Raw genomic sequence first — 41,936 nt, forward strand, 5'->3', positions numbered from 1 at the left:
GAGAAAAGACGGAAACCAAACCGATCAGCAGGAGCAAAGAGTAGCTTAGGAAGTGTCGGAAACTGTCCAAAGATTGGGGAGTAGCTCAGAGATCGACGAGCGGCTGTTCTGGGACATCGCCAGGGAACAGTAACGGGCAGCGCGTGGGCACGATGTCGGCACGCAGGCGGGGGCCCATCCCATCTTGGCGAGTGGGCCACCCCGTTGCTATTGCCGCGACGAGTTCCGATTTCAGGTCCATCTGACCGAACGAGACCGGCGTCGAAGTGCAATTTCGACACAAGGAAAACCCTTTAATGGTCAACGCATTACAGGCGCTGCACCAAAACGGCGCAGTCATCAGGTCCAGAGAATATCGGCCCCGAGAAAATGCTTCCAGGCCACCCGTCACCGAGGCCGGTGCTCAGCCCTTCCGGCATAACCCTTGAATATAACGGAAAAATCCGGCCGCAGCCGGATCGGGAGAACACTTCTCAAGGGCAAGTGGCGGAGGAGGTGGGATTCGAACCCACGGTACGCTTTCACGCACGCCGGTTTTCAAGACCGGTGCATTCGACCACTCTGCCACTCCTCCGGCGCGGGTCTGGGGCGCTACCTTCCTCACCTTGTGGAAAAAGGCAACACCCTCCATGCGTAAATTTACGCATCCATTCGCGAGAGGCTTCCCAAGACTCCACGCTCTGTGTAAGGTGACGCAGAGCAGATCAGCCGGGCAAACCGGCGAGGAACAAGCGCGACCGAGGCAAAAAGCCCGGCGAAAGCGTACAAAGGGGCGAAGCATGGGCAAGGGCAAACTCCTTCACATGGGTATTCTGTCGGCAACGGTTCTGGCCGTGGCCGGATGTGAAGACGGGACTGGATTTAACGTCGGGCGCGGAGCCGAGGGGCCAGCCACGGCGGCTGCCGGCCGTCCGGCGCAGGCCAAGCTGGTTGAGCGCGATGTTGAAGCGCCCGATGTATTTTCCGCCAAGGAAGCCGGCCTGTGGGATGGTCGCCCCTCGCTGGGCGGCGTCTGGGTGGCGCATCCCAGCGTGAAAGACCCCGAGCGGGTGCTTGTTCGCAACCCCGAGAACGGCAAATCGGTGATCGGCGCCCTCTTCAAGCGCGAACGCGACAATCCTGGCCCCAAACTTCAGGTCAGCTCGGATGCGGCCAATGCGCTGGGGCTTTTGCCCGGCGCGCCCACCAATCTTTCGGTTGTGGCGCTGGTCCGTGAAGAAGTTCCGCAAGCCGCGCCCGCCGCAGCCGTCATGGCCGAAACGATTGAAGCACCTGAAACAATTGAGCAAAAATCGCTCGACGCACCGCTAACCGCCGCTGCGGCTGCCATCGACGCGGCAGAAACCGGCACCGAGGGCGCGGTGAAAATCGGTGAGGCCACAACGATTGCCGCCGCCGATGGCGCTGCCAAAACCAACACAAAGGCCAAGAAGGGCTTCTGGAACCGCTTGAAAAGCAAGCCATCGCGCCGCCAGGAGGCCGATGAGGTGATCGCCGCCGCCGGACCGGCCAACGCTCCCGCGCCGCTGTCGGCCATGGCCACACCCGAAATCGCGCCTGCCGCCAGCTCCATGCCGGTGGTCAAGGCCGCCGCCCCTGCGCCGGCCACAACACCCAAAGCCCAAAAGCCCTCTGGCAAGAACTACATCCAGATCGGTATCTTCTCAGTTGAGGAAAATGCCAGCCGCACAGCGTCCAACATGCGCAAGGCCGGGATCGTTCCGACGGTCTATGCCCAGGAGAGCCGTGGCAAGAAATTCTGGCGCGTGGTCATCGGCCCTGCGCAGTCCTCCGCCGATCGCCAGGTGCTTCTCAAGAAAGTGAAGGCAATGGGCTTCCAGGACGCTTACTTTGTGACGAACTAAGCCGGGCGCATTTCAGCCGCTCGCCTGTTTCATCACATCCCCGGCCCTGGGCAAGGGCCTGAAAAACACAAAGGACCGGCCCCCTTCATGTTTCGCCCGATCACACGTTTTCTGCGCGCACCGCTTGGCCTTGCGCTCGCGGCGCTCATCTCCACCACCGCCGCTCACGCCTTTGAAACCCGCGCCAGCGCCGCTTGGGTGATGGACGAAACCACCAACACCCTCCTACTGTCAAAAAACGCCGCCACCCCCCTGCCCCCGGCCTCCATGTCAAAGCTGATGACGCTGAACATGCTGTTTGAGGCGCTGCGCGACGGGCGGGTGACGATGGAAACCACCTTCACGGTTTCCGAGCGTGCCAAGGCGATGCAGGGCAGTTCGATGTTCCTCAACACAACCGACCGGCCCACCGTGGAAGAGTTGATCCAGGGCATCGTCGTGCAATCGGGCAACGATGCCTGCGTTGTGGTGGCCGAAGGGCTGGCAGGCACCGAAGAAGGCTTTGCGCGGCTGATGAACGAGCGCGCAAAGGATTTGGGGATGGAAAACTCCACCTTTGCCAATTCCAGCGGCTGGCCCAATCCAAATCAGCGCATGTCGATGCACGATCTGGGCATTCTGGCGATGCGCTTCATCCGCGAATTCCCCGAGTATTATGGCTATTTCGGGATGAAAACGTTTGAGTTCGATGGCCGCGTGCCGACCAATCACAACAACCGTAACCCCTTGTTGGGGCTGGGTATTGGCGCTGACGGGCTAAAAACCGGCCACACCTCTGAGGCGGGGTATGGGCTTGTTGGCTCAGCCAAGCAGGGCAATCGGCGGATCATCTTTGTGATCACCGGGTTGCAATCCGAGGCGGCGCGCAAGCAAGAGGCGATCAACATCACCAACTGGGCGTTCCGCCAGTTTGTGCAAAAGACCGTCGCCGAGGAAGGCAAGCGGCTGGCCGACGCGCCGGTCTGGATGGGCACCGAGGATCGGGTAGGCCTTGTGCTGGCCAAGGATCTCAGCGTGTTGCTGCCCGCGCTGGCGCAAAACAACGTGAAGGCCGAGGTCACCTATCAAGGCCCCCTGCGCGCACCGCTTGAGGCCGGGCAAGAGGTGGCGACCCTCACCCTCACCCTGCCCGAGATGGCCCCGATCACAGTGCCGCTGGTGGCCGAACGCGCCGTGCCCAAGGGCGGCTTCCTGCCGCGCCTGCGCACCGCCGCCCGGGTGTTGATGGAGCAATTCTCCGCGCAGTCTTCTCCCCTTTAAGGGGCCTGATCCGCGCGCCCCTAATCTTGAGTGCGGGGCGTGCCACGGCGCTTGGTCCGGGGTGGTTGACCGGCAGGCGCGCGACAATCCGGCCCTGAGCACCACCGCCGCTGTGCCCTTCACCGTTCAGCACCGTCTTTTGAACAACCTCGCAGGGTGGCGAAATTTAGCCTGATCCTTGCATCGCAAAACGGCGTGCGGCGGCCCCCGCCCCGCTCCACGCCTCCTCAACCTCATGCGATCAAAAGATTGGCGGTTTCGTCGTTTGCGCCCCCCGTTCGAGCGGGATACTGTCACCCCATGAACGGGTTCTTCATCACACTCGAAGGCATTGACGGCGCCGGGAAATCCACCCAGGCGCGGGCTTTGGCCACCTGGTTTGAGGGCGAGGGCCGCGAGGTGGTGCTCACACGCGAGCCGGGTGGCTCTGCGGGAGCCGAGGAAATCCGGCGCTTGCTGGTAGAAGGCGCGCCCGATCGCTGGTCTGGCGAAACCGAAACGCTGCTCTTCACCGCCGCGCGGCGTGACCATCTGGAGCGGGTCATCACCCCTGCCCTTGCGGCGGGCAAGGTCGTCATCTCAGACCGGTTTGCCGATAGCACGCGGGTTTATCAAGGCGCCGCGCGCGGTGAGTTGCGCGCCTTGGTCGATACGCTGCACAAGCTGGCAATCCAGCGCGAGCCGGATCTGACCCTGATCCTTGATATGGACCCGGATGTCGCCCTGTCTCGCGGCTTGGCGCGCGCTTCTGGCGAAGACCGGTTTGAGGAAGAAGGCGCGGCCTTCCAGCACCGCCTGCGCGCCGGGTTCAAGGCGCTGGCCGCAGAATACCCCTCCCGCTGCCGGCTGGTTGATGCCTCCCGCCCCCCGGCCGAAATCACCCCCGATCTGATCGCCGCCACGCAGGAGCGGCTGGCATGAGCGCCGCCGCCCTTGGCGTGGCCGAAGAGCTGCCTGAGGCAGACCGCCTTGGCAGCTACCCGCACCCGCGCCGCACCGAAAACCTCTATGGCCAGGACGCCGCCGAAGCGCGGTTTCTGGACAGCTTCAATTCCGGCCGGATGCCCCATGCCTGGCTGATCACCGGGCCGCGCGGGATTGGCAAGGCAACGCTGGCATGGCGTCTGGCGCGGTTTCTCATTGCCCAGCCGCTTGGCGAGGATGACGGGCTGTTCGGCGCCCCCGAACGCCCCGACACCCTTGCAACCTCGCCCGAGCACCCCGTCGCGCGGCGCATCGCGGCAGGCTCTGAAGGCAACCTCTTCCTGCTGCGCCGCCCGTGGGACCACAAGGCCAAGCGGCTCAAAACCGTGATCGACGTTGAAAGCGCCCGCGATCTGAAGAGGTTCTTCGCCCATTCCGCCGCAGAACAGGCCCGCCGGGTGGTGATTGTGGACAGCGCCGACGAGATGAACGCCTCCGCCGCCAACGCAGTGCTCAAAGTGCTGGAGGAGCCGCCTGCCAACACGGTGCTGCTGCTGATTTCCCACGCCCCTGCCGCCCTGCTCCCAACCATCCGCTCGCGCTGCCAGGTGCTGAAATGCGCCACCCTTTCGGAACCCTCGCTCATTGCCGCGCTGCGCGAAGCCGGGGCCGAGCCCCCCGAAGACCCGGCCGCCCGCGCCGCCCTCTCGGCCCTTGCCGAAGGCTCGGTCGCCACCGCCCTGCAACTGATCGACGATGAGGGGCTGGCGCTTTATGCGGCCCTCGTCGCGCTGTTGCGCGATTTGCCAAAGCTGTCGCGCCCCGAAGTGCTCACCATGGCGTCCAAGGCCAGCGGGCGCGATGCCGCAGACCGCTTTCGCCTGACCGTGCGCCTGATCGACACTTTCCTCGCCCGCGCCGCCCGCACCGGCGTGGCCGGCCCCCCTGCCCCCGAGGCCGCGCCCGGCGAGGCCGCCCTGCTCACCCGCCTTGCCCCCGATACCCGCCGCGCCCGCGCCTGGGCCGAACTGGCCGCAACCCTCGGTGCCCGCGCCCGCGCCGGGCAGGCGGTGAACCTTGACGCGGGCGCGCTCATCACCGATATCTGCCTCAAGATCTCCGAGGCCGCCCACGAAATGCACCTCTGAGACAACGGAGCTTCAATGCCTGCCGAGATTACCGACAGCCACTGCCATCTGGATTTCCCCGACTTCGAGGGGGAGCTGCCCGATGTGATCGCCCGCGCCGCCGAAGCGGGCGTCACCCGGATGGTGACCATCTGCACAAGGCTGCGCAACGCGCCGCAGGTGCAGGCCATCGCCGAGGCCCATGCGCCGGTGTTCTTCGCCGCAGGCACCCACCCGATGAGCGTCGCCGAAGAGCCCATGGCCAGTGTTGACGAACTGGTGGCACTGGCCGAACACCCCAAATTCGTTGGCATCGGCGAAACCGGGCTGGATTACCACTACACCGCCGAAAGCGCCGAGGCGCAGCAACAGTCCCTGCGCATCCATATTGATGCCGCGCGTGAAACCGGCCTGCCGCTCATCATCCATGCCCGCGCGGCAGATGATGATATGGCGGCGATCCTGCGCGAAGGCTATGAGGCTGGCCCCTATAGCTGCGTCATGCATTGCTTCAGCTCCTCAGCCGCACTGGGCCGCGCCGCGCTGGACCTTGGGTTTTACCTCTCAATGTCAGGCATCGCCGCCTTCCCCAAAAGCCAGGAGCTGCGCGATATCTTCGCCAGCGCCCCGCTTGAGCGCATTCTGGTGGAAACCGACAGCCCCTACCTTGCCCCGCCGCCCCATCGCGGCAAACGCAACGAGCCGGGCTATTCGGCCCACACCGCCCGCGTCGGGGCCGAGGTATTTGGCCTGCCGTATGAGGATTTCGCCGCCGCGACACAGGCCAATTTTGACCGCCTGTTCGCCAAGGCCGCCGGGTGGCAGCCATGAATGACTATCGCTTCACCATCCTCGGCTGCGGCTCCTCCGGCGGCGTGCCCCGCCTGCCCGACAACTGGGGCGAGTGTGACCCGGCAAACCCCAAAAACGCCCGCCGCCGCTGCTCAATGCTGGTCGAGCGTGTCGGCACTGGCGGCACCACGCGGGTGCTGATCGACACCTCGCCAGACCTGCGCTCGCAATTGCTTGATGCGCATGTCGGCGCACTTGACGGGGTTGCCTACACCCACGCCCACGCCGACCATACCCACGGCCTCGATGATCTGCGAATGGTCGTTTACAACATGAGATCGCGGGTAAAGGTCTGGGCCGATGGCGATACCACCAATGACCTGCTGTCGCGCTTTGGCTATGCCTTCGTGCAGCCCCCCGGCTCTGATTACCCGCCAATCCTGGACCTGCGCGCCATTGATGGCGCCTTCACGGTCGAGGGCGCGGGCGGGCCGATCACGCTGACCCCGTTCGAGGTGGAGCACGGGCGCATTGATGCGCTTGGCTTCCGCGTTGGCGGGCTGGCTTACCTTCCCGATGTGTCCGACATCCCCGAAGCCGTTTGGCCAGTGCTGGATGGCCTTGATATCTGGGTGCTGGATGCGCTGCGCCGCACTCCGCACCCCTCGCACGCGCATCTGGCAAAATCGCTGGAGTGGATCGCCCGCGCCGCCCCCACCCGCGCCGTGCTGACCAACATGCATATCGACTTGGATTATGCCACGGTCGAGGCCGAAACCCCGGCCCATATCACCCCCGCCTATGACGGAATGGTTCTAACCCTCCCAGCCGATACGCCGCAAACCACATGAGCGCCCTCACTTTCGTGATCCTGCCGGTTTTTCTGGTGATCGGGCTAGGTTACCTCGCTGTGTGGAAACTGCGCTTCCCCGCCGAGGGCGCGGATATGCTGATGAGCTTTGCCCAAAGCTACGCGATCCCCGTGCTGCTGTTCATGGCGATGACCCGGCTGGATCTCGCACTTGGCTTTCAACTGGCGCTTCTGGTGCCATTTTACGCAGGCGCCTTCACCGGCTTCCTGGCCGGGGTATTTGGCGCACGGTTTCTCTTTCGCCGCGATTGGGAAGATGCCGTGGTGATCGGGTTTTGTGCGGCCTTTTCCAACTCTCTGCTGCTCGGCCTGCCAATCACCGAGCGCGCCTATGGAGCCGATGCGCTCACCGGCAACTACGCGATCATCGCGCTGCACGCGCCCTCGCTGCTGACGATCGGCATCGTGGTGATGGAACTGGTCCGCGCGCGCGGCGCGCCGCTGGCGGCGTTGCCAAAGCGGGTGGCAAAGGGCGTGTTTTCCAACGGGCTGATCATTGGCATTCTCTCCGGGCTGGTGGTCAACATTACCGGCCTGTCGCTGCCCCAGGTGCTGATCGACGGGGCCGATCTTGTGGCGCGTGCGGGCCTGCCCGCAGCGCTCTTTGCCCTTGGCGGTGTGTTGGTGCGCTACAAACCCGAGGGGGATTTGCGCATCGCCCTGTTCATCTGTGCGCTCTCGCTCGGGCTGCATCCGCTCATCACCTTCACCCTCGGCAATGCCTTTGGCCTCGGTCAGGACGGGCTGCGCTCTGCCACCATAACCGCCGCCATGGCCCCCGGCATCAACACCTATATCTTTGCGCATATGTATAGCCGCGCCAAGCGGGTCGCGGCCTCTGCGGTGCTGCTTGCAACCGGGTTGACGATGCTCACAGCCCTCGGCTGGCTCACCCTGCTCCCGTGATCCCCTGGCGCGGCCCGCCGCCCAAGGCTTGCCTCACCCCGGAGACATCCCCCGCAGCCGCTCCGACCGGCGGCGCAGCAACTCAAGGGTCGTCAGCAGCGCGATGGAGAGCGCCACAAGGATCGTCGCCACCGCAAGGATCGTAGGGGAAATCTGCTCGCGCAGGCCGATGAACATTTGCCACGGCAAGGTTTTCTGGCCCGCCGAACCAACAAAGAGCACCACCACCACTTCGTCAAACGAGGTGATGAACGCAAACAGCGCCCCCGAGATCACACCGGGCAGAATGAGCGGCATCTGCACCTTGAAAAAGGTGCGCACCGGATCTGCGCCCATGTTCGCGGCGGCGCGGGTGAGTGAGCGGTCAAACCCCACCAAGGTGGCCGTCACCGTGATGATCACGAAGGGAATGCCAAGCGCGGCATGGGCCAGCACCACCCCGAAATAGGTGCCTTGCAGCCCGATCCGGCTGTAAAAAAAGTACATCCCCGCCGCCGAAATGATCAGCGGCACGATCATCGGAGAGATCAGCACCGCCATCATCGCCCGGCGAAACGGCACATGCTCCGAGCTCAGGCCAATCGCCGCCAAAGTGCCAAAGGTGACCGAAAGCAGCGTTGCCAGCGGCGCGATCTTGACCGAGTTCATCAAGGCCTGCTGCCAGTCACTGTTGGTGAAAAAGTCCCGGTAGTGCTTCAGCGAATACCCCGCCGGATCAAGCGCCAGCATCTCCGGCGTGAAGGTAAAAAAGTCTTCCGCGTTGAACGAAAGCGGCATCACCACCACGATCGGCGCGACCAGGAAGAAGAAGATACAGCCGCAAAGCACCCGAAACCCATAATGCCAAAACACCTGCGCCGGGGTGAGATAGGGTACCAGCTTGGCGCGGTAACGGCCCCAGCCGATCCAGTAGATGAACCAGCCAAAGAACGCGCCAAAAGCCGCCCCGATGATCAGCCCCGGAATCCCGCCAAGCAAATAGCCCAGCACCACCGCCGCCGCCGCAATGGCAAGCCGCAGCGGCAATTCCAGCTTGCGCCCCAGAAGCACGGCAACGGCGGCGATCACCGCCATCGCAACGGCCCCAATGAGCAGGCCCGCCAGCCCGTTGCCATTGGCCGCCCCCACAAAGAGGCCCGCGAAAGCCCCGGCAAGGCCAACCACACCGGCGGCAAACCAGATGGGCTTTTGCCCCGGATGGGTGAGGGTTACGTCATTCATGGCAGTCTCCCCTACCCCAGCTTCACGTTGTCGATGCCGACAATCTTGTCATAGGCCCAATAAAGCAGCAGCACCGCCGCCAGCAGGATCGCCCCCAAAGCCGCGGCCAGCCCCCAGTTCAACGAGCTGGAGATGTGATAGGCGATCCGGTTGGAAATAAACGTGCCGGTGGTGCCGCCCACCAGTTCGGGCGTGATGTAATAGCCAATGGCAAGGATAAACACGAGGATCGACCCCGCTCCGATCCCCGGCACCGATTGCGGAAAATAAACGCGCCAGAAGGCTGTCCAGTTGGTGGCGCCAAGCGACTTGGCGGCGCGCATATAGGTTGGCGGGATGGTCTGCATCACCGAGTACATCGGCAGGATCATGAAGGGCAGCAGGATATGGGTCATCGCCACGATGGTGCCGAACTGGTTGTTGATCATCGTCAACCGGCCTTCGTTTGAGGCGAAATCAACCAGCATCGCCGGATCAATAAAGCCAACCGTGGTGCCAAACCAATTCCATGCGTTTTCCACCCAAACCATGAACTTGCCCAGCCCCAGCCAGACGATGATATCGTTGATCACCCCTTGCTGCTGCAACAGCACTTTCCACGCCGAGGTGCGCACCAAAAGCGATGTCCAGAACGGCAAAAGCACCAATATCATCAAAAGGTTGGCGGTGCGCATGGGCAGGTTTGCAAGGATCCACGCCACCGGGTAGGCGAGCAGAATGCAGGAGATGGTGATCGCAAGGCTCATGAACAGCGTGCGCTTGAACAACAGCCCGTAAATGCGCTGCCCCTCGTCCTGGCGCTCAATCCCCTCGGGGGTAAGCTGCATGTCCACCGCGTTGAGGAAATACCCCGGCGTGTAGCGCGGGCTATAGGCCTTGATCGTGCCCCAAATCTCAACGCTCTCCCAGCCGTCATCAACCTCGATGAAGGCCTCCTTGAAGGAAAGCGGCTCAAAGCCGGGCACGGCGGCAACGGCGGCGCGCACCAGCGCGGCCTCGGGGCCTTCATAGGGCGCGCCCTGCCCAGCGGTGAGGTCCGCATAAAGCTCGGCGTAGATCAGCTCCCACGGCTTTTCTTCAGCCGCAACATCGCCCTCACTTTCGGTGAAGGCGGCGAATTTTGCGTAAGCGGCGCTTGCCCGCGGCAGCATCGCGGCAACGCCATCGCGCGGGCGGTAGCGCTCGGCTGTTGGATCAGCGGCAAAGATCGCGGCAATGGTTTCGGGGTTTTTCCAAGCGTCATCAAGGCCTTCGAGCTGGTCCTGAAAGTGCTCGCCAATGTCATCCACACGGCGGCCCGTCTTGCGAAACAAGGAGGAGGTGCCCGTTGTCTCGTAATTCAGGCGCGAGCCGAGCCGAGTGTGCTCTTTCTTTTCCACCGCAACGGCGAGATCGGCGTAAAGCGCCGCAAAAACCGGCTCATCGGGGATTTCGCCGCCGTCATACCGCCAGTCTTTCAGGGCAACCACGGTTCGCGGCAGCGTATCGGCAACAATGTCATTCTCGACAGAGCGAAACAGCATATCCGCGATCGGCGCGATGAAGGTCACAAGAACAAAAAGCAGCAGCGGCGCAACCAGTCCAAGTGCGCGCAGCTTCTGGCGGCGCAAGGCCCGCGCGAGCGAGCGTTTTAGAGGCGTGCCATCAGCGGCAAGAACCGGGCCAGACGTGTCGGTCGCCTCACTCATCATGGCCCTCAACGAGGATGAGCGTACTTTCGGCGGTGGCTTTGCGGATCAGGGAAATCTCTTGGTAATCAGCGTCGTAGTAGGCTTTCTTCGCCTGCTCGTAGCTGTCAAACTCAATCACCACATGGCGCTGCCCATCCGGCACGTCACCTTCGGGATGCTCACTTTGCCCCCCGCGCACAATGAAACGCCCGCCAAGCGCATGGAGGATCGGTGTGTCGCCGGTGATATAGGCCTTGTAGCCCTCCGGATCGTTCACCTTGATATGTCCGATGATGTAGCCCTTGGGCATGGGTCGCGTCCCCCGAATGTTCCTGGTGGGGAGCGGCCCATGCGAGGGGCCGCTCCATTTTCAAAGTGGGGAAATCCCCACTGGCCTATCGGCTTATTGTGCGAGCCACGCCTGGAACTTGCCGTCCAGATCGTCACGGTAATCAGCCCACCACTCGTAGTTGTAGAGGAAGGTGTGCTTGGCGTTGGCCGGATCGGTCGGCATGTGCGGCGCCATGTCGATGCCCAGTTCAGCGTGCTGGCCAACCAGCGGAGCCGACGATTTGCGCGCAGGACCGTAGGAGATGTATTTGGCCTGATCGGCAAGGCGTTGGGTGTCGGTGGCGAACTTCACAAAGTCAATCACCCGCGCCAGACGATCCTCGGGCAGACCGGCAGGAATGATCCAGCCGTCAAGGTCAAAGACCTGCGCATCCCAAAGCATCGCAACCGGCTGGTCCTGCTCCTCGATCAGCGAGAACAGACGGCCGTTGTAGGTTGAGCCCATCACCACTTCGCCATCGGCGAGCAGTTGCGGCGTGTCAGCCCCGGCAGACCACCAGATGACATCGTCCTTGATGGTGTCGAGCTTGGCGAAGGCGCGTGCCTGGCCTTCTTCGGTTTCCAGCACGTCGTAAACGTCTTCGTCGGCCACGCCGTCACAGATCAGCGCCCACTCCATGTTGTTGATCGGGCGCTTTTCGAGCGACCGTTTGCCCGGATAGGTTTCGGTGTCGAACACGTCACACACGGTGGTCGGCGGGGTGTCACCAACCATGTCGGTGCGGTAGCCGAAGGTGGTCGAGTAAACGATCTGCGGGATGTAGCAATCAGAGACGATGAGATCGCCAAAGTCTTCAGAGGCCTTGGTGCCATCGGGGGCATCAAGGAGCAGCTCGTCGGGGTCATACTCCATGGCGAGGCCTTCGTCGCACAGGCGAATGGCGTCAGAGGCCACAACGTCAACCAGATCCCAGGTCACATTGCCGGCTTCGTTCATGGCGCGCAGCTTGGCCACGGCTTCGTTGGAGCTTTCGTCCCAGGTGGCCGTCACGCCTTCATTGGCCGCCAGATAGGGCTCAACATAGGCCTTTTGCTGGCTGGTCTGATAGGCACCGCCCCAGGAAACGAGAACCATGCTGTCGGCCATGTTGCCATGGCTTTCGGCGAAGGCTGCACCGCTGACCACGAGGGTCAGAGCGGTGGAGGCCGCGATTGCAGATTTAAGTTTCATTACAGATACTCTCCTTGTTTTATCGTGCCCGTTTTTGTGTACCGCGATCCGCGCCTCGGGCAGGCAACGTGCGGGCGGGCGCGCTCAAGCGTCGAGCGCGCGGCAATCCTCTGTGAGCCAGCCGATCCTGATCGTCTCGCCCTTTTTCAGGCGCACCGTATCGGGGGCATTGCGGGTTTTGACGATGAAGTCATCATTGCCCGCCACACGCAACCGGGTGCGAAAGATGTCACCCATATAGATAAATTCGAGCACTTCGGCGTTCAGGGTATGGGCTTCATCCTGTAGCCGCTCCGGGTCGGTCTCGACCCGCTCGGGGCGGATCGACACGCGGGTGCGCTCGCCAACCTGCGAAACATTCACCGCCTTGGCCTCAACCACATGGTTGGTGCCATCAAGGTGAACCATCGCCACATCGCCTTCAAGCGATTTAACAACGCCCTCCAGTGTGTTGTTTTCGCCAATGAATTGCGCCACGAAGCTGTTTTGCGGCGCTTCATAAAGCTCGTCCGGCGGGGCAAGCTGCTGGATGCGCCCATCGTCAAACACCGCCACCCTGTCTGACATTGTCAGCGCTTCGGTCTGGTCGTGGGTCACGTAAACGGTGGTGATCCCAAGCTCATGCGCAAGCCGAGTGATCTCAAACTGCATGTGCTCGCGCAACTGCTTGTCAAGCGCGCCCAGCGGCTCATCCATCAGCACCAGCTCCGGCTCAAACACCAGCGCCCGCGCCAGAGCAACCCGCTGCTGCTGCCCGCCCGAAAGCTGCGCCGGGCGGCGGCCGCCGAAATCCCCCATCTGCACCATATCGAGCGCGCGCTTCACCTTGGCTTCGCGGTCCGATTTGCTGAGGCCACGCACCTCCAGCGGGAAAGAAAGGTTCTCCGCAACCGTCATATGCGGGAACAGCGCATAGTTCTGAAACACCATCCCGATGCCGCGCTTGTGCGGCGGGATATTGTTGATCGGCCTGCCATCAAGGCGGATATCGCCGTGGGTCGCCGTCTCGAACCCGGCCAGCATCATCAGGCAAGTGGTTTTGCCAGAGCCCGAGGGGCCGAGCATCGTCAGAAACTCGCCCTTTGGCATCGAGAGGTTGAGGTCTTTCACGACAAGCGTTTCGCCGTCGTAGCTTTTCTGGACGCGTTCGAACTCCACGAAGGCGTCTTTGGTGGGCTGGTCCTGCAAGGCCGCTCCTGTGTTTTGGTCAGTTGTGGCCACTTCCCCCAGCGGCCTCTCCCTGTGATCAGGACTAAACCAAGCACGCGATTGCATTACAATGGGCAAACGCGGGTTTTTTGGGCGTTTTCGCTGGAAACTGGCCAGGAATGCCTTGGCGCTTACCTGCAAAGCAGCCCGGTGGCCACTTGCACTTTTCTTGCGCGTCACACAAACCGCCCCACGAAACGGCCACCCTCAACGGGCAATAAACTCGCCCGGCACAACCGCCCTTTGGGCCAATCAGCCCTTGCCCGTCATCCGCAAGAGGCGCTGCACCGCAAGCTCATAGCCCTGCACCCCGCACCCCACGATGATCCCGTCGGCACGGGCCGAGATATAGGAGTGATGGCGAAAGCTTTCGCGCTGGTGAACATTGGAAATATGCACCTCCATCACCGGCCCCTCAAAGGCGTTGAGCGCATCAAGGATCGCCACCGAGGTATGGGTATAGGCCCCGGCGTTGATCACAATCCCCAGCCCGTCTTCGCGCGCCGCATGGATCAGCTCAACCATCCCGCCCTCGTGGTTTGACTGCGCCGCAAAAAGCTCAACCCCGGCCCGCTCACACAGCGTCCGGCACGCGGCCTCTACGTCCTCCAGAGTGTCATGCCCATAAATCTCCGGCTGCCGTTTGCCCAGCAGGTTCAGGTTTGGCCCGTTCAAAACGTAAACACGCGCGCTCATGGTCATTCTCCCAAAGTTCCGCTCGGTTGTGATCTGGCGAGCCTTGAAAAGCAAGAGTGCGGCAAAACGATGAACATCGGCCAAACCGCCCCAGTTTGGCGTGCAACCCAAGGCCACGGCCCCCGGCCCGCCACGCCCTCCACCGCCAAGCGGCGCATAATTTGCAGGAAATCCGGCACCCCGACTCAGCGTTCCAGCGTGCGCGAAAGGCCCTCTTTCACACGCCGCAGCGGGATCGAACTTTCAATGGAGGCAACGCCGGGAACCTTGGTGAAGGTGCTGGTCAGAAACCGCTCAAAGTCCGATGGCCCTCGGGTGGCAATCCGCAGCAAATAGTCCCGGTTGCCCGTCATCAGCCAGCAATCCACCACTTCGGGGAAACTGCACACGGCCGCTTCAAAACTGGCCAGTGCATCATCCACCTGGCGCTCCAGCTTGACCGAAATGAAGACCGAAAACTCATACCCCAAAGCCGCTTCGTCAATCAGCGCAGCATAGCCGGTGATCACCCCGGCCTTCTCCAGAATACGCAGCCTGCGCGCCACCGGAGACGGGCTGAGGCCAACCACGTCGGCCAGCTCATTGATCGTGGCGCGCCCGTTGCGCTGAAGGGCCCGCAGGATGCCCGCATCATAGGAATCAAGATTGGCGATAGTCATCACGTTTATCCATTATCGTAGTGTTTGTCACTCTATACCCTCTCAAACCGTCGCCTAAAAAGCAAAATTCAGTGGCTATAGTGGTGGTAGCATCGCGCCAAAGCAAGCTATCGGCGCAAGGACCAATAATGATTTCTGATACAGCCCATCTCAACGCCATTCAGAACCGCCTGTTGTGGCTGTCGCATTGGATGATCCACCACGCCAATCACATTCGCCCCAAGGTAGATGGGATCAAGGTCGGCGGTCATCAGGCCAGCTCGGCGTCGATGGTCTCCATCATGACGGCGCTCTACTTTTCCGCGCTGCGGCCCGAAGATCGCGTGGCGGTCAAGCCCCATGCCTCGCCGATCTTCCACGCCATGCAATACCTGATGGGCAATCAGACGCTGGACAAGATGAAAGCCTTCCGCGGGTTCGAAGGCGTCCAAAGCTATCCCAGCCGTACCAAGGATGTGGACGATGTGGATTATTCCACCGGGTCCGTGGGTCTCGGCGTGGCAATCACCGCCTTCGGGTCAATCGTGCAGGATTACCTGATGGCCAAGGACTGGGGCGGTGATCTGTCGCCGGGCCGTCATGTGGCGCTGGTGGGCGATGCCGAGCTGGACGAGGGCAATATCTACGAAGCCCTGCAAGAAGGCTGGAAGAACGACCTGCGCAATTGCTGGTGGATCATTGATTACAACCGCCAGTCACTTGATGGTGTGGTGCGCGAAGGGTTGTTCGAGCGGGTCGAAAAGATATTTGATGCCTTCGGCTGGAATGTCATCCGCGTGAAATACGGAGCCTTGCAGCGCGCCGCTTTTGAGGAGGAAGGAGGCAGCGCCCTGCGTGACTGGATCGACGCCTGCCCAAACCAGCAATATTCCGCGCTGACCTATCAGGGCGGCGCCGTTTGGCGCAAACGGCTGATGGAGGATCTGGGCGATCAAGGCCCGGTCACGGCGCTGATCGAAAGGCGCTCGGATGATGAGCTTGCCGCGCTGATGGAAAACCTCGGTGGCAACTGTGTGGCAACCATGGCCGAGGTGTTTGCCAGCGTCACCGATGACCGCCCCACCTGTTTTCTGGCCTATACCATCAAGGGCTGGGGCACCCCCATCGCCGGCCACAAGGACAACCACGGCGGCTTGATGACCAAAAACCAGATGGCCGACTGGCAACAGCATATGGCCGTGCCCGAAGGGCAGGAGTGGGATAAATTCGCCGCCGTTCCAGACCCCGCCGCGCTGCAAGACTTCCTTGAGACGGTGCCGTTTTTCAAAAAGGGCCGCCGCCGCTTCACCGATGCGATCCTGCCCGTCCCCGAAATCACGCTGCCCTCCGGCCGCGAGATTTCAACCCAGATGGCCTTTGGCAAAGTCCTCGATGATCTCTCCAAGGGTGACAGTGATCTGGCCGAACGCATCGTCACAATGTCGCCCGACGTGACCGGCACCACCAACCTTGGCCCGTGGGTCAACCGCCGCAAGCTGTTTGCCCGCGCCGAACAGGCCGATGCCTTCATCGAACACCGCATTCCCTCAACCGCGAAATGGGAATTTACCCCAAAGGGCCAGCATATCGAACTGGGCATCGCGGAGATGAACCTGTTCCTGCTGCTGGGGGCGGCGGGGCTGTCGCATTCGCTGTTTGGCAAGCGGCTGATCCCGATTGGCACGCTTTACGATCCCTTCATCTCGCGCGGGCTCGATGCGTTGAATTACGCCTGCTATCAGGATGCCCGGTTCATGGTGGTCGGCACGCCCTCGGGCGTCACGCTGGCGCCGGAAGGCGGCGCGCATCAATCCATCGGCACCCCCCTGATCGGGATGAGCCAGGACGGGCTGGCGGCGTTTGAACCTGCCTTTGCCGATGAATTGGCAGCAATCATGCAGTGGTCGTTTGATTATCTCCAGCGCGATGGCACCGGCAACCCGGACGAACGCACATGGCTGCGCGACGAAACCGGCGGATCGGTCTATCTGCGCCTGTCGACAAACCCAATCGAACAGCCCGGCAAACGCCCCGATCCCGATTGGCAACAAGGCGCCATCGACGGGGCCTATTGGCTGCGCCGTCCGGGGCCCAATTGCGAGGTGGTGATTGCCTATCAAGGGGTGGTAGCCCCCGAGGCGATCCGCGCGGCAGGCGCCATGGCCGAACACCGCCGTGACGTTGGTGTCTTGGCGGTAACCTCCGCAGATCGGTTGAACGCCGGTTGGACAGCCGCGCAAAGGACCCGCGCGCGCGGCCAGCACGATGCCACCAGCCATGTCGAACGTTTGCTGCAAGACCTGCCCCCCCATTGCCGCCTTATCACGGTGATCGACGGCCACCCCGCAACGCTCTCCTGGCTCGGGGCGGTGCAAGGCCATCAAACGATTCCCCTCGGGGTCGAGCACTTTGGCCAGACCGGCACCATCGGCGACATGTATCGCGCCCACGGCATCAATGCCCAAAGCATCATCAACAAGATCAACGGCTTGACCAACGGCGCCAAAATCACCGCACTCTAGAGCGTGTCGCGTTCATTCGAATTCACGCGACACGCTCTAACTTATTGATTTCGCATGTTCGAGAAGCTCAAAACCGGTTCCCACTTTTGAGCAACATGCTCTAAAGCCGCCCCAAACCCACATGGCTTGAAGCTGCAAACCCTTTGCCTCGTGCCTTTGGCCCCGGCGAGCAGCGCCGCCACCATCACAAAAACAACCTGCGGGCGCATGCAATCGCGCGCCCGCAGACCGCTGAATCCACGTCAAATCTTTCGGATATACCTCAGGTTCATCCGGTAAGCCCTCCACCTCGCAACCTTGATGACACCCGCTGTCACCACCGGCCCACATGGCCCCTCGATTTGCCCGATCCCGCAGGCTAGGCTACCCGCATGACCAGCCCCGTCTCCTCGATCCGCAATCTCGGCCCCGCGATGGAAAGCGCCTGCGCGCGCGCCGGTATCCACTCTGCCGAAGAGCTCGCCGCCCTTGGCACCGATGAAACCTACCGGCGTCTCCTGTCCACCGGCACCCGCCCCCATTTCATCAGCTATTACGTCATCGAAATGGGCCTTCAGGGCCGCCCGTGGAATGATTGCCGCGGCAGCGAAAAAACCCGCCTGCGCTCCCGGTTCGATGCCTTGGTTGCCGAGGCGCATGACCCCGCCAGATCAGAGCTGGAGCGCATACTCAACCGCATCGGCGTTGTCCCCCTCCCGGCAAAATAATGTAAAAATCCTACACATTGGTGCGGCTGATCCCATATATACCCCATGGACACTGAAACGCCCCTTCACGGCCCGGCGATTGAAGATGAGATCGCGCGCCTTCACAGCCTTGCCCGCCGTATGGATGCGATCTTTCGCATTCCCGGCACGCGAATTGATGTGGGCCTTGATAGCCTCCTCGGGCTTGTTCCCGTGGTCGGTGACACCGCCGCCGCCCTGCCCTCGCTCTATATTATCTGGAAAAGTCACCGCTTGGGCGCAACCCCCGGCGCCCTGGCCTTCATGGCGCTCAACACCGGGATTGACTGGGCCATCGGCGCGGTGCCGCTGGTCGGTGATGTGTTTGACGCCGCCTATAACGCCAACATCCGCAACGTCGCGCTGCTAGAGCGTAACCTCGCCAAGCAAGCCGCCCGCGCCCGCCCGCTGAAAGACCAGCCGGGCCGGATCACCGGCTAAGCGCGCGCGGTTAACTTAACCCTGCCTGCAAAAACCCGATGCGCATGGGTTGTGCATCAGATGTGCATGAATTGTGGCTGTGATCTCGTTGCGATTAACGGCAAAAATCACCCACGGGGTCATGCTCAGGCCGCAGGCATCCGCTGCTCCACGATCTCGGCCCACCACGAGCAGCCCGTCGGGATGATATCATCGTCAAAGTTGTATTCCGGGTTGTGAACGCTGGCCGTATCACCGTTGCCCAGCAGGATATAAGCCCCCGGACGCTCTTCCAGCATATAGGCAAAATCCTCGCCCCCCATCACCAGCGGCGCCTCGTCACAGCGGCCCGTAACCGCGATCGCCGCCCCTGCGGCAAACTCGGTTTCAGCCTCGGTGTTCACCATCACCGGGTAGCCCCGAATGTAGTTCACTTCCGCTTTTCCGCCAAAAACTTCGGCTGTTTTCATGGCGATAGCAGGCAAACGCTGCTCCGCCAGCGCCCGCACCTCGGGGGAGAGCGTGCGCACCGTCCCCTTGATCTGCACGCCCTGCGGGATCACGTTGAAGGCGTTTGAGCTGGTCTTGAAGCTCGTCACCGAAACCACCGCTTCCATCGTCGGGTCCACGTTGCGGCTCACGATGGATTGCAGCGCCAGCACGGTGTGTGAGGCGATGACCGTGGTGTCAATCGTCTCATGCGGCTTGGCGGCGTGGCCACCTTTACCTTCAATATCAATGACAAACTGGTCAGTCGCGGCAAAAAACCCGCCGGGACGAATGGCAAAGCTGCCCAGCGGCAGGCCGGGCCAGTTGTGCATCCCATAAACTTCCTGAATGCCCCATTTTTCCATCAACCCGTCGTCGCACATCTCCTTGCCGCCACCGCCACCTTCTTCGGCCGGCTGGAAAATCAGCACCACAGTGCCATCAAAATTGCGGGTTTCGCTAAGGTATTTCGCCGCCCCAAGCAGCATCGCTGTATGGCCATCATGGCCGCAGGCATGCATCGCGCCAGGGGTTTTCGAGGCATAGTCCAACCCGGTCGCTTCAAGGATCGGCAGCGCATCCATATCGGCCCGCAACCCAATAACCTTGCCCGAAGTGTTTGATTTTCCACGGATCACCCCCACTACGCCGGTGCGCCCGATGCCCTCGGTAACGTCATCGCAACCAAATTCCCGTAGCTTTTGCGCCACCAGACCAGAGGTCCGGTGGGTTTCAAACAGGATCTCGGGGTGTTCATGCAGGTCTCGTCGCCACGCGGTGATTTCGTCATGCATTTCGGCGAGGCGGTTCTTGATAGGCAAGGGAAGGCTCCTTTTTTCCGTCACGCGGCAGTTGTGAGATGGTCCAGCAGGCGGTCCATGAAAGCCCGGCCTTTTTCAAACTGGTCCTTGGTAATGTATTCGTCGGGTTGGTGGGCCTGCGCAATATCTCCGGGGCCACAAATCACGGTGGAGTAACCCTTTGCCTGAAATTGGCCCGCTTCGGATGCAAAACTGACCACATGGGTGCCATTGTCCCCCGTGATCCGCCGCACCAATGGCTCGGCAATCGCCTCCCCGTCAGGTTCGGGCGCAAGGCCGGGAACGTCAAAAAGTTCGGATAGTGCAAATCCGGTTTCGGGGTGGCGGGCTTTCATCGCGGGTTCGATGCGGGCAATCTGCCCGGTCAGCCAATCCCGCCACATTGCTGTAGGTTCCTCTGGCATCACTCTGAAATCAAACAGTATTTCACAATCCCTGGCGGTGATATTATGCACCTCGCCGCCATTTATTTTGCCACAGTGGATCGTGGTGCACGGCGGGTTGAAAATCCTTTCTGTTTCAGTGGGTTGCCTGGCGAAGTTCATCTCATTTTGGCGATTGCCCGCCTCAATCAGCCGCGCCGCCTCCATGATCGCGCTCACCCCCTCATGCATGATCGAAGAATGAACAGAGTGCCCGATGACATGAATGCGAAATCCAAGGTTTCCCTTATGCCCGGTAACAGGCCGCAGCATTGAAGGCTCGCCCACGATCACCGCCTCGGCACGCGGCAACCCGCTGGCCTGGAGCGCCTCAATCATCGGGGGCGCTCCAAAGCAGCCAACCTCTTCGTCGTAAGACAGGCCAATCTGCAAAGGCCGCTTCAGCCGCCCCTCCTTATGCAACCGCGCTGCCTGCCCCATCGCCCACAACGCAAGGGCGTCGAATCCCTTCATATCCGCCGTGCCGCGCCCATAGAGCTTGCCATCGCGCTCCTGCACCTCAAACGGCGGCGATGTCCAGTTTTGCCCCGCAACCGGCACCACATCGGTATGGCCTGAAAGCAGCAATCCCCCCGGAGCGTCAGGGCCTATGGACGCAAAAATTGCGGCCTTTTCTCCGGTCGGGTCCGGCACCCGCGTTGCCGTAATTCCCTCAGCAGCGAGGCACCCTTCAACCCACCCGATCAACTCCAGGTTGCTGACGGCAGAAACCGTTGGAAACCCAACCAGTTTTTCAAGAATCTCGCGTGGGGTCACAGGGAATGGTCACCTTTTCATGGGCACGGAGCAAAGGGTGGTGCGGCAAAAGGCAGACGTCAAGAGGAAGCGCCTCATCGGCGGGCATCTGATCAAAACCGCCGCAGGGTCAAAGCAGGAATCCGTTGCGAGACCAAGGTTTCATGCTAACGTCATGTTAGGGGACGTCGTTTCTGCATCAGTGGAAGCGCAAAAAACCCATATAAAACAAAGAAGTTCGGGAGAGACGCTTGCCAGCTAAGGCATTTCTCACCTTGGGGGATCACAGTGCGTTTGCAGGCCATTTGGCACTGCGGCTTCTGCGCGCCCCCAACCCAAACTTTCGGACTGAGCCACCGGGCCCTGCCCGAGGGATCAAATGTTCAACAAGGAGAACCCAATGAAACTCGTGAATGCGCTCCTCGGAGCGACAGCAGCATGTGCGCTGGCCCCCATGGCTTTCGCCGAAGGCCATGAAGGCGAACGTGGCCGCGATGGCAATGTCAGCATCATCTACTGGCAGGCCCCGTCCATCCTCACGCCATTCCTTTCGGGCGGCACCAAGGATACCGAAGCCGCTTCGCTCACCCTCGAACCCCTCGCACGTTATGACGAAGCTGGCACGCTAACCCCTTGGCTGGTTGAAGAAATTCCCACCGTTGAGAATGGCGGCGTCACCGAGGATCTCACCCAGATCACCTGGAAGATCGCCCCCGGCATCCTGTGGTCGGATGGCACGCCCCTCACCTCGGCCGATGTGAAATTCACCGCCGAGTACTGCATGCACCCCGATGGCGGCTGTGCCCAGCTCACCAAGTTTTCCGGTGTGACCTCGGTTGAAACACCCGATGAGAAAACGGTCGTGGTGACCTTCGACAAGCCCACCCCCTTTCCTTACGGGCCCTTCGTGGGCGCTGAAAGCCCGATCCTGCAAGCGGCACAATTCGCCAACTGCCTCGGCGCCGATGCCCCAACCTGCACCGAACAAAACTTCAACCCGATCGGCACCGGCCCGTTCAAGGTGGTCGAGTTCAAGCCAAACGACGTCATCACCTATGAAGCCAACGAGAACTTCCGCCACGAAGGCAAGCCAGCCTTCGCCAGCATCACCTTCAAGGGCGGCGGCGATGCCACCTCGGCGGGCCGTGCTGTCATGGAAACCGGCGAGTTTGATTACGGCTGGAACCTTCAGCTTGCCCCCGATGTGATCGCCACGATGGAAGCCGCAGGCAAAGGCAAAGCGGTTGCAGGCTTTGGCCCGCTGCTTGAGCGCATCATGGTCAACCAAACCAACGCTGACCCGGCGCTTGGTCCCGACGAGCGCAGCGTGATCAGGCCCCACCCGATCTTCAAGGATATTGAGGTGATCGAGGCCATGTCGATGGCAATCGACCGCCCGCTGCTGGTTGAGGTTGGCTATGGCCAGGCCGGCAAGGTTGGCTGTAACTGGATCCCCGCTCCGCCCGCCGTGGTTTCAACCACCTTTGACTGCTCCACCCCGGACATCGAAGGCGCGAAAGCCAAGCTTGAGGCCGCCGGTTGGGTCGACAGCAATGGCGATGGTGTGCGGGAAAAGGATGGCGTTGAAATGCGCATCCTCTACCAGTCATCGACCAACGCCGTGCGTCAGGATTTCCAGGCGCTGATCAAGGACTGGTGGGAGCAAATCGGCTTTGCGGTTGATCTGCGCAACGTGGATTCTTCGGTGTTTTTTGGCGGCGATCCCAGCTCGCCTGACACCTTCCAGAAGTTCTACGCCGACGTTGAAATGTATGCCAATACCTTCAACGGCACCGACCCGCAAAGCTACCTCGGCAACATGCTGTGTGACAAAGCCCCCTCGCCCGCCAGCCAATGGCAGGGTGAGAACATGTCGCGTTTCTGCTCCGAGGAATATGACGCGCTTTATGCGAAGCTGACAGAAACTGCCGACGCCGCAGAACGGGCCGAAATTTCGAAAAAGCTCAATGACCTGGCCGTCGCCGGTGGCGCGATGATCCCGCTGGTGCACCGTGGTCGTCTTTCGGCGCACGCCCACAGCCTCGGCGGCGTGAAGCTCAATGTCTGGGACAGCGAGCTGTGGAACGTGGCGGACTGGTATCGGATCAAAAACTGATCCGGGCCTGAGCCCCTAAACCCGCCCCCTCCCGGCGCCGCCGGGGCGGGGCCCTCTCCATATCCCAAACGCGCGTGCCCCCTATATGATCACTTACACCATCCGGCGACTGTTGCTTGCGATCCCGACGCTTCTGGTGATTTCGCTGGTGATCTTTCTGCTGTTGGAGCTTTCTCCGGGCGATCCGATGTCACAGGTGCCGCTCACGGTGCCCGATAGCGTCAAGGCGCTGATGCGCGAGCAGCTTGGGCTCAACGGGCCTTGGTATGAGCGCTACTTCAAATGGCTCTACCAGTTCGCCGTGGTTGAGCCGATGGTGTTTTTTGACTGGGCCTTTGGCACCAATATCACCGATGGCTGGTTCCGCATGGTCTCGTGGAAATCCCGCGGCCCGGTGTTTGATGAAATCCTCCAGCGCCTGCCGCAAACCCTGTGGGTGGTGGGCATGGCCTATGTGGTTGGGGTGCTGATCGCCCTGCCCATCGGCATCATCTCGGCCTATCGGCAGTATTCGGTGTTTGACCAGACCGGCACCTTTGTTTCGATGATCGGCTTTTCGGTGCCGCCGTTCTTTTCGGGAGTGTTGATGATCATCTTCTTCACCGTCCAGATGCCGCGTGAAAGTTTCTTCTGGTTCCCCTCCTTTTATGACACGACGCTGGTCGTTGACAGCTGGGCGAGCTTTCAGGCGCAAATCCGCCAGATGGTGCTGCCGGTGATGGTGCTGGCCTTGCAAACCACCGCGCAGATCAGCCGTTACATGCGCTCCGCCATGCTCGACAACCTCAATCAGGACTATGTGCGCACGGCGCGCGCCAAGGGCCTTTCAGAGTGGGCCGTTGTCATGGTGCATGTGCTGCGCAACTCGCTGATCCCGGTTGTGACCGTGATCGCGCTGGGGCTTCCGGCCATCTTTGGCGGCGCAATCATCACCGAGCGGGTGTTCAAGGTGAACGGCATTGGCGATCAGCTGATCGGGGCGATTCAGGCCAATGACATCCCCACCGTGATGAGCCTCACCTTCATCTTCGCGATCCTGATCGTGGTGTTCAACCTTGTGGCCGATATCCTTTATGGCCTGCTCGATCCGAGGATCCGCTATGACTGAGACCACCGTCACCACCACCGCAAACGATGGCCCAACCAAGGCCTCCCGCAGCCAGTGGTCAGAAGTGTGGCGCCAGTTTCGCAGCCATCGCGGCGCCTTGATGGGCGGCGGGTTTCTGGTGTTCGTGACCCTCTTCGTGCTGCTTGGCCCCTATATCTGGCCGTTTGAGCCGCGCAAGCTGGATATCCGCGCCAAGGACATGCGCCCGATCTACACCCTCCTTTGGCTTGATGCGCCCAAGGTGAGCTGGTGGCACCCGCTTGGCACCGATAACCTTGGCCGTGATCTGCTGGCCCGGTTGATCGAAGGCGGGCGGATCTCGATGTCGGTCGGCTGGGCGGCCATGCTGCTGTCGCTGTTCCTTGGCGGGCTCATCGGTGTGGTTTCGGGCTATTTCCGCGCGCTCGACGGGGCCTTGATGCGGCTGACAGATCTGTTCCTTTCCCTGCCGCTGCTGCCGCTCGTGCTGGTTGCCGCCACGCTCTATGGCCCGGCGCTTTCGGCGCAGTTCGGCTCGGTCGCGGGCACGTTTGTGCTGGTGGTGGTTGTCATTGGCATCACCAACTGGATGCCCACCGCCCGGATCGTGCGCGGTGATATTCTGGCCCTGAAAGAGCGCGAGTTTATCCTTGCGGCCCGCTCCATCGGCACCCGGCCGTTCAAGATCATCACCCGCCACCTGCTGCCCAATGTGCTCTCGCCGATCATGGTGTCGGCCACGCTGGGGCTGGCCACGGCGATCATCACCGAAAGCGCGGTGAGCTTTCTTGGCCTCGGCTTCCCGCCGGATTTCCCCTCCTGGGGCAAGCTTTTGGCGGATAACACCGACAGGATGGTCACCTATCCCGAACGGGTGATCTGGCCCGGCCTGATGATCTCTCTCACCGTGCTGGCGGTGAACTACATCGGCGACGGTCTGCGCGACGCGCTCGATCCACGAATTCGCGGTAGGTAGGAAAAAAGTCCGGTTGAGCGGGCCGTGGCGGCCCTGGCGGAACAAATGTTTCGCCAGCCATGCCCTTTGCTGAATATCCTCCCGCCCCACAGGCCAGCCTTGAACGCCCTCCCGCCAAAGCCGTTTGCACCCACGCTCGGGGCCACGTAGTGGCTGCATTTCCTGCCACCTGGAGAATCCCCATGTTCGAGAGCTTCGGATTTGAAGAAACCACCGCCCGCCAAGCCAGCGTGATATTCGCTCTGCTGGTTGGTGTGCTGTTTGGTGTGCTGGCGCAGCGCAGCCGCTTTTGCCTGCGCCGTGCGGTGGCGGGCGATGCCGGAGAGCGCAAAAGCGCCGCTGGTGTTTGGCTCACCGGGCTGGCGGTGGCCGTTCTGGGAACCCAGGCGGCGATCTATGCCGGGCTGGTCGATGTCTCAGCGCACCGCTTCCTTGCCGCCGAGCTGCCTTGGCTGGCCATCGTGGCCGGTGGGCTGATGTTTGGCGCCGGCATGGTGCTGACGCGCGGCTGTGTCTCTCGCCTGACAGTGCTGACGGGCCAGGGCAACCTGCGGGCCCTCACGGTGCTGGTGATCTTCGCCATTGCTGCCCACGCCACGCTCAAAGGCGTGTTCGCGCCCCTGCGCACCACACTGGGCGCTGTGACCCTGCCGCTGGGCGATGCGGCCAGCCTTGCAGCGCTGCCGGGCGGCGCATGGCTTGCGGCTGGCTTGATCGCTGCCGCCGCGCTGATCTTTGCCCTGCGGTCTGGCGCACGGCCCACCACACTGGCGCTGGGTGCCCTCGTTGGGGCGCTTGTACCGCTGGCCTGGGTCGGCACCGGCTACATCCTTTATGATGATTTCGATCCCATCGCGCTGGAAAGCCTGTCCTTCACCTCCCCCGCCGCTGAAAGCCTGTTCTGGTCTGTCGCCTCCAGCTCGATCCCGGCAGGCTTTGGCACCGGGTTGCTCGGCGGCGTGGTGCTTGGCGCGCTCATCGCCGCGCTGGTCTCGCGTGAGTTCCGCTGGCAGAGCTTTGAAAGCCCCGCCCAAACCGGCCGCTACCTTGCCGGAGCCGTGCTCATGGGCGTGGGTGGCGTGCTGGCGGGCGGTTGCTCGGTGGGGGCTGGCCTTAGCGGCGTGAGCACCCTTTCGGTTGCCGCCGTTCTGGCGCTGGTGGCCATTGTTGCGGGCGGAGCTATCGCCGCCCGCCTGCTCAATGCAGCTTCTTTCGGATCCGTCGAACCATCAGCCACACCAGCAGAATAACCGCCGGCGTCAGCCCGGCAGACACCCATATCTTGTCGACCCCGAGCTTTTTGGCAAAGGGCACAAGCAGGTAGGTGCCAAGGCTGACCGCGTAGTAGCTGATCGCCACCACCGAAAGCCCCTCAACCGTTTGTTGCAGGCGCAATTGCAAATCAGCGCGGCGGTCCATTGAGGCCAGCAACGCCTGGTTTTGCGCCTGCCGCTCCACATCCACCCTTGTGCGCAGCAAATCCCCGGCCCGCACCGCCCGTTCGGCCATCGCCTTCAGCCGCGCCTCGGTGCTTTTGACGGTGCGCATGGCCGGATCATACCGACGGGTCATGAACTCCTTGAAGGTCTGCCGCCCCCGATACCGCGCCTCGCGCAACACCTCGATCCGTTGCCAGACAATCGCCTCATAGGCCTGCGTTGCGCCAAAGCGAAAGGTCGTTTGCGTGACCAGCTTTTCCAACTCGGCCGCCAGATGCAAAAGGCGGCTCAGGTCGTCCTCGGCTGAGTGGGGTTGGCGCGCCGTCATCGCCTCTACCAGCTCTGTCAACTCGGCATCAAGCTTGGCCATCTCGGCAGAAAGCGCCCTTGCGCGGCCCAACCCCAAAAGCGACATCGCCTTATAGGTCTCAATCTCGTTGAGCCGCTGCACCACCCGCCCCACACGCCTCCGCCCCACGCCTGCGCGCACAAAGCAGGCAACCCGGATGTGCCCGGCGGCATCAATCCGGAAATCGGAACCAACAATCAGATCGCCGTCCACTACCTGGCTGAGGGCAAGGCTCTCCGGCACCATCCACTGGTCCAGCAGCGGGCCGATGCTGGCCTCGTCCTCTGGCATTGGCTCCACCCGGATCAAGGCAGAGGTCACGCGCACACCGGGGGCCCTGGCCAACCAATCGGCGGGGAACATCTTGAAGGTGTCGCCATCAAACGGGGTGTCGGCAACGCCGGGGCCAAAGATAGTGTAGGTCACAAACTCGGTGTGGCTTTCCCACTTGAGCTGGTGCTTGCCGATCTCGCCAAAGTAATGCGTGGCCCCCGGTTGCGGGTGCGGCGCGCCGTAGCGGTCCAGCAGCTCGATCAGATGGGCGCGGTCCCGCTCCCGGTCGCGCCCGGCGGCGTTTTTTGCGGGTTTCAGCGCAAGATAGGCGGCGCGGCAGGGCACTTCGAGCGCTGGAAAGGGCCGCGCATGGAGCTCATTGGCCAGCCCGTAACGCAGCGGATGATCTTCGATGCCGGTCATGGCCTGCCCTCGTGTTTCCATTTTGCTACGCACCACCGCCCTGCATGTAAAGAAAAATCACGCGGCTTTTCAGGGGGTTATCGGCATACAGTGGTGCACAACCCGCGCCATTCAAGGAACCAGCGGCGCTCGCTCGTGTTGGTCCTTCAAAGGAGGCCAATCATGACTCACCATAATTCTGATCACGATGTGACAAAGCTACGCAAAGCCCTGTTCGAGGCGCTCGATGATGAGCGCACCGGGATGCTGGGGATCGCGGGCGCGCGATCGCACATGCAACCGATGACCCACTACTTCGATGAGGCCACCCGAACCCTGCGCTTCATCACCTCGCGCGATACCGACCTCGCCCGCGAGATCGGCAGCGGCGCGACGGCGCATTTCACCGTCACCGACAAGGGCGATCTTTACGCCTGCATGTCCGGCCAGATCGCCCCGGTCGATGATCCCGCCAAGCTTGAAGAGCTCTGGTCCCCCGCCGCTTCCATGTGGTTCAAGGATGGCAAGGACGACCCTTCTGTTCTGCTGCTGGAGATGCCGCTGAGCGAGGCGGCAATCTGGACCGTTGATGCCAACGCGCTGCAATTCGGCATCGAGATGGTGCGCGCAAATATGGGCGATGACGCCGCCGATCTGGGCGATCACGCTGTAATCAACCTCGCGGCCTAGCCGCAGCCCACCTCAAGACTGACGGAAAGAGTTGCCCGGCGCACCGTAAAGGCGTGCCGGGCATTTCATTGGATGCACCGGCACCAAAAGGCCTCACATCACGGGGCCAACCAGACACCGCACCATCGGCGTCACAAACGCCTATTCGCTCGCCGCCGCTGTGGCCTCTCCACGCGGCAGAACCGTATGCGAGAAGACATATTCCAACGCTTCCGGCAGCGTTTCAGCCCAGACCCGCCACTCGTGATCACCATCCACTACACGGTATTCCACATCCGTCGGCTGATGCTCCCGCAGTTTTTGGTAGAGCACCGCTCCGTGATAGGCGATGTCAAAGACATCGTGATCGCCCGAGTTGATATAGAGCGGCACAACGATATCGCCCGCCAGATAATCATCGAGATAGGCGGTGTAGTTCAGTTCGGTCCACTTCTCGGGATCGTAATTGCCCTCTGCGTCCAGATAGGTCGCATGGCGATTGGCCGAGGAGCTTTCAGGCGGTTGAGGCAGATAGGAGGCCGGAGACATGGCGGCCCCGGCGGCAAACATGTCGGGATGCTCGAGCACAAAGTTCACGGTGCCATACCCGCCTGCGGACAACCCGCCAACCACGCGGCCCTCGCGCTCGGGAATGACCCGCCAGGTCGCTTCGATATGGGGGATCAGATCGTCAAAGAAAGCCGTTTCGGCTGGCTCATTATAGCCATCGACCCACCAGCTTAACGAGCCCGGCATGATCACAACGGCAGGCGGGATCGTGCCATCGGCAATCGCCTCGTCGAGCACGCGCTTGGCCTGTCCCTTGATCACCCAATTGGTCTCATCCCCGCCCGAGCCGTGGAGCAGATACATATGCGGGTAGCTCAGCCCGCTTTCGTCGTACCCGTCCGGCAGATAAACGGTATAGGCATACTCCCGTTCCAGCGTTTCAGACGCGAAACTATAGGTGGCAATCTCACCGGCATAACCCGGAACGCCAACAAGAGCCGCTGATGCGGCCAACGCAAAAACCTTCATGGTAACCTCCCCTACGCCTGCCAAAGTGGCAAACGTCGGATTCAGGGCACCACACTGAAATATCCATGTCAACCGCACATATGCAACCTGAGGGAGAGCCTTTGAGGCCTGCCCAGCAAAAAGCCCCCGGTGATCCTGTTCACCGGGGGCTTTTTTTCGTGGGTTTGTGCTAAATCAGTCGATCAGCGGCAGCAGCTTATCAAGGCTGGCCTTGGCATCGCCGTAGAACATCCGGGTGTTCTCCTTGAAGAACAGCGGGTTCTCGATGCCCGAGTAGCCGGTGCCCTGCCCCCGTTTGGAAACAAACACCTGCTTGGCCTTCCAGCACTCCAACACCGGCATCCCGGCGATGGGGCTGTTCGGGTCTTCCTGCGCCGCCGGGTTCACGATGTCATTGGAGCCGATCACGATAGCAACGTCCGTATCGGGGAAGTCGTCGTTGATCTCGTCCATTTCCATCACGATGTCATAAGGCACCTTGGCCTCGGCCAGCAGCACGTTCATGTGGCCGGGCAAGCGGCCTGCGACCGGGTGGATCGCAAAGCGCACATTCTTGCCCTTGGCGCGCAGCTTGCGCACCAGTTCGGCCACGCCCTGCTGGGCCTGCGCCACCGCCATGCCATAGCCAGGGATGATGATGACAGAGTCGGCATCGTTGAGCGCTGCGGCAACGCCGTCAGCCTCAATCGCCACCTGCTCGCCCTCAACCTCCATCTGCGGGCCCGCCGAGCCGCCGAAGCCGCCAAGGATCACCGACACGAAGCTGCGGTTCATCGCCTTGCACATGATGTAGCTCAGGATCGCCCCCGAAGAGCCGACCAGCGCGCCAACCACGATCAGCAGATCGTTGCCAAGGCTAAAGCCAATCGCCGCTGCGGCCCAGCCCGAGTAGCTGTTGAGCATGGACACGACGACAGGCATATCCGCCCCACCGATCCCCATGATCAGGTGGTAGCCAATGAACAGCGCCGCCAGCGTCATCACGAAGAGCGGGAAGAAACCGCCGGTGTTGACGTACCAGAGCAGGCAGAGCACCGAGAGCGCCGCCGCCCCCGCATTGAGCAAATGCCCCCCCGGCAGCTTGGTGGCCGCAGAGGCAACCTTGCCCGCAAGCTTGCCATAGGCAATGACCGAGCCGGTAAAGGTGACAGCACCGATGAAGATGCCAAGGAACAGCTCAACCCGCAGGATCGAAAGCTCGATCGGGGTTTTATGCGCGATGATCGCGGCAAAGGTGCCAAGATGCTGCTCGTGCATCCAGGCCTCCATGCCTGCCGCTGTCAGCCCTTCTGGCGCTGAGGCGACGATCCCGGCCACACGGCCCATCTCGAAGTGCGCGATAATGCCAACGAACACCGCCGCCAGACCGACGAGCGAGTGCATCGCCGCCACAAGCTGCGGCATCTCTGTCATCTGCACCCGTTGCGCGACAACGTAGCCAATCGCCCCGCCGCCCGCGATCAGCAGGATCGACAGGAGCCAATAGCCCGAGCCGGGGCCAATGAGCGTGGCCGCAACAGCCAGCGCCATGCCGACAATGCCATACCAGACGGCGCGTTTTGCGCTTTCCTGCCCGGAAAGCCCGCCCAGCGACAGGATGAAGAGAACGGCTGCGACCACATAGGCCGCGGTGGTGAATCCAAATTCCATTTCCCTGCCCCCTTAGGATTTCTGGAACATGGCGAGCATGCGCCGTGTCACGAGGAAGCCGCCGAAAATGTTGATCCCGGCCATGAAGATCGAGAGCGCGGCAAGCAGGATCACCAGGAAGGAGGCCGAGCCGATCTGCATCAGCGCCCCCAGAATGATGATCGACGAAATGGCGTTGGTCACCGCCATCAGCGGCGTGTGCAGGCTGTGCGCCACGTTCCAGATCACCTGGAAGCCGATGAAGACCGAAAGCACAAACACGATGAAGTGCTGCATGAAGCTCGCCGGGGCCACCAGACCCACCGCCAGCAACAGCACCGCGCCAATGGCGATCAGCGTCACCTGGTTCTTGGTTTGCGTCTTGAAGGCGGCAACTTCCTGCGCCTTCTTCTCTTCTGCCGTCAGCTCCTTTGGCGGTGCCTTCTTGGGCGCAGCCGCAATGGCCTGCACCTTGGGCGGCGGCGGTGGGAAGGTGACTTCACCGGAGTGCGTAACCGTCGCCCCCCGGATCACGTCATCTTCCATGTTGTGGTCAACAACGCCGTCCTTCTCGGGTGTGAGATCCGTCAGCATGTGGCGCACGTTGGTGGCGTAAAGCGTTGAGGCCTGCGAGGCCATCCGGCTCGGGAAGTCGGTGTAGCCCACAATCGTTACACCGTTGTCAGTGACGATTTTCTTGTCTTTCTCGGTCAACTCGCAGTTGCCGCCGCGCTCGGCGGCAAGGTCCACGATCACCGAACCGGGCTTCATCAGCTCGACCATATCCTTGGTCCAGAGCACCGGCGCGGGCCGGTTGGGGATGAGCGCGGTGCAGATGACGATATCAATATCGGGGGCCATCTCGCGGAACTTGGCGAGCTGCTTTTCCTGAAACTCCGGCGAGGACGGGGCCGCGTAGCCCCCGGTTGCCGAACTGTCCTGGCTGCTCTCGTCGAAATCAAGGAAGACAAACTCTGCCCCCATCGATTCGATCTGCTCTGCCACTTCCGGGCGCACATCAAAGGCATAGGTAATCGCCCCGAGGCTGGTCGAGGTGCCAATGGCGGCAAGTCCGGCCACGCCAGCGCCGACAACCAGCACCTTGGCAGGCGGCACCTTGCCGGCCGCCGTGACCTGCCCGGTAAAGAACCGGCCAAAGTTGTTGCCCGCCTCGATCACCGCGCGGTAGCCCGCGATATTGGCCATCGACGACAGCGCATCCATCTTCTGGGCACGGCTGATGCGGGGCACCATCTCCATGGCGACCACGGTCGCGCCCTTCTTGGCGAGCTGCTCCATTTGCTTTTCGTTTTCGGCGGGCGCAAAGAACGAGATCAGCGTCTGGCCCTCGCGCATCCGCTTGGCCTCGGCGTCGGTGGGAATCCGCACCTTCGCGATGATGTCGGCCTCCTTCCAGAGCGCTGCGGCTGTTTTCACAACCGTGACCCCGGCCGCCTCATAGGCGGCATCAGAGAACCCGGCATTCGCCCCGGCTCCGCTTTCAATTATGCATTCATGGCCCAGCTTTTGAAGCTGAAGCGCCGAATCCGGCGTCATGGCCACACGGTTCTCGCCTTCAAGAACCTCCTTGGGTGTCCCGATTTTCAACGGATTATCCCCCTTCCCTCATATAAATTCCGCGCAACGGCGGGCAGACAGCCAGGCATTCCTATCACCTTCGGTAATTTTATTACAAGCAAGACCCTCGAAACATCCTAAATCCACCGCCGCGTCTGCTTTTCCCATGCTTCAAATTGCTCGGGGAATGCAGCAACGAGGCGGTCTTCTTCGGGCAGGATGAAGCGGTCGGTGATGAGCCAGATGAAGAGCGGCATCAGCACCACAAGCGCGGGCCAAGCCCCCCAAAAGGCACAAAGCCCCGCAATGATCATCGCATCGCCCAGGTAAATCGGGTTGCGCGAGCGGCTGTAAATGCCGGAGGTCACAAGCGCCTGTGCCTCCTGGTGCGGGATCAGCGTGGTGCTGGCGCGCCGGAACTGAACGAAGGCCAGCGCCGCCAAAATCAGCCCGCCGCCCACCATCAGCCCGCCCAGCAGATCAAAGGCCGGATGCTCCCACGTGAACTCGGGGAAACGGCTGGCCTGCACCCATGCCAGCGCAATGAAAAGCAGCGTCCAAAGAGGCGGCATATCGAGCCATTTCAACGCGCCACGCAGGCCCTGGCTACCGTCTGGTCCTTGCATCGGGACATGTCCTTTGCATCAGTTCTGGCGCAATCCTTGTGCGAGGCTGCCGGTATTGTCGAGACGGTCCAATGGTCGCAGGCCGGGCAAGCGCCCGCCCCTCACCCGACGCTTTTCAATCCCGGTGCGGCGCCATGAGCGGCCCACTGCCGCACGGCCTCGCCGAAGCTTTCAAACAGCGGGCGGCTCACCGGGTCTTGCGCCGCGTTATATTCAGGGTGCCATTGCACCGAAACCGTGTAGCCCGGCGCGTCGCGCACAGTGATGGCCTCGGGCGTGCCATCCTCGGCCACGCCTTCGACCACAATGCGCGCGCCCGGCGTTTTAATGCCCTGACCGTGCAGCGTGTTGGTCATCACCTCGGTTGCGCCAAACACCTGAGCGCATTGGCTGCCCTCGATGAAGGTTACCTTGTGGCGAATGGCAAACTTCTCTTCCGTTGTTCCGTCAGGCGGCATCCGGTGGTTCATCCGGCCCGGAAGCTCGCGGATTTCGGGGTGCAGGGTGCTGCCCATCGCGACCGCAACTTCCTGAAACCCCCGGCAAATGCCAAGGATCGGCTGGCCGCGCTCAACACAGGCGCGAATGAGCGGCAAGGCAATGGCATCCCGCGCCCGGTCAAATTCGCCATGCGCCTCGGTTGCGGCCTCGCCATATTCTTCAGGGTGCACATTGGGCCGTCCGCCGGGAAACACGAAGCCATCGCAACGCGCCATCAACTCCTCGATCGACACAAACCGCGGATCGGCCGGGATCAGCACCGGCATGGCGCGCGAAACACAGGCCACAGCCTCGGTGTTCATCGTGCCGCCTGCGTGAACGGCATACTGTTCGTTGATCAGGTGGCTGTTGCAAATGATGCCAACGGTTGGGCGTGTCATGGGGCAATCCTGTCATTTCCACTTGCCTAGGTATAGCTTTGCACGTCACCGGCTTAAAGCGGAGTTTGCCCCGCATTATCGCACAGCACCTCTCAACACGCCTGCCTGGGTTTGCAGATTTGTTGAATCGCGCCGCACAGACCCGTTGTAATCCCCCCCCATGCCATCGCCGCACCAATGTGCGCATCCGTTCCCCAACGGTTTTGGCCGCCCGGAAACACCTGCAACAGTCATGAAAACGTCATCCTGCGCGATTAAAAGCACCCTATCCGGGCAGCATGGCAGATGTTGCAAGCGCCCCGTTCCTTTCGCGCCCTGCGATCAAAAGGCAATCAATAACCGGCACGCGCGATAATCAGGCCAAGGCGAAAGACAACGCCCGCTCACCTCTCTGTGATGCGCAGTTCCGCACAGAAGGGACGGCAAAATTCGCCGTTTTCTCACGGCCTTTCTGCCCCTTATTTCAGTCCATCACCGACGGCCAGGCAATCGCTGATCCGCCGGGAGAAACATAAACCGCCCACAACGGGCAATCGACTGAACTCAGGAGACAGACACATGAACACTGTTAAAACATCCCTTCTCGCCCTTGCCGCCGCAGCCATCACCGCTCCGGCTTTCGCCGACCCCGCCTCGCTTTCCAAATCCGTAGGTGTTGAGCCCGGTGTTTACTCGGTTGAGCAACTGGTTGCGCTGAAAGCCGCAAAAGACAGCGATGATCACACCACCGAGCGGTTCATCCTGCAAAACCCCGCCTCCGGCAGGTAATCCCCCTCTGCCACGGCAAACAGAAGGTGCACGGGCGACCCGTCCGTGCGCCTTTTTTTGACGCCTTTTTAAGGGGTGAAGGTTTTGCCTCGCGCTCCCGAACGCAAGAAACGAGATTTGGGTCCGCGCAAAAATGCACATCCCTCAGGGCGGTTTTGCACCTGTAATGGGCCGTTTGGCACCCCCATATCAATACCATCCCAAGCGGGACGCCAAGAAGCCACCAAGGCTCCCCCGACGCCCCAAACTTAAACGCCCGCCAACAGACGGGCACCCGCTAAAGGACAGAAAATGACTTACATGAAATCCACCCTCCTCGCCCTCGTTGCGTCTTCTGCTGTCGCCGTTCCGGCACTGGCCTCCAGCACATCGCTGGCCAATGACATCGGTGTTGAGCCCGGCCTTTACTCGATGGAGCAACTGCTCATCCTGAAGGACGCAGGCGATGAGAAAAGCGCACAAATCAAATACGTCCTCTCCAACCCCGAGGGTCCGCTGGCCACAGGAAACGGCACCACCAGCCGCGGTGATGCGGCCCTGCAGGTCAAACCGGTAAGCGGTTCGGTTGAGAAGCTGGCGCAGGACGTGGGCGTTGAGCCCGGCCTTTACTCGCTGGAGCAGCTGCTCGCGCTGAAAGCCGCGCAAGACAGCGACGACCACAGCACTCAGCACTACATCCTGACGCATCCCCAAGGGTAACAGGCCAACGCCTTTTTCCAGGGTTGTTTGAAAAACGGCGCGTGGGGCAACAAGCTCCACGCGCCATTTTTATTGCTCTGCCCGATGTTGCCTTATCAGCCTGCGGCCTTGGCCTCTTGGCGGCGCGCTTGCAGGATGAGTTGGGTATAGCCCGAGGGTTGCTCGCGGCCCTTGAACACAAGGTCACAAGCGGCCTGAAAAGCGATCCCTTCATAGCCGGACGCCATCGGCGTATAAGCCGGATCGTCAGCGTTTTGCGCATCCACCTTCTTGGCCATCGCCTTCAAGGCTTCAAGCACCTGCTCCTGGCTCACCACATCGTGCAAAAGCCAGTTGGCAATCGCTTGCGCGCTGATGCGCAGGGTGGCGCGGTCTTCCATCAAGGGCACGTCATTGATGTCGGGCACCTTTGAGCAGCCCACCCCCTGGTCGACCCAACGCACCACATAGCCCAGCAGGCTCTGGCAGTTGTTTTCAAGCTCTGTCTGCACCTCGCTGGTTGGCAGTTCGCCCTCCTGCAGCGGGATGGTCAGCAACTCACCCAGGCTGCGGCGCGGCTCGCCCTTGCCCTCTTCGGCAATCTCGTAAAGCCGCTTGAACACATCGGTCTCATGGTAATGCGTCGCGTGCAGCACCGCCGCCGTGGGGCTGGGCACCCATGCACAGGTGCCGCCCTGCTCAAGATGGCTTTTCTTTTGCTCCAGCATCGAGGCCATATCATCGGTGATCGCCCACATACCCTTGCCGATCTGCGCGCGCCCCTTGAGGCCACAGTCCATGGCAATATCCACGTTGCGATCCTCATACGCCTGAAGCCAGGTCGCGGTTTTCATCCGGCCCTTGGGCATCATGGCGCCGGCCTCGATCGAAGTGTGGATCTCATCGCCGGTGCGATCAAGGAAACCGGTGTTCACAAAGGCAATCCGATCCCCGGCAGCGGCAATACAGGCCTTGAGGTTGGCCGAGGTGCGGCGCTCCTCATCCATGATCCCGACCTTGATCGTTTCTTCGCGCAGGCCCAGCACCTGCTCCACCGCCTGGAAGGTCTGGCAGGTAAAGGCCACCTCTTCGGGGCCATGCAGCTTGGGCTTCACGATATAGATCGACCCCTTGGGAGAGTTCGAGGGCCGCTCGCTTTCCGCCGGGTTGTTGCGGATATCATGACAGGCGCAAAGCGGCGTGATCAGTGCATCAAGCAGCCCCTCCGGCACCGGGTTGCCCTCCCCGTCCAGCACCGCATCGGTGTACATCAAAAGATCGGTGTTGCGCACGAGCATAAGCGCCCGCCCCTTCAGCAGCGCAGGCCGCCCGGCCTTGCTCTCAAAGGAAATATCCGGGTTCAACTCGCGGATATAGGCGCCATCGCCTTCCCCCACCGGGGCCGTCAGATCGCCCTTCATCAGGCCAAGCCAGTTGCGATAGGCATGGGTCTTGTCCTCGGCATCCACCACGGCAACGCTGTCTTCCATGTCCATGATCGTTGACACTGCGGCCTCAACGAAAATGTCGGCAATCCCCGCCGGATCGGCTTTGCCAATTGGGTCGGCCCGGTCGATGAACATCACGATGTGCAGGCCATTGGCCCTAAAATACACATCGGTGATCCGGCCACGCTCATCCCGGTTGCACCCGGCATATTGGTTCGGATCGGCCAGCTCGGTCGAGATTTTGCCCGCGATCACCATCAGCTTGCCCTGCCCGCCGGGCGCCATGGTGCTGACATCGGCCCATGATCCCTTTTTCAGCGGCAGCACACGATCCAGATGCGCCTTGGCCCAGTTCACAACCTCTTGTCCGCGCGCCTGGTCAAACGCGCCCTCAGGCGGCAGCGAGCCCATCGCATTGGTCCCGTAGAGCGCATCATAAAGCGATCCCCAGCGGGCATTGGCAGCGTTCAGCGCAAAGCGGGCATTGGTGATCGGCACCACAAGCTGCGGCCCGCACACGGCGGCAATCTCGCTGTCGATCCGCTGTGGATTCACCGTCACATCCTCCGGCTCCTCGACCAAATAGCCGATATCGCTGAGAAATTGCTGGTAGGCGGCGGCATCATGCGGCTTGGCGCGGTGTTCTACATGCCAAGCGTCAATCTGTTCCTGAAGCGCTTCACGCCGCTCAAGCAAGGCTTGGTTCTTGGGGCCAAAAGCCTTCACCAGGGCAAACATCCCGGCCCATACGGCCTCTGGCTCAACGCCACTTCCGGGGCAGGCTTCGGTCTCGATAAACGTCGCAAGCCCGGCGTCCCACTGGAGCCCGGCTTTTTCAATACGGTCGGTCATAAATTGTCCCTGTCTTCGAAATTGTCGGCGCTGCACGGGGCGTCGCAGCGACATGCTAGGCGATTGCGCGCCCTGTCGCAATGCGAGCCGGGGAGGAGAGGGGCCACCCTCCCCGGGCGCACTGTGGCGTCAGTCGGTTGTCGTCATTTCACCGGTGGGGCCCACCGCCTCGGGATCGCCCGGCGTATCGCCGTTGTAGGCAGCCCATGTGAGCCACCCGACCAGAAGAATAAGGGCAAAACCAACGCCCACCGCCATACCAAGCAGCGGTCCGCCGTGCCGTTTGGATTGCTTTTCGATGTTGGTTTCCGGGGCTGACATGGTGTTTCCTTCGCTGTTTCGTTTCTGGCAGGGGGCCGCCCTGCCCTTTGGCTCAAGTTGTGCGGTTGATGAGCCAGCTTCATAAGCATAACGTCGCCCTCGCGAAGAAAGTTCCCAAGCAGCAGGTCCATGATGAAAGACGCAGCCCCCGTGCACACCCCGGTGAAACTGGCCGATTACACGCCCTTCCCCTTTATCGTGGAGCAGGTTGAACTGCGCTTTGTTCTGGCCGGAAACGACACCCGCGTGCACTCGAAAATTCACTTCGCACCCAACCCCGAGGCCCAGGCAGCATCTGAAATTTTCCTGCACGGCAAGGAACTTACATTGCTCTCCGCCCAGATCAACGGCGCGGAAGTCGCACCAGAGATCACCGCCAAGGGCCTCACCTGCGCGGTGCCCGAAGGCCCGTTCGTGTGGGAGGCCGAGGTCAAGATCGACCCCACGACCAATACCTCGCTCGAAGGGCTTTATATGTCGGGCGGGATGTATTGCACCCAATGCGAGGCCGAGGGTTTTCGCAAGATCACCTACTACCCCGACCGCCCGGATGTGATGGCCCCGTTCAAGGTGCGCATCGAAAGTGACATGCCCGTGCTGCTTTCCAACGGGAACAAGGCCAGCAACGGGCAGGGGTTTGCCGAATGGGACGATCCCTGGCGCAAACCGGCCTATCTCTTTGCTCTCGTCGCGGGCGATCTCACCAACTACCCCGGCGCGTTCAAAACCATGTCGGGCCGCGACGTAGAGCTCAACATCTGGGTCCGCCCCGGAGATGAGGACAAGGCCGGCTACGCGATGGACGCCTTGATCCGCTCGATGAAGTGGGATGAGGAGGTTTATGGCCGCGAGTATGACTTGGAGATTTTCAACATTGTCGCCGTGGATGACTTCAACATGGGGGCGATGGAGAACAAAGGGCTGAATATCTTTAATTCCAAGTATGTTCTGGCCTCTCCTGAAACCGCAACAGACCGTGATTTTGACCTGATCGAAGGCATCATCGCCCATGAATATTTCCACAATTGGACAGGAAACCGCATCACCTGCCGTGATTGGTTTCAACTCTGCCTGAAAGAAGGGCTGACGGTGTTTCGCGATCAGCAATTCTCCGGCGATATGCGCGGCCACGCGGTGAAACGGATCGAAGACGTTTTGCAACTGCGGGCACGCCAGTTCCGCGAGGATCAGGGACCGCTGGCCCATCCGGTTCGCCCCGAAGAATACATTGAGATCAATAACTTCTACACCGCCACCGTGTATGAAAAAGGCGCCGAAGTGATCGGTATGTTGAAGGCCCTGGTGGGGGATGAGGGCTATGCCAAGGCGCTGGATCTCTACTTTGAGCGCCATGACGGCGAGGCGGCCACGATAGAAGACTGGTTGAAGGTGTTTGAAGACGCCACCGGGCGGGATCTTTCGCAATTCAGCCGCTGGTATTCGCAGGCCGGAACCCCGCGCCTGACGGTGGAAGAAAACTTCAAGGACGGCACGCTAACCCTTGCTTTCAAACAGGAAAATTCCGCCACCCCCGGCCAGCCAGAGAAGCATCCGCAAGTCATCCCCATTGCCGTGGGCCTGCTGGGGCCAAATGGCAACGAGGTGGTGGAAACCACGGTTCTGGAAATGAACAAAGCCGAGCAATCTTTTGACTTTGAAGGGCTTTCCGCAAAACCAACCGCCTCCATCCTGCGCGGCTTTTCCGCCCCCGTGGTGCTGGACCGCCCGCTCGATAACCCAACCCGCGCCTTCCTGCTCGCCCATGATACCGACCCTTTCAACAAGTGGGAGGCGGGCCGGGCGCTGGCCAAGGACGTGCTCACCCGGATGATCACCGAGGATGCCGCCCCTGACCCAGACTATGTCCTTAGCCTTGAACGCGCCCTTTCGGACACCACCCTTGAACCGGCGTTTCGCGCGCTGGTGCTTGGCCTTCCCTCCGAAGATGACCTTGCTCAAACGCTGTTCGATCACGGGCATGTGCCGGATCCGGCAGCGATCCACGCCGCGCGGGAGGCTTTGCAGGAAGCACTTGCAGGGGCGCTGGAGCCTGTCCTTTCAACGCTTTACGACGAAAACCTAACCCCGCCCCCCTACTCGCCCGATGCCGAGGCGGCGGGCAAGCGCTCTCTGAGACTCGCGTGCCTCTCCCTCCTGTCGCGGCTGGATGGCTGCACCCGCGCCAAGGCGATGTACGAAGCCGCCGACAATATGACCGAGGAGCTTGGGGCGCTCGCCGTTTTGCTGTCTCGCGGCCAGGGCGCGGCACCGGCGCAGGCGTTTTACGACAAGTGGCAGGGCGACCGGCTGGTGATGGACAAATGGTTCATGCTGCAAGTGGTGCAAGCCGCGCCGGAGGCGATGGTAGACGTGGCTAAAGGGCTGACAGAGCACAAGGATTTTGACTGGAAAAACCCCAACCGCTTCCGCTCGGTACTGGGCGCGATGATGGCCAATCCGGCGGGCTTTCACCGGGCGGACGGCGCGGCCTACCGCCTTTATGCGGACTGGCTGATCAAGCTTGATCCGGTGAATGCGCAAACCACCGCCCGGATGACGACGGCGTTTGAAACCTGGCGGCGGTATGATGCGGATCGCCAGGGGATGATCCGGGATGAGCTGCGCCGGATCGCCGCCCTTGAGGGCCTTTCGGAGAACACCGCCGAGATGGTGGGCCGGATGCTAGGCGACTGATCTATCGGTCATTTCTTGCGGGCCGCTGTCGCGGGCGAATCGATGCCAGCGGCCGGCAGTAGCTTTGGCGGCGAGTGTAGGCAGCAATGTCAGCCCGCTTCTTGCGGTAGACCATCGGCCCCCAATCCGCCGCCACACCGCCTTTGCCAGAGGCACCGATCTTGCCGTCACGCGGGACAGTTTTGGCCATGATGCGGATCGCGCAAGACAGGTTTGCCGGGCCGTTGAGCAGCGCCTCGCCAGAGCGGGCGCGGCATCCGTAAAGCCGCGCGGTGGAGGGCAAAATCTGCAAAAGCCCGTGCCATTTGCCACCGCCACCCACGGCGCGCGGGCGATAGGTGCTTTCATGTCTGGCGAGGGCCGAAAGGAAGCCAACCCAAAATTCCGCCCTTTTTTCAGGGGGTTGCTGTTCATAGGCTGGGCAAAAGCCGGAAATGTCACTCGGCACCATGGTGATCAGCGGTCGCCCATGGGCCTTGAGAGCAGACAGCGCCGAGCGGGTCCATAGATCACTGCCCGCCACCCGCTCCCACCGGGTGCGCGGCAGGGTCGCGGGGCGGCGTTTGGGGGGCAAACGGGTGATCCGGGGCGCGGGCATCGTGGCCCCATCGGGCAGCACCCCGCCCATGGCCGAGATGCGTGGCACCGGGCGGATCTCGGGCGAAAGTTCCGCAGCCGTCACGCCCGGAAGCAGCGCCACCACCAGCAGCGCAAAGATTGGGGCTTTCATCATCACGAGCGGCAGTTTGCCCGTTTTTGCAATGGCTTATCAAGCACCCCTCACGCGCAATCGACAGGGATTTACCGGAGATTTGGCAACAATCCGCGCGGTTTCTCCCTGAATATGGCGGGTATAGGCCAATTCTGGCGCGCGGCGCGGCCAAACCGCCCCGCCAAGCCCTATGCAGGCACAGCCCTGTCACCAGCCGGATAAGCCTGCGGCTTGCCCCCTTTCGCGCAAGGGCCTAGAAGGGCCGAAACAGCCTCTGGAGACCTGCGATGCTCGACCTCAGCTATGACGCCCCCAAGCCCAAAATCCTGTCCGGTGCGACCGGCGATTGGGAGCTTGTGATCGGCATGGAGGTTCATGCGCAGGTGTCCTCGAAGGCCAAGCTGTTCTCCGGTGCCTCCACCCAATTTGGCGCCGAGCCCAACAGCAATGTCGCCTTCGTGGATGCGGGGATGCCGGGGATGCTGCCGGTGATCAACGAGGGCTGCGTGGCGCTGGCGGTAAAAACCGGGCTGGGGCTGAAGGC

37 protein-coding genes, 1 tRNA gene and 1 pseudogene are annotated in these 41,936 nt (G+C 61.7%); 20 read left to right on the plus strand and 19 right to left on the minus strand.

Features of this window, described 5'->3' with window-relative positions; translation table 11 throughout:
* Positions 1 to 484: 484 nt before the first annotated feature.
* Positions 485 to 574: transfer RNA gene (locus P1U55_RS10240), tRNA-Ser, on the minus strand.
* A 205-nt stretch (positions 575 to 779) separates the two neighbouring features.
* Between P1U55_RS10240 and P1U55_RS10245 the strand changes: the two genes are divergently transcribed.
* The 7 genes from P1U55_RS10245 to P1U55_RS10275 all read left to right on the plus strand — a co-directional run bounded on the left by P1U55_RS10245 (position 780) and on the right by P1U55_RS10275 (position 7,745).
* The gene (locus P1U55_RS10245; protein WP_301047481.1) at positions 780 to 1,865 is read left to right on the plus strand and encodes an SPOR domain-containing protein; all 1,086 of its coding nucleotides are present in this window, start codon (positions 780 to 782) and stop codon (positions 1,863 to 1,865) included.
* An 87-nt stretch (positions 1,866 to 1,952) separates the two neighbouring features.
* Positions 1,953 to 3,125 carry a D-alanyl-D-alanine carboxypeptidase family protein gene (locus P1U55_RS10250; RefSeq protein WP_301047482.1) on the plus strand — a complete coding sequence of 391 codons (1,173 nt, stop codon included), beginning with the start codon at positions 1,953 to 1,955 and terminating at the stop codon, positions 3,123 to 3,125.
* Between the two features lie 300 nt (positions 3,126 to 3,425).
* Positions 3,426 to 4,046, plus strand: coding sequence for a dTMP kinase (gene tmk, locus P1U55_RS10255; RefSeq protein ID WP_301047483.1), 621 nt, complete (start codon positions 3,426 to 3,428; stop codon positions 4,044 to 4,046).
* Positions 4,043 to 5,197: a DNA polymerase III subunit delta' gene (locus P1U55_RS10260; RefSeq protein ID WP_301047484.1), complete on the plus strand. Its 1,155-nt coding sequence runs from the start codon at positions 4,043 to 4,045 to the stop codon at positions 5,195 to 5,197. Before tmk ends, P1U55_RS10260 begins: the two co-directional genes overlap by 4 nt.
* 15 nt (positions 5,198 to 5,212) lie before the next feature.
* The gene (locus P1U55_RS10265) at positions 5,213 to 6,007 is read left to right on the plus strand and encodes a TatD family hydrolase (RefSeq protein WP_301047485.1); all 795 of its coding nucleotides are present in this window, start codon (positions 5,213 to 5,215) and stop codon (positions 6,005 to 6,007) included.
* Complete coding sequence (locus P1U55_RS10270; RefSeq protein ID WP_301047486.1) at positions 6,004 to 6,819, plus strand: MBL fold metallo-hydrolase; 816 nt, start codon at positions 6,004 to 6,006, stop codon at positions 6,817 to 6,819. Before P1U55_RS10265 ends, P1U55_RS10270 begins: the two co-directional genes overlap by 4 nt.
* Complete coding sequence (locus P1U55_RS10275; protein ID WP_301047487.1) at positions 6,816 to 7,745, plus strand: AEC family transporter; 930 nt, start codon at positions 6,816 to 6,818, stop codon at positions 7,743 to 7,745. Before P1U55_RS10270 ends, P1U55_RS10275 begins: the two co-directional genes overlap by 4 nt.
* A gap of 33 nt (positions 7,746 to 7,778) precedes the next feature.
* On the opposite strand, the gene P1U55_RS10280 is transcribed toward P1U55_RS10275, so the two are convergent.
* The 7 genes from P1U55_RS10280 to P1U55_RS10310 form a co-directional block, all read right to left on the minus strand.
* A complete protein-coding gene (locus tag P1U55_RS10280; protein WP_301047488.1) occupies positions 7,779 to 8,966 on the minus strand; it encodes an ABC transporter permease in 1,188 nt (395 codons plus the stop codon).
* A gap of 11 nt (positions 8,967 to 8,977) precedes the next feature.
* A complete protein-coding gene (locus P1U55_RS10285; RefSeq protein WP_301047489.1) occupies positions 8,978 to 10,654 on the minus strand; it encodes an ABC transporter permease in 1,677 nt (558 codons plus the stop codon).
* Complete coding sequence (locus P1U55_RS10290) at positions 10,647 to 10,946, minus strand: DUF1330 domain-containing protein (protein ID WP_301047490.1); 300 nt, start codon at positions 10,944 to 10,946, stop codon at positions 10,647 to 10,649. The genes P1U55_RS10285 and P1U55_RS10290 overlap by 8 nt, the downstream gene beginning before the upstream one ends.
* Before the next feature lie 93 nt (positions 10,947 to 11,039).
* Positions 11,040 to 12,158 carry an extracellular solute-binding protein gene (locus P1U55_RS10295; protein WP_301047491.1) on the minus strand — a complete coding sequence of 373 codons (1,119 nt, stop codon included), beginning with the start codon at positions 12,156 to 12,158 and terminating at the stop codon, positions 11,040 to 11,042.
* Between the two features lie 84 nt (positions 12,159 to 12,242).
* A complete protein-coding gene (locus P1U55_RS10300) occupies positions 12,243 to 13,346 on the minus strand; it encodes an ABC transporter ATP-binding protein (protein ID WP_301047492.1) in 1,104 nt (367 codons plus the stop codon).
* A 273-nt stretch (positions 13,347 to 13,619) separates the two neighbouring features.
* The gene (gene aroQ, locus P1U55_RS10305) at positions 13,620 to 14,063 is read right to left on the minus strand and encodes a type II 3-dehydroquinate dehydratase (RefSeq protein WP_301047493.1); all 444 of its coding nucleotides are present in this window, start codon (positions 14,061 to 14,063) and stop codon (positions 13,620 to 13,622) included.
* A 185-nt stretch (positions 14,064 to 14,248) separates the two neighbouring features.
* On the minus strand, positions 14,249 to 14,722 hold the full coding sequence (locus P1U55_RS10310) for an Lrp/AsnC family transcriptional regulator (RefSeq protein WP_301047494.1): 474 nt from the start codon (positions 14,720 to 14,722) through the stop codon (positions 14,249 to 14,251).
* Positions 14,723 to 14,850: 128 nt separating this feature from the next.
* Here P1U55_RS10310 and P1U55_RS10315 point away from each other — a divergent pair, with 128 nt between their 5' ends.
* From P1U55_RS10315 to P1U55_RS10325, 3 genes are all read left to right on the plus strand, one after another.
* A complete protein-coding gene (locus P1U55_RS10315) occupies positions 14,851 to 17,223 on the plus strand; it encodes a 1-deoxy-D-xylulose-5-phosphate synthase N-terminal domain-containing protein (protein ID WP_301047495.1) in 2,373 nt (790 codons plus the stop codon).
* Between the two features lie 371 nt (positions 17,224 to 17,594).
* Positions 17,595 to 17,930, plus strand: coding sequence for a TfoX/Sxy family DNA transformation protein (locus tag P1U55_RS10320; protein ID WP_301047496.1), 336 nt, complete (start codon positions 17,595 to 17,597; stop codon positions 17,928 to 17,930).
* Between the two features lie 45 nt (positions 17,931 to 17,975).
* Entirely contained in the window at positions 17,976 to 18,389 is a 414-nt protein-coding gene (locus P1U55_RS10325) for a DUF4112 domain-containing protein (protein WP_301047497.1), read from the plus strand.
* A gap of 125 nt (positions 18,390 to 18,514) precedes the next feature.
* Here the strand turns inward: P1U55_RS10325 and P1U55_RS10330 are convergent, their stop codons facing one another.
* The gene (locus tag P1U55_RS10330; protein ID WP_301047498.1) at positions 18,515 to 19,678 is read right to left on the minus strand and encodes a M20 aminoacylase family protein; all 1,164 of its coding nucleotides are present in this window, start codon (positions 19,676 to 19,678) and stop codon (positions 18,515 to 18,517) included.
* Positions 19,679 to 19,698: 20 nt separating this feature from the next.
* Positions 19,699 to 20,877 carry an acetylornithine deacetylase gene (gene argE / locus P1U55_RS10335; protein ID WP_301047499.1) on the minus strand — a complete coding sequence of 393 codons (1,179 nt, stop codon included), beginning with the start codon at positions 20,875 to 20,877 and terminating at the stop codon, positions 19,699 to 19,701.
* Between the two features lie 379 nt (positions 20,878 to 21,256).
* Here argE and P1U55_RS10340 point away from each other — a divergent pair, with 379 nt between their 5' ends.
* The 4 genes from P1U55_RS10340 (at position 21,257) to P1U55_RS10355 (ending at position 26,285) form a co-directional block, all read left to right on the plus strand.
* The gene (locus tag P1U55_RS10340) at positions 21,257 to 22,972 is read left to right on the plus strand and encodes a peptide ABC transporter substrate-binding protein (RefSeq protein ID WP_301047500.1); all 1,716 of its coding nucleotides are present in this window, start codon (positions 21,257 to 21,259) and stop codon (positions 22,970 to 22,972) included.
* 85 nt (positions 22,973 to 23,057) lie between these two features.
* Positions 23,058 to 24,080 (plus strand): ABC transporter permease, encoded by a 1,023-nt coding sequence (locus P1U55_RS10345; protein ID WP_301047501.1) that lies wholly within the window; start codon positions 23,058 to 23,060, stop codon positions 24,078 to 24,080.
* Positions 24,073 to 25,035, plus strand: coding sequence for an ABC transporter permease (locus P1U55_RS10350; RefSeq protein WP_301047502.1), 963 nt, complete (start codon positions 24,073 to 24,075; stop codon positions 25,033 to 25,035). Before P1U55_RS10345 ends, P1U55_RS10350 begins: the two co-directional genes overlap by 8 nt.
* Before the next feature lie 182 nt (positions 25,036 to 25,217).
* Positions 25,218 to 26,285, plus strand: coding sequence for a YeeE/YedE family protein (locus tag P1U55_RS10355; RefSeq protein WP_301047503.1), 1,068 nt, complete (start codon positions 25,218 to 25,220; stop codon positions 26,283 to 26,285).
* On the opposite strand, the gene P1U55_RS10360 is transcribed toward P1U55_RS10355, so the two are convergent.
* The gene (locus P1U55_RS10360; RefSeq protein ID WP_301047504.1) at positions 26,233 to 27,519 is read right to left on the minus strand and encodes a DUF3422 family protein; all 1,287 of its coding nucleotides are present in this window, start codon (positions 27,517 to 27,519) and stop codon (positions 26,233 to 26,235) included. The two genes, P1U55_RS10355 and P1U55_RS10360, sit on opposite strands and share 53 nt — an antisense overlap.
* 162 nt (positions 27,520 to 27,681) lie before the next feature.
* On the opposite strand from P1U55_RS10360, the gene P1U55_RS10365 reads away from it, so the two are divergent.
* On the plus strand, positions 27,682 to 28,188 hold the full coding sequence (locus P1U55_RS10365; protein ID WP_301047505.1) for a pyridoxamine 5'-phosphate oxidase family protein: 507 nt from the start codon (positions 27,682 to 27,684) through the stop codon (positions 28,186 to 28,188).
* Between the two features lie 141 nt (positions 28,189 to 28,329).
* On the opposite strand, the gene P1U55_RS10370 is transcribed toward P1U55_RS10365, so the two are convergent.
* The 5 genes from P1U55_RS10370 to P1U55_RS10390 form a co-directional block, all read right to left on the minus strand.
* Complete coding sequence (locus P1U55_RS10370; protein ID WP_301047506.1) at positions 28,330 to 29,205, minus strand: alpha/beta hydrolase-fold protein; 876 nt, start codon at positions 29,203 to 29,205, stop codon at positions 28,330 to 28,332.
* A 174-nt stretch (positions 29,206 to 29,379) separates the two neighbouring features.
* The gene (locus P1U55_RS10375) at positions 29,380 to 30,855 is read right to left on the minus strand and encodes an NAD(P)(+) transhydrogenase (Re/Si-specific) subunit beta (protein ID WP_301047507.1); all 1,476 of its coding nucleotides are present in this window, start codon (positions 30,853 to 30,855) and stop codon (positions 29,380 to 29,382) included.
* 12 nt (positions 30,856 to 30,867) lie between these two features.
* Positions 30,868 to 32,442 (minus strand): Re/Si-specific NAD(P)(+) transhydrogenase subunit alpha, encoded by a 1,575-nt coding sequence (locus tag P1U55_RS10380; protein ID WP_301047508.1) that lies wholly within the window; start codon positions 32,440 to 32,442, stop codon positions 30,868 to 30,870.
* Positions 32,443 to 32,549: 107 nt separating this feature from the next.
* Complete coding sequence (locus P1U55_RS10385; protein WP_301047509.1) at positions 32,550 to 33,038, minus strand: isoprenylcysteine carboxylmethyltransferase family protein; 489 nt, start codon at positions 33,036 to 33,038, stop codon at positions 32,550 to 32,552.
* A 101-nt stretch (positions 33,039 to 33,139) separates the two neighbouring features.
* Positions 33,140 to 33,919: a gamma-glutamyl-gamma-aminobutyrate hydrolase family protein gene (locus tag P1U55_RS10390; RefSeq protein WP_301047510.1), complete on the minus strand. Its 780-nt coding sequence runs from the start codon at positions 33,917 to 33,919 to the stop codon at positions 33,140 to 33,142.
* A 278-nt stretch (positions 33,920 to 34,197) separates the two neighbouring features.
* Between P1U55_RS10390 and P1U55_RS10395 the strand changes: the two genes are divergently transcribed.
* The 3 genes from P1U55_RS10395 (at position 34,198) to P1U55_RS10405 (ending at position 35,386) form a co-directional block, all read left to right on the plus strand.
* Positions 34,198 to 34,434 (plus strand): hypothetical protein, encoded by a 237-nt coding sequence (locus P1U55_RS10395; RefSeq protein ID WP_301047511.1) that lies wholly within the window; start codon positions 34,198 to 34,200, stop codon positions 34,432 to 34,434.
* A 43-nt stretch (positions 34,435 to 34,477) separates the two neighbouring features.
* Positions 34,478 to 34,687 (plus strand): hypothetical protein, encoded by a 210-nt coding sequence (locus P1U55_RS10400; protein WP_301047512.1) that lies wholly within the window; start codon positions 34,478 to 34,480, stop codon positions 34,685 to 34,687.
* Positions 34,688 to 34,978: 291 nt separating this feature from the next.
* Positions 34,979 to 35,386 (plus strand): hypothetical protein, encoded by a 408-nt coding sequence (locus tag P1U55_RS10405; RefSeq protein ID WP_301047513.1) that lies wholly within the window; start codon positions 34,979 to 34,981, stop codon positions 35,384 to 35,386.
* Between the two features lie 95 nt (positions 35,387 to 35,481).
* Here the strand turns inward: P1U55_RS10405 and P1U55_RS10410 are convergent, their stop codons facing one another.
* Both P1U55_RS10410 and P1U55_RS10415 read right to left on the minus strand, forming a co-directional pair.
* Entirely contained in the window at positions 35,482 to 37,665 is a 2,184-nt protein-coding gene (locus tag P1U55_RS10410) for a malate synthase G (RefSeq protein WP_301047514.1), read from the minus strand.
* Between the two features lie 129 nt (positions 37,666 to 37,794).
* Complete coding sequence (locus P1U55_RS10415; RefSeq protein WP_301047515.1) at positions 37,795 to 37,986, minus strand: hypothetical protein; 192 nt, start codon at positions 37,984 to 37,986, stop codon at positions 37,795 to 37,797.
* A gap of 132 nt (positions 37,987 to 38,118) precedes the next feature.
* On the opposite strand from P1U55_RS10415, the gene pepN reads away from it, so the two are divergent.
* Positions 38,119 to 40,680 carry an aminopeptidase N gene (pepN, locus tag P1U55_RS10420; protein WP_301047517.1) on the plus strand — a complete coding sequence of 854 codons (2,562 nt, stop codon included), beginning with the start codon at positions 38,119 to 38,121 and terminating at the stop codon, positions 40,678 to 40,680.
* 1 nt (position 40,681) lies between these two features.
* On the opposite strand, the gene P1U55_RS10425 is transcribed toward pepN, so the two are convergent.
* Positions 40,682 to 41,413, minus strand: a complete 732-nt coding sequence (locus P1U55_RS10425) for a transglycosylase SLT domain-containing protein (RefSeq protein WP_301047516.1) — start codon at positions 41,411 to 41,413, stop codon at positions 40,682 to 40,684.
* A 266-nt stretch (positions 41,414 to 41,679) separates the two neighbouring features.
* On the opposite strand from P1U55_RS10425, the pseudogene gatB reads away from it, so the two are divergent.
* A pseudogene (gatB, locus tag P1U55_RS10430) lies at positions 41,680 to 41,936 on the plus strand (Asp-tRNA(Asn)/Glu-tRNA(Gln) amidotransferase GatCAB subunit B); the annotation flags it as partial.

Origin of the sequence: Vannielia sp. (assembly GCF_029212645.1) — a bacterium.
Taxonomy (GTDB): domain Bacteria; phylum Pseudomonadota; class Alphaproteobacteria; order Rhodobacterales; family Rhodobacteraceae; genus Vannielia.

What these genes read in the sequence shown, in the direction of transcription:
- P1U55_RS10245 (WP_301047481.1), top strand. Translation starts at nt 780, where the DNA reads ATGGGCAAGGGCAAACTCCTTCACATGGGTATTCTGTCGGCAACGGTT.
- P1U55_RS10325 (WP_301047497.1), top strand. Translation starts at nt 17,976, where the DNA reads ATGGACACTGAAACGCCCCTTCACGGCCCGGCGATTGAAGATGAGATC.
- P1U55_RS10350 (WP_301047502.1), top strand. Translation starts at nt 24,073, where the DNA reads ATGACTGAGACCACCGTCACCACCACCGCAAACGATGGCCCAACCAAG.
- P1U55_RS10310 (WP_301047494.1), bottom strand. Translation starts at nt 14,722, where the DNA reads ATGACTATCGCCAATCTTGATTCCTATGATGCGGGCATCCTGCGGGCC.
- P1U55_RS10390 (WP_301047510.1), bottom strand. Translation starts at nt 33,919, where the DNA reads ATGACACGCCCAACCGTTGGCATCATTTGCAACAGCCACCTGATCAAC.
- P1U55_RS10280 (WP_301047488.1), bottom strand. Translation starts at nt 8,966, where the DNA reads ATGAATGACGTAACCCTCACCCATCCGGGGCAAAAGCCCATCTGGTTT.
- P1U55_RS10360 (WP_301047504.1), bottom strand. Translation starts at nt 27,519, where the DNA reads ATGACCGGCATCGAAGATCATCCGCTGCGTTACGGGCTGGCCAATGAG.
- P1U55_RS10270 (WP_301047486.1), top strand. Translation starts at nt 6,004, where the DNA reads ATGAATGACTATCGCTTCACCATCCTCGGCTGCGGCTCCTCCGGCGGC.
- P1U55_RS10285 (WP_301047489.1), bottom strand. Translation starts at nt 10,654, where the DNA reads ATGAGTGAGGCGACCGACACGTCTGGCCCGGTTCTTGCCGCTGATGGC.
- P1U55_RS10410 (WP_301047514.1), bottom strand. Translation starts at nt 37,665, where the DNA reads ATGACCGACCGTATTGAAAAAGCCGGGCTCCAGTGGGACGCCGGGCTT.
- P1U55_RS10345 (WP_301047501.1), top strand. Translation starts at nt 23,058, where the DNA reads ATGATCACTTACACCATCCGGCGACTGTTGCTTGCGATCCCGACGCTT.
- P1U55_RS10370 (WP_301047506.1), bottom strand. Translation starts at nt 29,205, where the DNA reads ATGAAGGTTTTTGCGTTGGCCGCATCAGCGGCTCTTGTTGGCGTTCCG.
- P1U55_RS10340 (WP_301047500.1), top strand. Translation starts at nt 21,257, where the DNA reads ATGAAACTCGTGAATGCGCTCCTCGGAGCGACAGCAGCATGTGCGCTG.
- P1U55_RS10425 (WP_301047516.1), bottom strand. Translation starts at nt 41,413, where the DNA reads ATGATGAAAGCCCCAATCTTTGCGCTGCTGGTGGTGGCGCTGCTTCCG.
- P1U55_RS10250 (WP_301047482.1), top strand. Translation starts at nt 1,953, where the DNA reads ATGTTTCGCCCGATCACACGTTTTCTGCGCGCACCGCTTGGCCTTGCG.
- P1U55_RS10385 (WP_301047509.1), bottom strand. Translation starts at nt 33,038, where the DNA reads ATGCAAGGACCAGACGGTAGCCAGGGCCTGCGTGGCGCGTTGAAATGG.
- P1U55_RS10260 (WP_301047484.1), top strand. Translation starts at nt 4,043, where the DNA reads ATGAGCGCCGCCGCCCTTGGCGTGGCCGAAGAGCTGCCTGAGGCAGAC.
- P1U55_RS10315 (WP_301047495.1), top strand. Translation starts at nt 14,851, where the DNA reads ATGATTTCTGATACAGCCCATCTCAACGCCATTCAGAACCGCCTGTTG.
- P1U55_RS10375 (WP_301047507.1), bottom strand. Translation starts at nt 30,855, where the DNA reads ATGGAATTTGGATTCACCACCGCGGCCTATGTGGTCGCAGCCGTTCTC.
- P1U55_RS10405 (WP_301047513.1), top strand. Translation starts at nt 34,979, where the DNA reads ATGACTTACATGAAATCCACCCTCCTCGCCCTCGTTGCGTCTTCTGCT.
- P1U55_RS10320 (WP_301047496.1), top strand. Translation starts at nt 17,595, where the DNA reads ATGACCAGCCCCGTCTCCTCGATCCGCAATCTCGGCCCCGCGATGGAA.
- aroQ (WP_301047493.1), bottom strand. Translation starts at nt 14,063, where the DNA reads ATGAGCGCGCGTGTTTACGTTTTGAACGGGCCAAACCTGAACCTGCTG.
- P1U55_RS10395 (WP_301047511.1), top strand. Translation starts at nt 34,198, where the DNA reads ATGGCAGATGTTGCAAGCGCCCCGTTCCTTTCGCGCCCTGCGATCAAA.
- P1U55_RS10365 (WP_301047505.1), top strand. Translation starts at nt 27,682, where the DNA reads ATGACTCACCATAATTCTGATCACGATGTGACAAAGCTACGCAAAGCC.
- P1U55_RS10275 (WP_301047487.1), top strand. Translation starts at nt 6,816, where the DNA reads ATGAGCGCCCTCACTTTCGTGATCCTGCCGGTTTTTCTGGTGATCGGG.
- P1U55_RS10355 (WP_301047503.1), top strand. Translation starts at nt 25,218, where the DNA reads ATGTTCGAGAGCTTCGGATTTGAAGAAACCACCGCCCGCCAAGCCAGC.
- tmk (WP_301047483.1), top strand. Translation starts at nt 3,426, where the DNA reads ATGAACGGGTTCTTCATCACACTCGAAGGCATTGACGGCGCCGGGAAA.
- P1U55_RS10290 (WP_301047490.1), bottom strand. Translation starts at nt 10,946, where the DNA reads ATGCCCAAGGGCTACATCATCGGACATATCAAGGTGAACGATCCGGAG.
- pepN (WP_301047517.1), top strand. Translation starts at nt 38,119, where the DNA reads ATGAAAGACGCAGCCCCCGTGCACACCCCGGTGAAACTGGCCGATTAC.
- P1U55_RS10295 (WP_301047491.1), bottom strand. Translation starts at nt 12,158, where the DNA reads ATGAAACTTAAATCTGCAATCGCGGCCTCCACCGCTCTGACCCTCGTG.
- P1U55_RS10415 (WP_301047515.1), bottom strand. Translation starts at nt 37,986, where the DNA reads ATGTCAGCCCCGGAAACCAACATCGAAAAGCAATCCAAACGGCACGGC.
- P1U55_RS10400 (WP_301047512.1), top strand. Translation starts at nt 34,478, where the DNA reads ATGAACACTGTTAAAACATCCCTTCTCGCCCTTGCCGCCGCAGCCATC.
- P1U55_RS10265 (WP_301047485.1), top strand. Translation starts at nt 5,213, where the DNA reads ATGCCTGCCGAGATTACCGACAGCCACTGCCATCTGGATTTCCCCGAC.